The following is a 55,452-nucleotide window of genomic DNA, read 5'->3' as shown; positions in this document are numbered from 1 at the left end:
GGTGATCACGCCCAGCTCGGGGAATCGGTCACGCAGGGCACGGGTGGTGCGCTGGGCGATGCCTTCGGGATTCCAGGCTTCAGCGGCATCGAGGGATTTGAGTTCAGGTGGCGTGACCGGGAACAGCGCCAGCGCCGGAATTCCCAGTTCGACCCATTTGGCGGCTTCTTCAAGCAGCAGGTCGATGGTCAGGCGCTCGACACCCGGCATCGAGGCCACGGCTTCGCGGCGGTTTTCACCGTCGAGCACGAACACCGGCAGGATCAGGTCATCGACCGTCAACACATTCTCACGCACCAGCCGCCGGGAAAAATCATCACGGCGATTACGACGCAGGCGGGTGGCAGGGAACAGACGGTTGGCTGGGGTAAAGCTCACGGCAGACTCCTGAGCCCGTGCTAACGGGCGAGCGTGACAGTTATAGATGGCCATTATGACCAACGTATGACAGTTATGTGCACCCCTGCGACAGGTAGTCGCTTTCCATTGTCCGTGTAGGAAATGTTCACGTCGAGACACATTTCGACACTTTCCTGAATGTGTCCGAAGGGTTAGGCTGCGCGTTCATTTCGCCAGCACCCAGACAATGCTCCAACAATTTCTGCATGACTTCGGCTACTTTGCCCTGTTTCTCGGGACGTTTTTCGAAGGCGAAACCATCCTGGTGCTCGCGGGCTTCCTCGCGTTCCGTGAATACATGGACATCAAACTGGTGGTGGTCGTGGCGTTCTTCGGCAGCTATGCCGGCGATCAGCTGTGGTACTTCCTGGGCCGCAAGCACGGGCGCAAGTTGCTGGCGCGCAAACCGCGCTGGCAGATGATGGGCGACCGCGCGCTGGAACACATCCGCAAGCACCCGGACATCTGGGTCCTGAGCTTTCGCTTCGTGTACGGCCTGCGCACGGTGATGCCGGTGGCGATCGGCCTGTCGGGCTATCCGCCGGGACGTTATCTGCTGCTCAACGGTATCGGCGCTGCGATCTGGGCCACCGCCCTGGCCGCTGCCGCCTACCACTTCGGCGCCGTGCTCGAAGGCATGCTCGGCAGCATCAAGAAGTATGAGTTGTGGGTACTGGGCGCGCTGCTGGTGCTTGGCCTGGGCCTGTGGCTGCGCCGCCGGTTCAAGAATGCCCGGCTGGCGAAAAAGGTCTACGAAGAAGAACAGGCCGAGCAATTGGCCAAGGCCGAACGGCACAAAGCCGAAATGGCCAAGACCGCTGACCCTAAGACGCCAGCCGAGTAAGTCGCTGGCGGCAGCAATACAGCCCGATACCGCTGAGCAGGCTGTAACTGAGCAGGCCGACCCACATTCCCGGGCTGGCCGGCCAGAGTCCGACCAGCGGCGCCAGCCACACCAGCGGCAGATTCGAGGCCAGCCGCAGCACTTCCAGCCTCCCCGCCCACGGGCGATTCTCAAGGGCCACGCCCAACACGAACAAACCGAAGGCCACCGCGCCCCAGCCGAGCAGCAATGCTCCGGTGGGCAGGCTGTGTTCCAGATTCATCAGATAACTGCCCAGCGCGACATAGACGCCGAACTGCAACCCCACGTACCACTGCTGACGGCTGTCCAGCGGCACTTCGAATTTGCGGAACTGACTCAGGTCCGGCTTGCTCATCGGGTACTTCGCCGCGACGTCCGCCGGACGCCAGCCGGTGCGCATGAACCAGATCCGGATCTTGTCCCAGGTGCGCTCGGCCCGGCGCGCGTCATCCCATAGCTGCACGTAGAACTGCAGGTTGGCCCATAACGGATTCCAGCTCGCCAGCGGCGTGGTCACGCCGAAAATCACCGGTTCGTTGTCATCCTCTTCCTGAAACGAGCCGAACAGACGGTCCCAAATAATGAACACCCCGCCGTAGTTGCGATCCATGTAGAGAGCGTTCTGTGCATGGTGGGCCCGATGATTGGATGGCGTGACGAAGCACCACTCGAACCAGCCGAGCTTGGGAATGTGCCGGGTGTGGACCCAGAACTGATACAGCAGATTCAGCGCCGCAACGCTGACAAACACCAGCAACGGCACCCCGAGCACGGCCATCGGCAGGTAGAAGATCCAGCCCAGCAGAAACCCGGTGCTGGTCTGGCGCAAGGCTGTGGAAAGGTTGTAGTCCTCGCTTTGGTGATGCACCGAATGTGCGGCCCAGAGGATGTTGCGTTCATGGCCCATGCGATGCAGCCAGTAATAGCAGAAGTCATAGAAGACAAAGGCAAACACCCAGACCCAGACGCTGTCCGCAGGCAACCTGACCAGCGCCAGATGCTCCAGGGCAAACGCATAGGTCACCAGGCCCACGCCCTTGGTCAACAGGCCGGTGGTGGTCGACAACACCCCGGTGCTGATGCTGCTCACCGCATCGGCCAGGCGATAGTTGCTCACCCCGCGCCAACGGTCGGCGATGAGCTCCACCGCAATCAACACGAAGAAAAACGGTACCGCATACAGGATGAAGTTCATGACGCGCCCTGGTCGGAATCTGTAGCACAGATCCTAGGTGTAGCCGCGGCTTGATCCTATGGCAACGAACGACAAATTAGAGGACATTTAGCGCCATGAATCTGGAGAGAAACCCATGAGCAAAAAAGTTGCAGTGATCCTGTCCGGTTGCGGCGTGTACGACGGCGCCGAGATCTACGAAAGCGTCATTACCCTGTTACGCCTTGACCAGCGCGGCGCACAGGTGCAGTGCTTCGCCCCGAACATCGCGCAATTGCATGTGATCAACCACCTGACCGGTGAAGAAATGCCCGAATCGCGCAACGTGCTGGTGGAATCGGCACGCATCGCCCGGGGTAACGTCAAGGATCTGCGTGAGGCCGATGTCGAGGACTTCGATGCGCTGATCGTGCCAGGCGGTTTCGGTGCGGCGAAGAATCTGTCGAACTTCGCCATCGAAGGCGCCGGCTGCACCGTACAGCCGCAAGTGCTGGCGCTGGCCGAAGCCTTTGCCGAAGCGGGCAAGCCTGTTGGCCTGATCTGCATCTCGCCGGCACTGGCCGCGAAGATCTACGGCCCGGGCGTGACCTGCACCATCGGCAACGATGCCGACACGGCCGCCGCCATGAACAAGATGGGCGCCACCCATGAAGACTGCGCGGTGACCGATATCGTCGAAGACAAGGCGCGCAGACTGGTGACCACCCCGGCGTACATGCTGGCGCAGTCGATCAGCGAGGCGGCTTCGGGGATCAACAAGCTGGTGGATCGGGTGCTTGAGCTGACCCACGAAAACGACGCCTGACCGGCGATAGCGATCGTTCCCAGGCTCCGCGTGGGAATGCAGCCTTGGACGCTCCGCGTCTGCCTTGCATCGGTGGTGAGGCTGGGACGCGGAGCGTCCCGAGAGGCATTCCCAGGCAGAGCTTGGGAACGATCAATCAACTCAGGATTGGCGCGCCAGCCGTGTCAGGATCCGGTCCAGCGCATTGGCGAACGCCTGCTTCTCGCGGTCACCGAACGGTGCCGGGCCGCCAGTGACCTGGCCCTGTTCACGCAGGTCGGTGAACAGGTTGCGTGTCGCCAGCCGCTCACCCATGTTTTGCGCGTCGAACTCCTTGCCTCGCGGGTCCAGCGCCGCCACGCCCTTCTTCACCAGCCGGTCGGCCAGCGGGATGTCACTGCAGATCACCAGTTCACCCGGCACCGCGTGTTCCACCAGATAATCATCCGCCGCATCCGGGCCGCTCGGCACCACGATCAGCTTGACGATCGCCAGCGCCGGTTTGCTCTGCGGCTGCCCCGCCACCAGCACCACTTCGAAGCGACGCTTGAGGGCGAACTTGACCACCAGCTCCTTGGCCATCTTCGGGCAGGCGTCGGCATCGATCCATACGCGCATCATCTCAAGCCGCCATGCGGCGCTTTTCAGCCACCCAACTGCGACCGTACAGCACGATAATCGCCGCAATCGCCACGGCCTGCGCCGTCAGCGAATAGGCATCGGCATGAATGCCCAGCCAGTCGAAATCGAAGAACGCCACCGGCCGGGTGCCGAAGATCCCGGCTTCCTGCAACGCCTTCACGCCGTGGCCGGCGAATACCACCGACAACGCACAGAGCAGCGCCGCGTTGATGCTGAAGAACAGCCCCAGCGGCAGTTTCGCCGAGCCGCGCAGAATCACCCACGCCAGACCGAACAGCAGCACCAGCGCCGTCGCGCCGCCGGCGAGTACCGCGTTATGCCCGGCAGGGCCGGCCTGCAGCCAAAGGGTTTCGTAGAACAGGATCACTTCGAACAGTTCGCGGTACACCGAGAAGAACGCCAGGATCGCGAAACCGAAACGCCCGCCTCCGCCAACCAGGCTCTGCTTGATGTAATCCTGCCAGGCCGCCGCGTGCCGACGGTCGTGCATCCACACCCCGAGCCACAACACCATGACGCTGGCGAACAGCGCCGTGGCGCCTTCGAGCAGTTCACGCTGGGAGCCGCTGACATCGATCACATACGCCGCCAGTGCCCAGGTGCCGAGGCCGGCGAGCAGCGCCAGCCCCCAGCCGACGTTGACGCTGCGCACCGCCGATTGCTGGCCGGTGTTGCGCAGGAACGCGAGGATCGCCGCCAGCACCAGTATCGCTTCCAGACCTTCGCGCAGCAGAATCAGCAGTCCGGAGATGTAGCTCAGCGACCAGCTCAGACCATCGCTTCCCAACAGGCCGGCGGATTCCTTGAGTTTGGCCTTGGCCGCGTCCAGACGCTGCTCGGCCTGTTCCACCGGCAAGCCGTCCTGCAGCGATTGCCGATAGGCCATCAGGGATTTTTCGGTGTCCTTGCGCACGTTGGCGTCGACGTTGTCCAGCGAGCTTTCGACCAGTTCGAAGCCTTCCAGATACGCCGCCACCGACAGGTCATAGGCCTGATCGTGCTCACCGGCGCGGTACGCCGCCAGGCTCTTGTCCAGCGTCGCGGCGGTGTAGTCGAGCAACTGCGCCGGGCCGCGCTTGACCTGCGGCGGCTGCGCCCGTTGTACACGGAAGATCGCGGCGGCTTCAGCGCCTTCGGCAGCCTGCACTTCGGCCGGGGTCTGGCGGGCCAGGTCGGCGATATTGTAGGTCTTGTCGGATTTGGCCGTGGCCGGATCGGCGCTGAACTGTGCGATGTAGGTCGCCAGGTCCCAACGCTGACGGTCATCCAGTTGATCGGCGAACGCCGGCATGTCAGTGCCTTCGACGCCCTGGCCGAGGGTGCTGTAGATCGCGTACAGGCTCAGGTGATCCATCCGCGCAGCGTCGCGCAGATTGGCCGGCGCCGGCGTCATGCCGAGACCCGCCGGGCCGTCGCCGGCACCGGTGTCGCCGTGACACACCGAGCAGTTTTGCGCGTAGAGCGGCGCACCACGGGTCGGATCAGGGGTGATGATCGGGGCCTGGCTGACTTCATAAGCCACCGCCAGTTTCGCCCCCAGTTGCCGGGCCTGACGGGCGACGTCCGCGCCGTCCTGTTTCGCCGAGATCGCGGCGTGCAAGGCGGTGACGCCCTGTTCGAGAGCCGCTTTCTCAGGCTTGGCAGGCAGGCCGGCGATCAGCCCTTGCAGCACCTGGGTGAACTCCAGCTGCTCGCGGTATTCGCCGTCGTCGATGACCTTGCCTGCCTGTACCGTCGGCGGGTAATCGGCGCTGATGTAATCGAGCAGGTGCAGCGCTTGCGGCGCGCCTTCCACGGTGTCGGCCAGCAGATTGAAGCTGCTCAGGGCGCACAACGGGAACACCAGCCAGGCCAGAAATCGGGACGCGGCAGTCATGAATGAGTCTCAAGTGGAAATGCGAAGTTACATATTGTTCACGTCGAGCGCGTTTCCCTCAAGCTTTCTTGGCGGCCCGACGGCTTTTAGCGCAAGGGTGCACTCGCCTTGCGGTAGTGTTCGGCCATGAATTCGACGAACACCTGCACCTTCAGCGCCACATGCCGGGCGTGAGGATAGAGCGCGTAGTAATGCCGCTGACCGAGGCTGTAGTTGGGCAGGATCTGCACCAGCCGGCCACGCAACAGATCGTCCTGCACCGTGGCCCGGGTGAACGCGGCAATCCCCACACCGGCCAGCGCCGCCGCATGCAGCGAGCTGATCGAGTCCGCCTTGAACCGCCCCTGAGCCCGCACCGCTGTCGTCAGCCCGCGCGCATCGGTCAGCGACCAGTCGCCACCGCCGGCGAACGCGAGCAATTGATGTTCGGCCAGCTCACTGACCTGGCGCACCAGACCGTGTCGCGCGACGTAGGTCGGCGAGGCCACCAGCACCAGCTCGGATACCGTCAGCAGACGCGCCACCAAGGATGAATCCGCCAGCGGCCCGCAGATGCGCAGCGCGACATCGAAGCCTTCGGCGATCAGGTCGACAAAACGGTCATCGCAGGACAGATCGACCTCAACCTCCGGATATCGCTGCTGAAACGCCGGCAACCAGCACGCCAGCTCCAGCGTGCCGATCACCACCGGCGCGCTGATGCGCAAAAGCCCACTGGGTGTCTCACGGGCCTGCCCGACCGCCAGTGCGGCCTGATCGAGGCGATCGAGAATGTCCACGCACGCGGCGTAATACTGCTGCCCGGCCGTGGTCAGGCTGAAGCGCCGGGTGTTGCGGTTGATCAGGCGCGTGCCGAGCTCCGCCTCCAGTTGCTGGAGCTGGCGGGAGATCGTCGAATGCGTGGTGTCGAGCCGCTCGGCGGCGGCAGTGAAGCCGCGACACTCGACGATGCAACGGAACGCGCGCATGGCCAACAGCTGATTCATCGAAGCCCTCAGTCGAGTGGCAGGCGAACGATCTGCTGCGTGGTCATGACGTCACCGAAGGTGTCTTCGATTTCGGCCAGCGCCGCGCGGTGCAGGCTGTCCTTGTCGACGGTGTCGCCGTTGACGCGGGTGATCGCCCGGGTCGCCGAAGCATCGGATGCTACCACGACCTGATAGCCCAACGGCGCAGCGTCCCGGGCACCGCCGGCAACGCAGGCGTGGGTCATCAGCCCGGCGAAAATCACGGTCTTGATGCCGGCCTGCTTGAGCTGCCGATCGAGGTCGGTGCTGGCGAACACGCTGACCGTTGTCTTTTGCAGCACGTGATCCTGCGCCCTCGGCTGCATCAGCGGATGAAACTTCACGGTCTCGCCGCCCTGTGCGAACACTGGCGAACCGGCGGGCGCGACGTGCTGGACCTGGAACACTGGAATCTTCGCCTGATCGGCAAAGCGGATCAGCTCACGGGCCTTGTTCATGGCTGCGATGCCGTCGGGAATCGGCAGACGCCCGCTGAAGTACTCGTTCTGGAAATCGATCACCACCAGCGCGGTGGTCTTCGGGTCGAGGCGTTCGATCGGCGCCGCGCCGGATATTGCACGAAGGGTTGGATGAGCATCCGGTGCAGTACTGGCCATCGCACTGCTGACCGCAGCGAGACCAAGACTGGCGAACAGGATTCTGAAAACTGAGCTGCAGCGATACGTTTGCGAGAGAGTCATGACGCGGTTCCTGTAGAGAGGCGTATAAGTCGGGCCAAGTCTAGAAATCCGCAAACGGCCTGACCACGGCAGTATTGGCACATGATCTGTGCAACTTTTGCACAGACCATGTCAAAAAATCTGCCCGGCAATTAGCCATCATCTCCCACTATAATGCGCCACTTCAGCCGCCCTTCTGTTCAAGGAAGAACCCCTCGCCATGCGCCATTGCCTGCTGTTTTCCCTGTTGTTCAGCATCGTCTTGCAGTTGAGCGGTTGCGGGGCCTACCGCAATTACGACCTGGAACTGCAACAGACCACCGATCAGTTGAAAGCGGGCGACACCAACGGTGCGCTGGCCCTGATCGAGGCGCATAACCCGGATGAAGAAAAAGACCTGCTGTATTACTTCGAGAAAGGCGCGGTACTCAGCGCTGCCGGGGAGTTGCCGCAAAGTCAGGTCGCCTGGCGCAGCGCCGAACAGATGGTGATCCAGCGTCAGGACACCATAGAAACCGCCGGCGACAAGTTGCTGTCCGCCCTGGGCAATCAATGGGGCAGCATCATCAACGACAAGATTCGTCGCTACGATGGTTACGACTATGAAAAGGTCATGCTGACCACGCAAATGGCCCTGAATCAGTTGGCCGTGAATGACTTCGACGGTGCCCGTGCGGACATCAAGAAAACCCACGAACGCGAAACAATGATCGCCCGGCAACGGGAGCTGGAATACGAGCGCATTGAAAACGCCGCCAAGGCCCAAGGCGCGCGTGTGCATTACAAGGATCTGCAAGGTTACCCGGTGGTCATGCTGGACTCGCCGGCGGTCATCGCTCTGAAGAACGGCTATCAAAGTGCGTTCAGCCACTATCTGGCCGGCTTCACTTATGAAGCCCTGGGTGAAAAGGATCTGGCCGCACCCGGTTACCGTCAGGCCATAGAACTGCGTCCTGACATGCCGTTCTTCCAACAGGCATTGCATGACCTCGACAGCCCCGGGCTCAAGGCGGGCGAAAGCGATGTGCTGATCATCGTGCAAAGCGGGCTGGCGCCGGCTCGCAGTTCGGTGCGAGTGCCGTATCCGGTGAAGCTTGAGGACGGTCAGGTGATCGTGGCCAATGTGTCGTTTCCGGTGATGGTGCCCGACACGTCCACCCCACACTTCGATCAGATCAGCCTCGACGGTCGTCCAAAGAAGCTGATCACGGTCAACAACATTACCGACATGTCCTTGCGCACTCTGCGTGACGACATGCCCGGGATCATCCAGCGCACCACGTATCGCGCGTTCCTGGCGGCAGACGTCCAGGGCACCGACAATCGGCGCAACCCGGCCAAGGCGTCCTATGTGACCCATTACGATGGATTCGAGCACGCAGACACCCGCACCTGGCGCACCCTGCCCAACCTCACCCAGGTACTGCGCCTACGGCTGAAGAAAGGCGAGCACATGATCAATCTGCCTACCGCACCCGGTGTCGCACCGCTTAAAATCCGCATCGATCAGGATCGTCAGATCATCGGCCTGCGCGCCCTGGGCGACAGAATCTATGCCAACGGCAGCGCTTTCCAGGCCTCCACATCGCCGGAAAGCCGCGTGGTATCCGGCCTGAAATAAGTAATGGCACCTTACCAACCGGTGCAATTAAAAAGCTATTACATAGCCAGCACCGCCCGCTTATAATGCCGCGCCCGCGCTATCGCGTTGCGGCATTAAAGCTCCTCTTGTTATGAGGAATTGGCAGGAGGCCAGCGCCACTGTCGATCGGTCCCAGCAGCCCGACCCGCACCCGAGGCTGTCGCTACTCATGGAAGAAGTACCCCATGGCATTCCGCGCTCCCACTCTGATCGCGCTCAGCGCTGTCACCCTGCTGTCCGGCTGTTCGGCGTTTCGCAACTACGATTCCGAACTGGCCCAGACCAACCAGCAACTGGCCACCGGCAACGTCGATGCCGCCCTGACCCTGCTGGAAAAGAACAACACCGGCCCGGACAAGGACCTGCTCTATTACTTCGAGAAGGGTGAGCTGCTGCGCGCCAAGGGCGATCTGTCCGGCAGCCAGAATGCCTGGACCAGCGCCGACCAGGTGGTGGGCAAGTGGGAAGATTCGGTCAAGCTCGACACCGACAAGTACCTGGCCCAGTTCGGCAGCTTCCTGGTCAACGACAAGGTGCGCCGCTACGAAGGCTACGACTACGAAAAAGTCATGCTGACCACGCAGATGGCCCTGAACCTGCTGGCGGTCAACGATTTCGACGGCGCCCGTACCGCGATCAAGAAGACGCACGAACGTGAAGCGGTGATCGCCGACCTGCGCGACAAGGAATACCTCAAGAGCGAAGAGGAAGCCGAGAAAGAAGGCATCAAGACCGAATACAAGGACTTGCAGGGCTACCCGGTCGCCAGCCTCGACGCGCCGGAAGTGGTCGGCCTGAAAAACAGCTACCAGAGTGCGTTCAGCCATTACCTGGCCGGTTTCGTTTATGAAGCCCTGGGCGAGAAAGACCTCGCTGCGCCGGGCTATCGCAAGGCTGCCGAACTGCGCCCGAACACGCCGCTGCTGGAGCAGGCGCTGGTCAACCTCGACAAGCCGGTCAAGAGCGACGACAGCGACATCCTGATCGTGGTGCAAAGCGGTCTGGCGCCGGCCCGCGATTCGATCCGCGTGCCGCTGCCGCTGCCAATCTCCAACAACGTAGTGATCACTCCGCTGTCGTTCCCGATCATCAAACCTGACACCTCCACCGCGCCATTCGCGCAGATCGGTGTCGATGGCCAACAGGTCGACCTGACCGCGCTGAACAGCACCACCGCCATGTCCCGCCGCGCCCTGCGCGATGACATGCCGGGGATCATCCTGCGCACCACCGTGCGCGCAATCACCAAAGGTGTGGCCCAGAAGAAGATCAACGAAACCAACCCGCTGGCCGGTCTGGCGGTCGGTATTTCTTCAGCTGTGCTCGAAGGTGCCGATACCCGTACGTGGCGCACCCTGCCGGACACCACTCAAGTGGTACGTCTGCGCTTGAAGAAAGGTGAGCACCAAGTCACTCTGCCGAGCGCCGTCGGTGGCTCTCAGGTCAAGGTGACCGTCGATCAGCGTTATCAGGTGATCACCCTGCGCGCCGTCGGCAATCAGGTGTTCGCCGCAGGCCTCGCCGCCCACGTGACCCCGAGCGCTGGCGCCACCGCCGTGGCCAGCCTCAAACAACCTTAAGAACGGAGTCTTTGCATGCGCTTCAAACTCATCGCCGTCGCCGCCCTCGCCCTGCTGGCGAGCGGTTGCGCCACCCCGCCACCACCGGAGCCGGGCAGTGCCGCGAGCAAGGTCGTGGCCATGGGCCCGCAGAAACACATCGTGGTCGGCGCGATGCGCGTGGCCCGCGAAAACGGCTTCATGACCGTCAACGTGCAGTTGAGCAACACCCTCAACAGCAACAAGACGTTCTACTACCGCTTCGCCTGGCTCGGGCCGGAAGGTTTCCCGATCGCCGAAGAAGAAGTCTGGAAGAGCCAGATGATGTACGGCGCCCAGACCAGCTTCATCCAGGGCATCGCCCCGACGCCGAAAGCCGTGGATTTCCGTCTGGAACTCAAGACGCCTTAAGCCCGACACCCTATTCCCGATTCAGAGAGCATTCCCATGTTTGCACGCTTTTCCTTCATCGCCGTCCTCGCCCTGCTGGCCTCCGGTTGCGCCAACACTTCGCCGACCCTGGGCAGCAAGAACATCAGCTACGGCGACACCAAGGCCGTTGAAACCGTGACCAACGAGTTCGGTTCGACCGACCTGCAGATGATCGCCGAGTCGATGACCCGTTCCCTGGCCCAGTCCGGCATTCTGCAGGGTCGCCCTGTGGTCCAGGTCTACGACGTGAAGAACAAGACCAGCGAATACATCGACACCCGCGAAATCACGACCAGCATCAAGACCCAGCTGATGAAGTCCGGTACCGCCCGTTTCGCCAGCGACAACACCGCGATGCAGAGCCAGGTCGACCAGCTCAAACTGCAAAACCAGAGCGGCCTGTACAAGAAGAGCACCGTGGCCAAGACTGGCAACATGATCGCTGCCAAATACCGTCTTGAAGGTTCGATCAGCTCGATCGTCAAGCGCAGCAGCGACTACAAGGACGTCTTCTACAAATTCAGCCTGCAACTGATCGACGTTGAAAGCGGTCTGGCCGAGTGGATGGACGAGAAAGAGATCCGCAAAACCACGGAGCGTTAATCGATGCGCACATGGATTGGCATGATGGCCCTGGCTTGCGCGTTCAGCGTGCAAGCGGCCCCGAAAGTCGCGGTCACGGATCTGGCGTACCAGGAACGTGTGGAGCAATACATCCACATCGTTTCGTCGAAGAACAACTACCGCGAGGGCTACTACAGCTCCAGCGGTTCTTCGAGCTACGACGAATTCGAAGCCAACACCAGCTACATCGAACAGACCGAACTGCGTAAGTTTACCGGCGACATCAAGGGTGAAATCCTGCGTACCGGCATGTTCCAGCTGGTGCAGGGCACGCCGTACACAGCGTCGTCCAAGGGTGACATCTACGATGTGATCAAGCGGATCAAGGCCGGCAACTTCAAGGGTGCCGACTACGTGCTGTTCGGCACCGTGTCGGACATCGACTTCACTCAGGACATGAACGAGCTGGCGCACACCGACAGCTATTCGGCCGTGCTGGGCCTGACGCTGGTGGCCGACTTCAGCCTGATCAATACCAAGACCTACGAAATCACCTCGGCCTTCACGGCGATGGGTGAAGCGCAGGACACCAAACTGGTGAACCACCGCGACATCAAGATCTCACTCAACCGCCCGCGGGTGGTGCGTGAAGTCTCGAAGGCACTGGGCGAAGACGTGGCCGGACAACTGAGCATGCAGCTCGGTGGTGGCGGTTACGAGCAGCCGCGCGAACCACAGCAGCGCAACAATCTGCCGCGTGATACGGCGCCAGTGATTCTTCACTGACCGATGATCGTTCCCACGTCGAGGCGTCGAACCGTCCGCGTGGGAATGCAGCCCGGGACGCTCTGCGTTCCAGACACAAAAAAAGGCGACCTGAGAAGGTCGCCTTTTTTGTGCCTGTACGCTTTACACGGCGGCTTTGCGCAACGTCGCCATGAACGCCGCGGCGCCAATGAACAGTCCGGCAAACGTGCGGTTCATACGTCGCTGCTGTGTCGGTGTGCGCAACAGGCGCAGCACCTTCGACGCCAGACCGGTGTAGCCGGCCATGACGATCAGGTCGACCGCGATCATGGTCACGCCGATCACCACGTACTGGATCAGCAGCGGCGCATGCGGATTGATGAATTGCGGCAGCACCGCGAGCATGAACACCAGCGCCTTGGGGTTGCTGATGTTCACCAGAAAGCCACGGAACACCAGAGCCAGCGGTTTGCCGATCGGGCGTACCGCTGCGTCATCGCTCATGTCCATAGGTAATGCGCGCCACTGCTTGATCGCGAGATAAACCAGGTAGGCGACACCGAACCATTTGATCGCATGGAACGCGGTGGCGGAAGCCGTAAGGATCGCGCCGACACCGGCGCCGACGATGGCAATCTGCACAGCCAGGCCGATCTGCAGGCCCAGGGCATTCCAGTAGCCGCGCCAGAAACCGTATTGCAGGCCGCTGGACATCGACGCAATGGCGCCGGCACCCGGAGAAAGACTGATCACCCAGCAAGCGGCAAAAAACGCCAGCCATGTTTGAAGCTCCATCGCACACCTCGACTTCGGACTCGTGACAATCCTCAAAGCTAATGCGGATTTGGCTGGATGACTACCGATTTTTTGCAGGATGTTGCGGCCGCCGACCAACGTGGCCGGCGTCCGATCACTTTTCGAAACCGCTGGAAGGGAAGATATCCGTGCCGCGCCAGCGGCGCACCGAGCGCTGGAAGAACAGGCTGTTGGGCACTTGCACCATGGCGCTGCCGGTGCCGAGTTCTTCAGCCTCGATCAACGTGGTGTAGAGCAGATTGATCGCCACCACCCGGCCTTTGACGCCGGGCTTGTCGGTGGTGTCGACCAGTTCGACCACGTCGCCGAGACGGAACGGGCCGACGGTGAAGATCAGAATCGCGCAGAGCAGGTTCGACAGCACGCTCCACATGGCGAAGAACGCCACCGCCGCCACCGCGACGAAGCCCGACAACGCAGTCCACAGCACTGTGGCCGAGACCCCGAGGCGTTCCAGCACGAAGATCAGCGCACTGCCCATGATCAGCCAGCGCAGACCGCCGCGCAGCGGCATCAGCAGCTGCGGCGGAAACGGATACTTCTCGCCCAGGCGGGTCAGGAATCGGGCGACGACGCGCTGGGCGAAGTAGCCGGCCAGCAGGATCAGCAGAATCTGCACGCCGAGCCAGATCGGCTCGACCCACATCGCCGGCAATGGAAGTTTGAAGGCGTCCATCAGGACAACGCCTCCAGCTCCGCCTGCATGCTTTCCAGCGTTTCCAGGGCTTCCATCCACGCTTCTTCAAGTTCGCCTTCGCGGACTTTCAGCTTGGCCTGTTCGGCCAGCAGGTCTCGCAATTCGTTCTTGCGCGCCGGCTCATAGAGGTCGCTGTCGCCAAGGCTGGCATCGACCTTGGCCAGTTTCTCGTGCAGCTTGCCGAGCTCGGCTTCGAGCTTGTCGGCTTCGCGCTTGTGCGGCGCCAGTTGCTGACGCAACGCAGCGGCAGCCTGACGCTGGGCCTTCTTGTCGGTCTTGTCCGGGTTGACCGGTGTGTTGCTGACCGGGGCATTGCGCTGACGGTATTCCACCAGCCAGCGGGCGTAGTCCTCGAGGTCGCCGTCGAACTCTTCGACCTTGCCGTCCGCGACCAGGAAGAAGTTGTCGGTGGTGCTCTTGAGCAGGTGCCGATCGTGGGAAACCACCAGCACCGCGCCGCTGAATTCCTGCAACGCCATGGTCAGCGCCAGGCGCATTTCCAGGTCGAGGTGGTTGGTCGGTTCGTCGAGCAGCAGCAGGTTCGGCCGTTCCCAGGCGATCAACGCCAGGGCCAGACGGGCCTTTTCGCCACCGGAGAAATTCAGCACCGGCTCATCGATGCGCGCGCCACGGAAGTCGAAACCACCAAGGAAATCGCGCAGGGTCTGCTCGCGCTCGGTCGGCGCCAGACGCTGCAAGTGCAGCAACGGACTGGCCTTGGCGTCCAGCGAATCAAGCTGATGCTGGGCGAAGTAACCGACCACGGTGTTCTCACCGCGAGTCAGGCGCCCGGCCAGCGGTTCGAGCTCACCGGCGAGGTTTTTGATCAGGGTCGATTTACCCGCGCCGTTGGGGCCGAGCAAGCCAATCCGCGCGCCGGGGGTCAGTTGCAGCTTGACCTTCTCCAGCACGGTTTTCTCGCCATAACCCAGACGCGCATCGGACAGGTCGATCAGCGGGCTGGAGATCTTGGTCGACTCGCGGAACACGAAGTCGAACGGCGAATCGACGTGGGCCGCCGACAGTTCTTCCATGCGCTCGAGGGCCTTGATCCGGCTCTGGGCCTGACGAGCCTTGGTGGCCTGGGCCTTGAAGCGGGCGATGTAGCTTTCCATGTGCGCACGCTGCGCCTGCTGCTTCTCGTAGGCCTGTTGCTGCTGGGCCAGACGCTCGGCACGGGCGCGTTCGAACGCGGTATAGCCGCCACGGTAGAGCGTCAGCTTGCGCTGATCGACGTGGGCCACGTGATCGACCACCTCATCGAGGAAGTCCCGGTCGTGAGAAATCAGCAGCAAGGTGCCGGGGTAACTTTTCAGCCACTCTTCGAGCCAGATGATGGCGTCGAGATCCAGGTGGTTGGTCGGTTCGTCGAGCAGCAACAGGTCTGATGGGCACATCAAAGCCTGCGCAAGGTTCAGACGCATCCGCCAGCCACCGGAGAAATCTCCTACCTGACGATCCATCTGCTCGTTGGTGAAACCGAGGCCGGCCAGCAATTTGCGCGCACGGGCGTCAGCAGTGTAACCATCGGCGCTGTCGAGTTCGGCGTGCAGGCGGGCCAGCGCGGTGCCGTCGTGGGCCTCTTCGGCTGCCGCGAGCTCACGCTGCACTTCGCGCAGGCGCATATCGCCGTCGAGCACATAGTCGACCGCCAGGCGTTCGAGCGTGTCGACCTCTTGGCGCATGTGGGCGATACGCCAGTCGGCCGGCAACAGGCAGTCGCCCGAGTCCGGGTGCAACTCACCGCGGAGCAAGGCGAACAGGCTGGATTTGCCGGCGCCGTTGGCACCGATGAGGCCGGCTTTGTGGCCGGCGTGCAGGGTCAGCTCGGCGTCTTCTAGCAGACGTTGCGGACCACGCTGTAAAGTCAGGTTCTGAAGTCGGATCATAATGGCGGCGGAGTCTACCAGCTTCCCCCGCAACTGGCGCGAGTAGCACGATGTCCTCTGACCTGTGGAGCTTTGCCCTTGCCGTCTACGCCCGTCCCGGCGTGGAGGATGCCTGCCTGCGCCTGCAATCGGCGGGGGCCAACGTGTGCCTGATGCTGTGCGGTTTATGGCTGGAACAACGCGATGCGACCTGTGACGAGGCGCGTGCCCGGCAGTTGCTGCAACTGACAGAGCCCTGGGACCGGGAAGTGGTCCAGCCGTTACGCGCATTGCGCATGCAGTGGAAAACCCTGGCCGACACCGATCCGGTGCTCAAGGGCATGCGCGAGCAGATCAAGGGATTGGAGCTGGAGGCGGAGCGTGCGCTGCTGTCACGACTGGAAGGCGCCGCGCAAGGCTGGAAGCGTAATTCGAAGGAATCGAGTGACTGGCTGGAAGTGCTGGCCGGCCCTGCGGCCAACCTGAACCGCGACGCGCTGCAAGTGCTGCGCGTCGCCGCGACCGGCGCTTAGGAAGCGCTGGACGGGTTGCTGGCGACGCTCGATACCGGCGCCGGGGATGGCGTGGTTGTGGTGGTCGAGGTAGTGGCGGCGGATGCCGGTGCTGCGGTCGGAGCCGGAGTTGCCGGCGCTGCAGGTTTGGCAGCAGGCGCAGTGGCAGGTTTTGCTGCAGCTGGTTTTGCTGCTGGCTTGGCGGCAGCCGGCTTGGCAGCGGCAGGTTTTTTCACTGCTGGTTTTGCAGCAGGTTTCGCTGCTGGCTTGGCGGCCGGTTTGGCAGCGGCCGCTGGCTTGGCGGCGGTCGTTGCAGGCTTCGCTGCAGCAGCCGGTTTGGCCGCTGGTTTTGCAGCGGGTTTTGCCGCAGGCTTGGCCGCTGGTTTAGCCGCCGCTTTGGCTGCAGGTTTGGCAGCAACCGGCTTGGCAGCGGTTTTCGCCGCAGGCTTGGCAGCAGCAGTTTTAGCGGCTGGTTTAGCGGCGGCTTTAACGGCTGGTTTTGCTGCCGGCTTGGCGGCTGCTTTGGTGGCTGGCTTGGCAGCTGGTTTTGCAGCGGCAGTTCTTGCCGGAGCCGCTTTCGCAGCAGCGGTTTTCGCCGCAGGCTTGGCAGCTGGTTTTGCAGCAGCCGGCTTGGCGGCAGCTGGTTTGGCCGCTGTGGTTTTAGCCGCAGGTTTGGCAGCGCTGGCGGCTGCGGGTTTCTTCGCGGCTGGTTTTGCAGCGACTTTCACTGGCGCCTTGGCAGGCGATTTGGCCGGTGCTTTTGCAGCAGGTTTGGCGGCCGCTTTTTTCGCAGGTGCCGCTGCAGGTTTAGCCGAACGCAGGGACAGCGCCTTGCCGACAGCCTCTTGAACACGACCGACACCCTGGGCCAGTTTCAGGCTTTCCTGGGCATCGCGTTTGAGTTGCAGAATGTAGCTGCGGGTATCGGACTGACGATCCTTCAGCGCATCGAGCAGGTCTTCGAGTTCCTTCACGGCAGCCTTGGCCTTGGTCTGCGCCTTGGCTTTACCGGCTGCTGCTGCGTCCTGCAATTTGGTGCGGGATTTGTGCAGTTTTTCTTGCGCCTTGCCGCGTTGCTTTTCCAGTTTGGCGAGCAGTTTTTCAGCATCAGCCAAGGCTTGGGAGCAAGCGTTTTCCAGATGCTCGAGCAGGCTGCCCGAGAGTTGTTGGAGTAAATGCAACGGAGTGTTTACAGGCTTCTTGGTGGCCGACATGGTTTACCTCCTGGCTGACGTGAGTGCGGCTCATACTAGACCTCTGCTGCTACCGCCGCTAGGGCATGTTGACAGTATCGAAAGCACTCGGTTGCAGGCTTGCGAAAAACTTCTGCGCATTGGCAAAAGCAGTTCACCGTTGCAGACGTTCGCGCTGGCATAATCCACCGCAATTCAGGACGGAGAGTGCCCATGTCGCGCTACCTTTTTTTATCCCTCTGCATGATTTTTTCCGTGGCTCAGGCCGACGAAAAAACCACCGCGAATGACGCTCACGATCTGGCTTACAGCCTTGGTGCCAGCCTCGGCGAACGGCTGCGTCAGGAAGTGCCGCAGCTCCAGATTCAGGCGTTGATCGAAGGCCTGCAACAGGCCTATCAAGGCAAGCCGCTGGCATTGAGCGAAGCACGCATCGAGCAGATCCTCGCCGATCACGAATCGCAGACAGCCGAGCAGGCGGCGATGCCTTCGACTGAAGCGGCGATGGAAAGCGAGCGACGTTTTCTCACCGCCGAAAAAGCCAAACCGGGTGTGAAGGAGTTGGCCGACGGCATCCTGCTGACCGAGCTGGCGCCGGGGAATGGCACGAAGGCCGGTCCGGATGGAAAAGTGCAGGTGCTGTACATCGGTCGATTGCCCGACGGCACCGTGTTCGATCAGAACAGCCAGCCGCAGTGGTTCAATCTCGACAGCGTGATCGCCGGCTGGCGCACCGCGTTGCAGAACATGCCGGTCGGTGCGAAGTGGCGACTGGTGATTCCATCGGATCAGGCTTATGGCGCCGACGGTGCCGGCGACTTGATCGCGCCGTTCACACCGCTGGTGTTCGAAGTGGAATTGCGCGGCGCGACCAGTTGATCGCCCAATAAAAAACGGTGCGCTGTGGGCGCACCGTTTCTGTGTCTTGCGAAGTCCGATTCAGGCCTGAACCGAATCCTCTTCCTTGTGTGCGGTATGCAGCACTTCGATCAGGCAGTCTTCCAGTTCGAAGCGCTCGTGGAGCAGGCCGCCCAGTTCCTTGAATTTCTCCGCAACGCATTTGCCTTCATCGCAAAGGTCGTTGAACGCGAGCAGTTTTTCGGTGATGACATCGATCCGCGGATAGATCGTCTCGGCCAGTTCCAGGCCGCGCTTGTCGTTGAAGGCCTTGGCCTCGCCCGTCAGCTGTTCGTAGATCTCGAAGTGGCCGGCCGAGACGTAATCGACCAGCACGCCGCAGAATTCCTGCAAGGGCTTTCGATCCTCGGACAGTGCCTGAGGTTTGGCGCCCAGCTTGTCATAGGCAGCGATCAATTCCTCACGCTCCTGCAGCCAGCGGTCGATCAGCAGATGAACTCCACCCCAACGTTCCTGAGCATTCTGACAACTTTCGAGCATGGCGATCTCTCTTCCCTTGTGGGTCATGCTGCTCTACACCCGCGCCCCTTCTTGTGAATATTGCTTTGAGAGGCGGCCAGGCAGAGCGTCATCGAGCAACACAATTCCAATGACACGTGCGGGCCAGATTATGCCCGCACGCCTATGGCTTCAAGGTACGCAGGAGAGAAAGTTCATACAAGTGTTTAATCCCTGACCAGCACCGGGTGCGACGGTTGGCCGCTGAGCGGTTGCTGCAACGCCATCCAGACCTGCCGCAGCAACTGGTAAACGGCCAGGATCGACATCCCCACAAAAAACAGCAGGCTCCACTCCGGAATGCTCAGATCGAACAGCGTCCAGGACAATTCCGCGCAATCGGCCGTATCGTTGAACATCCGCATCAGCGCGCATAACCACGGCAGGCTGCTGAACATTTCTTCCGGACCCGGCGCGCAATGCGCCAACCTTTGCAGGGAATCACCTTGCAGCAGCACTTGCCGCCACGCCGCTGTCGTCCCGCCAAGACTGGTGAGCAACGCCATCATCCAGTAAAGCGACAGACCGACACGTTGCGGCCCATGGATCGCAGCCACACCACAACAAAGGGTGAGGACGCTCATGAACAGACGCTGGACCAGACACAGACTGCAAGGCACCAGACCGACCGCATATTCAAGGTAATAGGAAGCTCCCAGGGCCAGAATCCCCGCAGTAAAAGCCATAAAGAACAGGGAGCGTGAGCAGGCCAACGACATGGCTTATCCGTAACAATAAAGACAGGCAGTTACGGTAGAGGAAAGGGCCTCGGGCTTTCAAGGCAGGTCACTGGCGACACTTCAGCAGAAGTGTAGGGAAATCCCGACAGGCACCGAAGGATTCGGTGTAGCCCTCTGTAGGACGTTGCTCTGGAGGAGATTTAACGGTAACTATTCCGTCATCGGAAAGAAAAGGAGGAGCACGCTCCTCCTTTCTGATCACGTCCGAACGGCTACGGGCAATGGCGAAGCCAAAAGTCGTTCATCCAGCATACCGAGTCCTTCCTGGAACAGCAGGTTGCTGCGCTCGGTGTCACCCAGCCGGGCCAGCAGGCGCGCCAATTCGGCACACGCTTCCGGATTGCGCTGTACTCGCAGGCTGCTTTCCAGATAGTCCCGTGCCTTGCCCCACAGGCTGGCTTGCAGGCACAGGCGCCCCAGCGTCAGCAGCAGGCTGGCATCACCCGGATGATCCTTGAGCCAGCCTTCGGCCGTCTGCAACTGACGCGCCGGATCGCTGCCGCGCACCAGACCGTAAAGTCGCGCCAGATGGCTGTCGTACTTGCGCTTGAGCGCCGTGCGCAGCACTTCTTCCGCTTCGACCTGAGCACCCAACTGACGCAATTGCTCGGCATAGGCCAACACCAGCGCCGGCTCCTGGCGCTGGGCAGAAGTCAGTTGCTGCCAGGCGCGGTTGAGCGACTGCAAACCGACGGCTCCATCCTCTTCACGCTGGGCCGCCAGGGAAAGGTTTTCCCCCCAAGCACGACGCTCGAGCTCGGACAGTTCGGCCGGTGGCAGGACTTTGTCTTTGCGCAGCTCCGGCAACAGCCGGATCACCGACGACCAGTCACCGCGCTGCTGATGCAGACGCTGCAATTGACGCAAGGTCTGGACATTGTGCGGATGGCGCTCGTGCATCGCCTGCAAGGTGACCAGCGCCCCATCGGTATCACCACGATCGGTCTGCAACTGCGCATGGCTGAGGGCGATCGCCAACTCGGCCTGCGGCTGACGCTCGAGTGCACGCTCAAGCAGGCGATCGCTTTCCTCGTAGTTGCCCTGTTCGTTGGCGGCGCGGGCGGCGCCCAGGTAATACAGCAACGGTTGACGCTCGGCTTCGGCGGCCCGGTAAAGGTGACGTTGGGCACTGGCCCAGCGACCTTCGGCCAGATCGAGCTGACCGTGCTCGATCGCCACTTGCACGCGACGGCTGCGGTTGCGACGCGACCAGGGATTGACCACGCCGCCCGAGGTCAGCACCAGTTCGACCAGCGCCTTGATACCCCAGACCAGCAGCCACAGCACCGCCACCACCGCCAGGGTCGCCCACAGGCTCGATTCATAACGAAAGCTTTTGTAGGCGACCAGCACGTATCCGGAATGCTCGGCAATCGCCAGGCCCAGCGCCGCCGTTGCCGCGATCACCAGAAACACGATCACATACAGGCGCTTCATGGTGTCGCCTCCTGCGCGGTGCTGGCGGCCGGCTTGGCGAAGGGTTTCACCGAGTCTTCGGCGTTGACGTTACGGCGCTCCAGATACGCCTGAACCGCACTCAAGGTTCCAGCGAGATCCGGCGTGTTGACGGTAACCGGTTGCTTGCTCAATTCCGCGACCTGCTCGAGCATGATCTTGCTCTGCGGGTTGTCCGGATTGAAGTTGCCCGTGAGGACGTCACGCGCTTCTGCAAGGGCCTGGGTGTACACCGGCGCCTGACCGTTGAGCGCGGCCCATTGCGCCTGTTCGAGCGAAAGGCTCAGGGCCAGACGCACCTGGCTCAGACTCTGGCCAGCAAGCAGCGGCCGAACATTTTTGTCAGCGTTGAAATCGATGCGGATGTAGCGCGAGATCTGATCCCACCACTGCGCCCAGCGACTGGCGCCGTCGCCATCGGAGGTCAGGCCCAGCAGCGAATCGCCGCGATCCTTGTATTCCGGCGCCAGCTCGGTGAGGCCGACGACCTGATCACGCAAGGCGCCCAGGCGCAGGAACAGCCCGGTGCGATCCGGTTGCTCGGTGCTGCGCAGCGCCACCAGGGTTTTCGCCACTTGCTCACGAGCGGCGAACGAGCCGGGATCATTCTGCTCGCGCAGGATTTCATCGGCACCCTGCACCAGCGCCTGGGCGCTGCTGATGTCCTGGAGGGCGGAAAGACGCAGGCTGGCCAGACGCAGCAAGTGCTCGGCCTCGGCCAGACGCCAGTCCTTGCGGCTGGCGCCAAGGACGGTTTCCAGACGTTGATTGAGGCGCTGCTGATCGCCCTGAAGTTGCGACACCAGACGCTGGCGATCGGCAAGTTCATCAGCGCCGGGCAATTGCGCGAGGCGCTCGGTCAGTCGTTGCTCATTGAGCTTCAGGGTCTGGGCCTGATCGTTCAACGCCTGGACCTGGCTCAACTGATTCTGAGTGCTGGTCTGCAGGTGTCGCACCTGCCAGACACCCCAGCCACCCACCGCAACACCGGCGGCGCCGAGCAGCAGCGCGAGAATGGCCAATCCGTTGCCTCGGCGCGGTTCCGCGGCCGGTGGCGGTGCATCAACCGGTGCATCGATCACAGGTTGAACGTCATCTTTAGGCAAGGCTGTTTCGCTCACGTATCCATCCTTTGCATTAGAGAACGGGCACGGGATGCTCCCGTAACGCCGTCAGCAAGGCCGCGGCACTCGCGCCGCGACAATCCACAACTGTTCGGGCCCCGGCGGCACTGGCCTGCTCGGCAACCCTTGGGCTTGGAACAAACAACGGCAACTGCGCAAGTACAGGCCAGCTGTCGCCAGCCAGTTGGCGCAGGTGCTCGAAACCCTGTCCACTGCTGACCACCAGCCCGTTCAGGCGTTCCGCTGCAATCCTGCGGGGCAGCTCCTGCGGCGGATAGTCCGGCAGGTCGCGACGGTACAACTCCAAGTATTCGACACTAGCACCAAGCGCGCGCAGGCGCTCGGCCAGCAGCTCGCGTCCGCCCTCCCCGCGCAGGATCAACACCTGCGAGCCGGGCTCTGCCACCGCCGCCAGCAGACGCGGCAATTGCAGCAAGGCTTCGCTGTCGTCACCCGCGTCGGGGAAGCTCACATCCAGTCCTTGATCCCGAAGGATAGCGGCGGTCGCCGCGCCCACGCTGAACCACGGCATCGTCAGAGTCGCCAGACCCAGAGCGTCGAGCAGATCCACCGCGATCCGCGCCGCCGGTTTGCTGACCACGATCACCGCGCTGTAACGCGGCAGTTGCGTGATCGTGCGGCGCATTGTGTCAGAGACCGGCAGTGGCGCGATTTCCAAAAGCGGCAGACAGCTGCTGAAAATCCCTTGTTCGGCCAGCACGGTGGCGAGCGCCGAACAGTCCTCCGCCGGGCGCGTCAGCAGCAGGCGCCAAGCGGTCACTCGTGACCTGCCTCGCCGTAGACTGCCTTGAGAATATCGTCGGCGCCCTGGCTGAGCAGGTCTTCAGCCACCTGCACACCCAGCGTCTCGGCTGCGGCACGCGGTGCACGAGCCTGTGCGCTGAGCAGCTTGCCGCCGCTCGGCTCGCCCACCAGGCCGCGAAGCCACAACTGATCGCCTTCGAGCACGGCGTAGCAGGCGATCGGCACCTGGCAGCCGCCATTCAGATGTTTGTTGAGGGCACGCTCGGCGGTGACACGGTCGGCGGTGTCGGCGTGATGCAGGGGCGCGAGCAAGGCATGAATCTCAGCGTCGGCGCTGCGGCATTCGATACCGACGGCGCCCTGGCCACCGGCCGGCAGGCTATCGTCGACGCTGATGGCCAAGGTGATGCGCTCTTCGAAACCGAGGCGGATCAGACCGGCTGCCGCGAGGATGATCGCGTCGTACTCGCCGGCGTCGAGCTTGGCCAGACGGGTGTTGACGTTACCGCGCAGGAAACGGATCTCGAGATCCGGACGGCGCGTCAGCAACTGTGCCTGGCGACGCAGGCTGGAGGTGCCGACGATGCTGCCGGCTGGCAACGCATCGAGGCTGGAATACGTATTGGAGACAAACGCGTCACGCGGATCTTCGCGCTCGCAGATGCAGAACAGACCGAGGCCTTCGGGGAAATCCATCGGCACGTCTTTCATCGAATGCACGGCGATGTCGGCTTCGTTTTCCAGCAGCGCGGTTTCCAGTTCCTTGACGAACAGGCCCTTGCCGCCGATTTTCGACAGGGGCGAATCAAGCAGCTTGTCGCCGCGACTGACCATGGGCACCAGCGTCACCAGCAGGCCCGGGTGGGCTGCTTCCAGACGGGCTTTGACGTATTCGGCCTGCCAGAGGGCCAGAGCACTTTTGCGGGTGGCGATGCGGATTTCGCGAGAGGACATGGATCAATCCGTACTGAATAGATACCGCGGATAATAACAGCTCAGCCAAATCCACTTTGACCTGAATCAGAAACGGCGTGGCCTCCCTGGCCTGCGATGCCTGGTGAATGAAACGAAGAACCGCCCGGAGCCTGCGGACTAAAGCCCCTGCATCATTTTGCGCACGCCCGCCACATGCCGGCGGCTGACGATCAGCGCATCTCCGTTGAGGCCCTTGAGGAACAACTGGAAGTGGCCCAGCGGTGTGCGCTGCAATCGCTCGATGCGGTCGCGGGCGACCAGCGCGTTGCGGTGGATCCGCACGAAGCGCTCGCCGAATTCGTCTTCCAGCGCCTTGAGCGGTTCATCCAGAAGGACTTCGCCACCTTCGTGGCGCAAGGTCACGTATTTGTGGTCGGCAATGAAGTACACCACCTGATCCAGCGGGATCAATTCGATGCCTTTGCGGGTCCGGGCGCTGATGTGGCTGCGCGGGCCGTTACCGCTTTCGGCGGCAGGACGGGTCAGGGCCGAGAGTTGGGCCCGGTTGGGACGTTCAGCCCGTTTCAGGGCGTCATGCAGATGTTCGGTTCGCACGGGTTTCACCACATAGCCCACGGCGCTGGCCTGCAGGGCTTCCACGGCAAATTCATCGGGACCTGCGCAAAACACCACGGCTGGCGGGGTTTCGCGTTCGCACAGACGGGCAGCCACCTGCAGGCCATCGAGGCCCGGCATGCGGATATCGAGCAGTACGATATCCGGCTTGTGGCTGTCGATCAGCGCCAACGCCTCTTCGCCATTGGTGGCGCTGGGCTCCAGGACTGTGTAGCCCTCGAGCTCGCTCACCATTCGGCTGAGTCGCTCGCGGGCCAGTGGTTCGTCATCAACGATCAGGACATTCATATTGCGCTGGATTCCTGCGTGAGTCTCGCACAAGGATAGCGTAGACAAGTGGAGTGACGTCCGTCACCGCGATCCACGCTAAGACTAGCGCGAGCGCCAAAAAGTGCCGTACGTCGGCCGGCAATATTTGCCGACACCTGCAACGTACCGCCTGACGCCCGTCGCCGACTGCGTTTTACGCAGGGTATGCCAATGGCCAATACACCCACCCCTCTCTCTTCTTATAGTCGGTGGCCGGACCTTTGCGCGATCCGCCGCCACGTCGACCCCTATGTCCTACTGTAGACGCTCGTCGGGCCGATATTGCTCAATCGAAAAATATCCTTGCGCAAATCCCCCGGCGACACCGGCGACTATGGATCAGGTCATGAGAAAAAAACGTATCGACCAGTGTCAGCGACAGGATTGGCAACCCTGTTATTATCCGCGCCAGCGTTTCACGCCTTCTTTCTTCAAGCCGATACGAGCGAATTCATGAGCACTGACAAGACCAATCAGTCCTGGGGCGGCCGCTTCAGTGAACCCGTCGACGCCTTCGTCGCCCGCTTCACCGCCTCCGTCACTTTCGACCAGCGCCTGTATCGCCACGACATCATGGGCTCGATCGCCCACGCCACCATGCTGGCCAAGGTCGGCGTGCTGACGGATGCCGAGCGCGACAGCATCATCGATGGCCTGAAGACCATCCAGGGCGAAATCGAGGGCGGCCAGTTCGACTGGCGCGTCGACCTCGAAGACGTGCACATGAACATCGAAGCACGCCTGACCGACCGCATCGGCGTCACCGGCAAGAAGCTGCACACCGGCCGCAGCCGCAACGACCAGGTCGCCACCGACATCCGCCTGTGGCTGCGTGACGAGATCGACCTGATCCTGAGCGAAATCACCCGCCTGCAAAAAGGCCTGCTGGAGCAGGCCGAGCGTGAAGCCGCCAGCATCATGCCGGGCTTCACCCACCTGCAGACCGCTCAGCCGGTGACCTTCGGGCACCACATGCTGGCCTGGTTCGAAATGCTCAGCCGCGACTACGAGCGTCTGGTCGACTGCCGCAAGCGCACCAACCGCATGCCGCTGGGCAGCGCCGCGCTGGCCGGCACCACTTACCCGATCGACCGCGAATACACCGCGCAACTGCTGGGCTTCGACGCCGTCGGCGGCAACTCGTTGGACAACGTGTCCGACCGCGACTTCGCCATCGAATTCTGCTCGGCCGCCAGCATCGCGATGATGCACCTGTCGCGCTTTTCCGAAGAGCTGGTGCTGTGGACCAGCGCGCAGTTCCAGTTCATCGATCTGCCGGACCGTTTCTGCACCGGCAGCTCGATCATGCCGCAAAAGAAAAACCCCGACGTGCCAGAGCTGGTACGCGGCAAGACCGGCCGAGTGTTCGGTGCGCTGATGGGCCTGCTGACCCTGATGAAAGGCCAGCCGCTGGCCTACAACAAGGACAACCAGGAAGACAAGGAACCGCTGTTCGACGCCGCCGACACCCTGCGCGACTCGTTGCGCGCCTTTGCCGACATGATCCCGGCGATCAAGCCTAAGCACGCGATCATGCGTGAAGCGGCGCTGCGCGGCTTCTCCACTGCCACTGACCTGGCCGACTACCTGGTACGCCGTGGCCTGCCGTTCCGTGATTGCCACGAGATCGTCGGTCATGCCGTGAAGTACGGCGTCGACACCGGCAAGGATCTGGCGGAAATGAGCCTGGAAGAACTGCGCCAGTTCAGCGACCAGATCGAGCAGGACGTGTTTGCCGTGCTGACCCTGGAAGGCTCGGTGAATGCCCGTGACCACATCGGCGGCACTGCGCCGGCGCAGGTCAAGGCTGCCGTGGTTCGTGGTCAGGCGTTGATCGCCAGCCGCTAAAAGCCAAAAACATCGCTGGCAAGCCAGCTCCCACAGGTTCAGTGTCGAACATGCAATTGTGTTTCAACCGAAAACCCTGTGGGAGCGGGCTTGCCCGCGATGACTGATTTCAAAACGCTACAAAATGCTACTTTTTGGCTGCGATCATCGCCAAAAACGCCGGCATCGCCGCATCCTTGTCCGCTGCAATCTTCTGCACATGCGCATTCTGCTCAAGCCGCTCCAGCAGCGCCTTGGCCTTCGGCATCTCCGCCAGCAAATCCAGACCGAACAGCTTGTGCCCCACGGCAGCCGCCAGCGGCACGCTGTAGAGGAAATACAAATCCGCAATGCTCAAGCTGTCGCCCGCTACATACGGGGCGAACTTGCCGTGGCGCCCCAGCGCTGCAAAGCCCAGCAGCAATTCAGCCTTGGTTTTCTCCTTGATCGCCTCCGGCAGCGCCGTACCGAAAAACGCTTCGCCGTAACAGGCTCGTGCCGGCAGCTCGATATACAGCTCGATTTCCTTGGCCACTGCCAGCACCTGAGCACGGGCAAACGGCTCGGTCGGCAACAGCGGGACCCCCTTTTGACTGCTTTCGAGGTATTCGAGCATCACCATCGTTTCGTTGATGTAACCACCTTCGGCCCCCAGCACCGGCACCTTGCCACGCGGGCTGATGGCCAGAGACTCAGGCGTAGGCGTCGGGTAGAACGTGACCTCTTCGAACGGCAGGCCTTTTTCCAGCAGCGCCAGTTTGACCATGTTGTAGTAGTTGCTGACGGAGAATCCATAGAGCTTGAACATCACATAGCCTCCAGGCCGTGCGGGGTGGGCAGTGCCTGTTTATAGATCGCACCAGGGATTCGCGCCAGCAGCATCACGCTGCTGAATGCGGGTAAACTGGCGCCTTTCCTTGAGGAGCCTGCCATGAGCGAGCCGACTGACATCGACAATGATGAAGAAGAGTTCACCGAATCGACGCTGATCGAAGCGATCGAGAACCAGATCGAAAGCGACAACCCGCCAGCGGCCAAGGCAACCTTCAACAAGCTGACGCTGGTCGGTTACGAGCGTGATGACATCCTGAATCTGATGGCCCACGTGCTGGCCTGTGAAATCGACGCGATGCTCGACGAAGACCGCGCGTTCGATACCGAGTGGTACGAAACCGCGCTGCGCGCACTGCCGGAACTGCCACCGGAAAAGCAGTAAACGGCCCCACCCTGTGGGAGCAGGCCTGCTCCCACACAATTTGTCACCCATCTGCCCGGCCTTCTGCTGCCCCCTGACTACACTGGAATCCACCCCGGGATAAAAACCCTGACACGCGCACTGGACAGGCCGCGCCGGCAGGTTCACCTTAGGGGCGCTGTCGTCCAATTCCTAGAAAGTCTGGAGTCCTTATGTCGCTTACCCCTGAGTTGGTTGCCGAACTGGAAGTCCTCGCACTCTTCAACCTGGACAGTTCCCAGGAAGGTCTGAAAATTCATCAGACCGCTGCCCCGAAGCACATTGCCGCCGCACAACGCCTGTTCGAAAAAGAACTGACAGACCAGCCTGATGGCGGTTACCTGACCAGCCTCGGTCGCGATGCCGCACAGAACGTGCAAACCGTACTGACGATTCTCAAAGAGCAGCAAACCGCCTGATCCTCCCGACTTTGCCCACGGAAACCCCTGCCACGGGATTTCCGCGGGCCAGCCATGAACGTCGCCCATCGCCGCGCGATAGAAATCTGACGTCAAAAAACAAATTCAGCTTAAAACTCCTGCCGCTCAGGCGCTAAACTCCCGGACACCCGAGACCCTTTGCCTCCGAGCCCTGCGCGCCGGTTTGAGCCGACATGACCCGCACCCATGAAATCCGCCCCGACCTGGACGAAGGCATCGACCGCAAGGTACTCAGCCAGCTACGTGCACGTTTTCTCAAACTCAATGAAGGCCGCCTGAACCGGGCGCTGGAAGGTCTGTCGACGCGCCAGCAAAGCGTGCTCACGCTGCTGCCACTGTTTTTCCACGTCAATCATCCGCTGCTGCCCGGCTATGTCTCGGGCAGTACGCCGGCCGGGCTGTCGAATTACGAACCCGACGCCGATGTGCTGGCCGAAGCTCAGCGCCTGACGCGCTCGTTCTCCTATAAGCCGCGTCACGGCAGCAACCCGCCACGGCCGATTCATGGGCTGTTCCTGATGGGCAGCCTCGGCACGCTGGCCCAGGCCGACCAGAGCGACATGGATGTGTGGGTCTGCCACGCCCCCGACCTGAGCGACAGCGAACTGGCCGAGCTGCGCAAGAAATGCCAGCTGCTCGAAACCTGGGCGGCCAGCCAGGGGGCCGAAGCGCACTTCTTCCTGATCGACCCGGTGCGCTTCGTCAAAGGCGAGCGCGACACCCAGCTCAGCTCCGAAGATTGCGGCACCACCCAGCATTACCTGCTGCTGGACGAGTTCTACCGCACCGCGATCTGGCTCGCCGGGCGCACGCCGATCTGGTGGCTGGTGCCGGTCTACGAAGAACGTGCCTACGACGCGTACACCCACACGCTGATTTCCAAACGTTTCATCCGCAATGATGAAACCCTCGACCTGGGGCCGATGGCGCACATTCCGCCGGGCGAGTTCGTCGGCGCCGGGCTGTGGCAACTGTTCAAGGGCATTGAGTCACCTTACAAATCGGTGCTCAAGCTGCTGCTGACCGAGGTTTACGCCAGCGAACATCCGCAGGTGCAATGTCTGAGCCTGCGCTTCAAGCAGGCGGTGTTCGCCAACCGGCTGGATCTCGACGAGCTGGACCCGTACATGGTGGTCTACCGGCGGATCGAGGAATACCTCACTGCGCGCAACGAGCCGGAGCGCCTGGAGTTGGTACGCCGCGCGCTGTACCTCAAGGTCAACCGCAAGCTCACCGGCAACACCCGCACCCAGAGCTGGCAGCGTTCACTGCTGGAAAGACTGGCCAGCGAATGGCACTGGGATCAGCGGCAACTGGCGCTGCTCGACAGCCGCAGCCAGTGGAAAGTCCGCCAGGTCAGCGCCGAGCGCCGGGCGCTGGTCAACGAACTGAATTACAGCTACCGCTTCCTGACCCAGTTCGCCCGCACCGAACAGACTGTCAGCCTGATCAACAAGCGCGACCTCAACGTTCTAGGCCGGCGCCTGTATGCAGCATTCGAACGCAAGGCCGACAAGGTCGAGTTCATCAATCCCGGCATCGCCCCGGACCTGGCCGAAGACACCCTGACCCTGGTGCAATCACCGAACAAAAAGGAACCGGGACAAACCCAGTGGGGCCTGTACAACGGCAGCCTGACGGCGCTGGAGTGGGAACACTTCGCGCCGATCAAGCGCAGCCGCGAGTTGCTGGAGCTGCTGACCTGGTGCCACCGCAACGGCGTGATCGACAGCAGCACCCGACTGGCCCTGCACCCCGGCACCAGCGATTTGAGCGAGTTCGAGCTGTTCAACCTGCTCGGCAGCCTGCAACAAAGCATCCCCCTGCCCTTGTCGACCGTCGCCGAAGAACCGCTGCTGCGCGCCGCCGTGCCGAGCGAAGTGCTGATGCTGGTGAATGTCGGGGTCGATCCGCTCAAGCATCACCGCGACCTGAACATCCTGATGACCACCGAGCGTACCGATTCGCTGAGCTACGCCGGTGTGCGCGAGAACCTGGTGTTGACCCTGGATCAGGTCACGCTCAACAGCTGGAACGAAGTGCTGGTCAACCGCTTCGATGGCCCGCATGCCCTGATGGACTGCCTGCGCGATTACCTCAACAACCTGCCGCGCGGGCCGCAACAACCCTCGCTGCGAGTGCGCTGCTTCTGTCACAACCGCGCGCAGTTCATCGCCCGCCGGGTGGAAGAAATCGTCGACACCGCGCAGACCCTGTTGCTCAGTGATCTGAATCACCGCTATCTGATCCAGGTGCAGCAGCACTATCACGTGCTGGAGCTGGTGCCGGGCCAGGTCAGCCATGTCGCCCTCGCCACCCTGCCGGCGCTGCTCGATTACCTGGGCGAGGAACAGCCGCGCTACAGCCCGCTGCACCTGGACCCGATGGCGCTGGAAGACCACGACCTGGCGTTGATCCTGCCGATGGGCCAGCCCGAATGCATTCAGGTGTTCTACCGGATCACCGAGCGAACCGCCGAGCTGTACGTACTCGACGAGTTCAATGCGCTGTGGCAACAGCACTTGCCCTATCACGACGAGCAAAGCCTGTTGGTGCCGTTGCAGCGGTTCCTGCAATCGATCCAGTTCCGCCGCGAAGCGCTGCTGCCGATGGATGCGGGCCATGCCGCCAGCCTTGAAATCTTGTATTACCAGTTATTGCCATCGGGGCCGGGACGCGCGCGACGGGTCGAAATGCGCCCGGCGCCGCAGACGCCGGTCAACAAACCGTTCTACGACGTGCAGGCGATCGTCGGCAAAGCCGCGCCCGGCGAGGTGCAGGTCACGCTCTATTGCAATCAACGGGAATTCAGCGAGCTGGAACATGGCGACCAGCTGTTCAGCGTGGTCGCCCGGGAGATCGTCGGGCAGCGCCGGGAAAGCGAGCGCTACCGCTGCTACATCACCGACCTGGACCTGTCGGGTGTGATCGGTGACGGGCAGAGTTCGAGCAATCTGTATCTGCGTTACAAGGCCGACCTGGAACGCTCTCTGAACGAGGCGCTCGAGCAGGTCTGAGGCGGGTTACTCCGGGAAATCACCGCCGTTGGCCGGCTGCGATTCGACTTCGAGCAAAGTCAGTTTCAGGATCTTGCCACCCGGAGCCGGCCAGTCGATGTGCTGACCAACCTTCAAGCCCAGCAGCGCACTGCCGACCGGGGCCAGGATCGAGACTTTGCCTTCGTCGGCGTTGGCGTGCTTCGGGTAGACCAGGGTCAGGTGGTAGTCCTTGCCACTGCTCTCTTCGCGGCAGTGCACACGGGAATTCATCGTCACGACATCGGCAGGCACTTCATCGTGACCGACCAGGGTATCGGCGCGGTCCAGTTCGGTTTGCAGCGCGATCACGCCCGGCAGCGTGTCATCCAGGCTGTCGATCAGGCGCTCCAGACGTTGCACGTCCAGACGGGTAAGGGTGATGGAAGGTGCGGTCATGATCCGGGCAGACTCCTTTCTTCTGCACACAAAAAAAGCAAAACCCCGCCAAAAAAGACGGGGTTTTCACCAGGCCTCGATGGGTTGAGGCGTTTCCGGACACTATCACAGCTCAAAAAATATACAAGCTACGCTCCGGCGAGCTGCCGGCGCTGAGCCGCCTGCGCGCAAATCACCCGGCGGCGCTCGTCATCGGCCGAACGCCACTCGCGGATGTCTTCGACATGGCGCATGCAGCCGAGGCAGACCTTCTGTTCATCCAGCCGGCACACGCCGGTGCACGGAGAAGGGACGGCCGGGCTGACGTTGCTGTAGAGCGGCTTCGGCGGACGGACGGGCGCAGTATCAGTCACGAAATCACAGGCCTTCGAAATCGAATTCGGTGCCGGCCTGCTGCTTGACGATGCGCTCGAGCATTTCGCCCAGCTGTTCTTCGCTCTTGTCGCACATCCAGCGTTCGCTTTCTTCGTCGTAGTCGAAGTGGAAACCGCCGGACACCGCGGCCAGCCACAGCTGACGCAACGGTTCCTGACGACTGAAGATCAGCTGGGTGCCGTTCTCGAACTTGACGGTCAGCACACCGGCCGAGTTCTCCATGTCGATGTCCAGGTCGCTGTCGTCGAAGATGTCTTCCAGTTTTTCCTGGGTTTCATCGACCAGATCGTGGAAACGGGCTTCGGACAAACTCATTGCGGCAACCTCAAAAAATGTCTGATCAGGCTCAAGCGCCGCAAGATACGGACGCTGCCAGCCGATTGCAAAGGATAACGACCAAGCGCCCTGCCCGGCGACGAAATATCCACCCGCCACGCGGGAAAAGTTTCCGCGCCGCAGCCCGAGCCCCGCCGGACGGGAGTTCCGTCGCATAGGCAAGCTGCCGGGTGGCCGGTATACTCCGGCGCAATTAATGCATTTTCAAGGATTTCGCCATGAAGCGCCTGATCTCTTCCCTTGCTGCGCTCGTCGCGGTTGCCTGTCTCGTTTCGGCCTGCGGTCAGAAAGGCCCGCTGTACCTGCCCGATGAAGATCAGGACCCGGCCGAGCAAGCCCAGTCTTCGCAAAAGCAGCCTGTCTCCAAGGCACACAAGCACGACGTTTACTAAGGGATCGCCATGGACGCTTTTAACTACCGTGGCGGGGAACTGTTCGCGGAAGGTGTGGCGCTGTCCGCCATCGCCGATCGCTTCGGCACACCGACCTACGTCTACTCCCGCGCGCACATCGAGGCCCAGTACCTGGCCTACGCCGACGCGCTGGCCGGCATGCCGCACCTGGTGTGCTTCGCGGTCAAGGCCAATTCCAACCTCGGCGTCCTGAATGTCCTGGCCCGTATCGGTGCCGGTTTCGACATCGTTTCCCGTGGCGAGCTGGAGCGTGTTCTGGCCGCCGGCGGCAGCCCGGACAAGATCGTGTTCTCCGGCGTCGGCAAGACCCGTGACGACATGCGCCGTGCGCTGGAAGTCGGTGTGCATTGCTTCAACGTCGAATCCACCGACGAGCTGGAGCGCCTGCAAGTGGTCGCCGCCGAACTGGGCGTTCGCGCGCCGATCTCGCTTCGCGTGAACCCCGACGTCGATGCCGGCACCCACCCGTACATTTCCACCGGTCTCAAAGAAAACAAGTTCGGCATCGCCATCGCCGACGCCGAAGACGTGTACGTGCGTGCCGCGCACCTGCCGAACCTGGAAGTGGTCGGCGTCGACTGCCACATCGGTTCGCAACTGACCACCCTGCCTCCGTTCCTCGATGCCCTCGATCGCCTGCTGGATCTGGTCGATCGCCTCGGTGATTGCGGCATCCACCTGCGCCACATCGATCTCGGTGGCGGCCTGGGTGTGCGCTATCGCGATGAAGAGCCGCCGCTGGCCGCCGATTACATCAAGGCTGTACGCGAGCGTCTGGTCGGTCGTGATCTGGCGCTGGTGTTCGAACCGGGCCGCTTCATCGTCGCCAACGCCGGCGTGCTGCTGACTCAGGTCGAGTACCTCAAGCACACCGAGCACAAAGACTTCGCCATCGTCGACGCGGCCATGAACGACCTGATCCGCCCGGCGCTGTACCAGGCCTGGATGGACGTGACCCCGGTCAAGCCACGCGATACTGCTGCGCGTACCTACGACATCGTCGGCCCGATCTGCGAAACCGGCGACTTCCTCGCCAAGGAACGCGAACTGGCGCTGGAAGAAGGCGATCTGCTGGCCGTGCATTCGGCCGGTGCCTACGGTTTCGTGATGAGCTCCAACTACAACACTCGCGGCCGTGCCGCTGAAGTGCTGGTGGATGGTGATCAGGCATTTGAAGTGCGTCGCCGCGAAACCGTGGCCGAGCTGTTTGCCGGCGAAAGCCTGCTGCCGGAGTAACCCCATGCTGCTGCGTTTTACCAAGATGCACGGCCTGGGCAACGACTTCATGGTTCTCGACCTGGTCAGCCAGCACGCGCATATTCAGCCCAAGCACGCAAAAATGTGGGGCGACCGGCACACCGGCATCGGTTTCGACCAATTGCTGATCGTCGAAGCGCCGAGCAATCCGGATGTGGATTTCCGTTACCGGATCTTCAACTCCGACGGTTCCGAAGTGGAGCAGTGCGGCAACGGTGCGCGCTGCTTCGCCCGCTTCGTGCTCGACAAGCGCCTGACCGCCAAACGTCAGATCCGCGTCGAGACCAAGGGCGGCATCATCGAACTGGACGTGCGTAATGACGGCCAGATCGGCGTGAACATGGGCGCCCCGCGCCTGGTGCCGGCGGACATTCCGTTCCAGGCGCCGGAACAGGCCCTGAGTTATCAGGTCGATGTCGACGGTACGCCGGTGGATCTGGCGGCGGTGTCCATGGGCAACCCCCATGCGGTGCTGCGGGTCAGCGATATCAACACTGCACCGGTGCATGAACTGGGGCCGAAAATCGAACACCATCCGCGCTTTCCGGCGCGGGTCAACGTCGGTTTTCTCCAGGTCATCGACCGCCATCGCGCGCAACTGCGCGTCTGGGAACGCGGCGCCGGGGAAACCCAGGCCTGCGGCACCGGTGCCTGCGCTGCTGCTGTAGCTGCGATCAGTCAGGGGTGGATGGATTCGCCACTGCTGATCGACCTGCCGGGCGGGCGTCTGTCCATTGAGTGGGCAGGCCCCGGCCAACCGGTGTTGATGACCGGCCCGGCAGTGCGCGTATACGAAGGACAAGTGCGTCTTTGAGTGAGCAGAAGCCATGACCGATAAGCCTCAGGTACCCGCCCGACAGTCCGGTGAATCAGCGTCCGAGAGCCTGGAGGCGGCAGCGGTTGCCGCGTACCTGGAGGCTCATCCGGACTTCTTCGTCGAGCATGAAGAACTGCTGCCGTCCCTGCGCATCCCCCATCAGCGCGGCGATACCGTCTCGCTGGTCGAGCGTCAGATGGCCATCCTGCGCGACCGCAACATCGAGATGCGTCACCGTCTCTCCCACTTGATGGACGTCGCCCGGGACAACGATCGCCTGTTCGACAAGACCCGTCGCCTGATCCTTGCGCTGATGGACGCCGCCACTCTGGAAGATGTGGTGATCAGCGTCGAAGACAGCCTGCGTCAGGATTTTCAGGTGCCCTTCGTCAGCCTGATCCTGCTGGGCGACAACCCGGCCCCGGTCGGCCGCTGGGTGACCCACGCCGACGCGCAAACCGCCATCGGCGGATTGCTCACCGAAGGCAAGAGCGTCAGCGGCAGCCTGCGTGAGCATGAGCTGGACTTCCTGTTCGGCGAAGAACAGCGCAAGCAGATCGGCTCCACCGCCGTGGTCGCCGTCAGCCATCAAGGCATCCACGGAATCCTGGCCATCGCCAGCCGTGATCCGCAGCACTACAAGAGCTCGGTCGGCACGCTGTTCCTCAGCTACATCGCCGAAGTCATGGGTCGCGTGCTGCCACGGGTCAACAGCTCCCTGCGCTCGGTACGCTGAGCATGGAACGACAACTGGACGCTTACTGCGAACACCTGCGCAGTGAGCGGCAGGTGTCGCCGCACACGCTGTCGGCCTACCGACGCGACCTCGACAAAGTCCTCGGCTGGTGCAACAAACAGAACATCGATAGCTGGCAGGCGCTGGACATCCAGCGCCTGCGCAGCCTGATCGCCCGCCTGCATGCCCAGGGCCAGTCCTCACGCAGTCTGGCGCGCCTGCTCTCAGCGGTGCGCGGGCTCTATCACTATCTGAATCGTGAAGGTCTCTGCGATCACGATCCGGCCACCGGCCTGGCACCGCCCAAAGGCGAACGCCGGCTGCCGAAAACCCTCGACACCGATCGCGCCCTGCAACTGCTTGAAGGTGCCGTGGAGGACGATTTCCTCGCGCGGCGCGATCAGGCGATTCTGGAGTTGTTCTATTCCTCCGGACTGCGTCTGTCGGAGCTGACCGGGCTCAATCTCGATCAGCTCGATCTGGCCGACGGCATGGTTCAGGTGCTCGGCAAGGGCAGCAAGACGCGTCTGTTGCCCGTCGGCAAAAAGGCCCGGGAAGCACTGGAGCAATGGCTGCCGCTGCGGGCGCTGACCAATCCGGCGGACGACGCGGTATTCGTCAGCCAGCAAGGCCGACGCCTTGGCCCGCGCGCGATTCAGGTTCGGGTCAAACTCGCCGGCGAGCGCGAACTGGGGCAGAACCTGCACCCGCACATGCTGCGGCACTCCTTCGCCAGCCATTTGCTCGAGTCCTCTCAGGACCTGCGAGCGGTGCAGGAACTGCTCGGCCACTCGGACATCAAGACCACCCAGATCTATACCCACCTGGACTTCCAGCACCTGGCGGCGGTCTACGACAGCGCCCATCCACGGGCCAAACGCATGAAAGGCGACGATTCATGAGCATCCAGTTGATCACCTTCGACCTCGACGACACCTTGTGGGACACCGCCCCGGTGATCGTCAGCGCCGAAGCGGTTTTGCGCGAATGGCTGAGCGAACATGCGCCGAATCTGGGCGCGGTGCCGGTCGAGCATCTGTGGTCGATCCGCGAGCGGGTGCTGGCCAACGAACCGGGCCTGAAGCACCGCATCAGCGCGTTGCGCCGGCGCGTGCTGTTCGATGCGCTGGAAGAAGCCGGGTACGCCCACGGCGAAGCGTCGGATCTGGCGGACAAGAGTTTTGAAGTGTTTCTGCATGCGCGGCATCAGATCGAGGTGTTCCCGGAGGTCGAGCCGATCCTGGAAACCCTCGCCAAGCATTACGCCCTCGGGGTGGTCACCAACGGCAACGCCGATGTCCGTCGTCTCGGGCTGGCGGATTACTTCAAGTTTGCGTTGTGTGCCGAAGACATCGGCATAGCCAAGCCGGATGCTCGACTGTTCCATGAAGCGTTGCAGCGCGGCGGCGTGAGCGCCGAAGCCGCTGTGCATATCGGCGATCACCCGGGGGATGACATCGCCGGGGCGCAGCAGGCCGGTCTGCGAGCGATCTGGTTCAACCCGGCCGGCAAGGACTGGGAAGCGGAGCGCCTGCCGGATGCCGAGATTCGCAGCCTGAACGATCTGCCTGCCGTACTCGCTCGCTGGAACAGCCGCGGCTAGATTTCTTTCGCCCATGAAAAAGCCCGCAGCGACGGCGGGCTTTTTCAGCAAGCAAGCGACACGCCTCAGATAGGGCGGCTGCCGTACTTGTTGTCCGGCTTCTTGGGCGGATCGGCGACCACGTTGGCCTCCACTTCCTGCACCTTGCCGCCGCGCGCAAGGAACTCTTCCATGGCCTTGGCCAGGGCATCGCGCTCCTTGTTCTTGGCTTCGATGCTCGGCAACTCGTCGACCGACACCGCAGCCTTGGCCTTGCCTTTGGCAGCCGGGGCCGGCGTATCGTCACCGCCATCGTCTTCAGCAACGTCTTCCGCTGCTGCTTCCAGACCGTCTTCGGCCTCGTCTTCGTCGCCTACTTCGAGGTCGTCGTTTTCCAGATCATCGTCGCTCATGTTCTACCTCATGACTTGCGAAAAGCAGATTAGTTATAGACCAGCTTTGGCGACTGTCGAAAGTCGCCGGAAAAAAATCGGTAACCATTGGTGACCAACGGTTTATGCCCCTTCACCGTGCAAGGTGGCGAGGACTTTACGGGCACCGCCATGATCACGGTGCTCGCCCAGGTAAACGCCTTGCCAGGTGCCCAGTGCCAGTCGGCCCGCCGTTACCGGCAAACTGATCTGGCAGCCCAGCACGCTGGCCTTGAAGTGCGCCGGGAGGTCGTCCAGGCCTTCGTCGTTATGCTCATAGCCGTCTGCTCCTTGTGGGATCAGACGATTGAAAAATCGTTCGAAGTCGCGACGTACCGCCGGATCGGCGTTCTCGTTGATGGTCAACGACGCCGAGGTATGCTGCAGCCACAAATGCAACAGACCGACCCGGCATGCCTTGAGTTCAGGCAGGCCGGCGAGCAACTCGTCCGTCACCAGATGAAAGCCCCGGGGCCGTGCCCGCAGGGTTATCAGAGTCTGTTGCCACATACAGTTCTCCGCACGTTCGGGGCGCATTCTAGCGCGCTCTGGAAAAAAACAAAGGCCCTAATATTCCTTCAATGATGTAAGCCTTTGGCCGCAGAAAAACACTCGTCGTAAACACGACCAAAGCAGTACGAAAAATCCTTTCAGCTGTATCAGGGAAGACAAATTCCAGACAAAAAAATGCCCGGCGAGCCGGGCAATTTTTTTGCGGCGCGTGCTTACAGGTTGTAGCCGCGCTCGTTGTGTTGTGCCAGATCCAGGCCGACCGATTCTTCTTCCTCGGTCACGCGCAGACCCATCACGGCATCCAGTACCTTGAGGATGATGAAGGTGACGATCGCGGTGTAGATCACGGTGAAGCCGACGCCTTTGCACTGAATCCAGACTTGTGCGGCGATGTCGGTGACGGTGCCGAAGCCACCCAGCGACGGTGCAGCAAACACACCGGTCAGGATCGCGCCGAGGATACCGCCGATACCGTGCACGCCGAAGGCGTCCAGGGAGTCGTCATAACCGAGTTTGCGTTTCAGGGTGGTAGCGCAGAAGAAGCACACCACGCCTGCCGCCAGACCGATCACCAGTGCGCCCATCGGGCCCACGGTGCCAGCCGCCGGAGTGATCGCGACCAGACCTGCGACGACGCCGGATGCGATACCCAGTGCGCTTGGTTTGCCGTGAGTGATCCACTCGGCGAACATCCAGCCCAGTGCCGCAGCGGCGGTCGCGATCTGGGTCACCAGCATCGCCATGCCGGCGGTGCCGTTGGCGGCAGCAGCGGAACCGGCGTTGAAGCCGAACCAGCCAACCCACAGCATCGCTGCGCCCATCAGGGTGTAACCCAGATTGTGTGGCGCCATCGGGGTGGTCGGGAAGCCTTTGCGTTTACCCAGTACCAGGCAGGCAATCAGACCGGCCACACCGGCGTTGATGTGCACCACGGTGCCGCCGGCGAAGTCGAGTACGCCCCAGTCCCACATCAGGCCGCCGTTGCCGGACCAGACCATGTGCGCGATCGGTGCGTAGACCAGGGTGAACCAGATGCCCATGAAGATCAGCATCGCGGAGAATTTCATCCGCTCGGCGAACGCACCGACGATCAGCGCCGGGGTGATGATTGCGAAGGTCATCTGGAAGGTGATGAAGACCGCCTCGGGGAACAGCGCCGCCGGGCCGGTCAGGCTCGCTGGGGTGACGCCGGCCAGGAACGCCTTGCCGAAACCGCCCACGAACGAGTTGAAGTTGACGACGCCCTGCTCCATGCCGGTGGTGTCGAACGCGATGCTGTAGCCGTAAATGACCCACAGGACGCTGATCAGACCGGTAATGGCGAAGCACTGCATCATCACGGAAAGAATGTTTTTCGACCGAACCATGCCGCCGTAGAACAGCGCGAGGCCGGGAATGGTCATGAACAGCACGAGGGCTGTGGAGGTGAGCATCCAGGCGGTGTCGCCGGAGTTCAGGACTGGAGCTGCCACTTCGTCTGCCGCCATGGCCAGGCCGGGCATTACGATAGACAACAGGGCTCCTAGCCCTGCGAATTTACGCAGAGTCATATTGTTTTCTCCTGGGGCGTTGGGTTTGTGGCGGCGTTTAGATCGCGTCGGTATCGGTTTCGCCGGTACGGATGCGGATCGCCTGTTCCAGATTGACCACGAAGATCTTGCCGTCACCGATCTTGCCGGTGTTGGCAGCCTTGGTTATCGCCTCGATAACCCGATCCAGATCCTTGTCGTCGATGGCAACGTCGATTTTCACCTTGGGCAGAAAATCGACCACATACTCCGCGCCGCGATACAGCTCGGTGTGACCCTTCTGCCGACCGAAGCCTTTGACTTCAGTAACGGTAATGCCCTGCACGCCGATTTCGGACAGCGACTCGCGCACGTCGTCCAACTTGAACGGCTTGATGATGGCAGTGACTAGCTTCATGAAACTCTCTCCCGAATTGGTGGACTTGCCCCAGGAAAACAAACCCGACTCAAGTCTAAGCGCAGTGCCTGGCTTTGTAACGCTTCGTTGTCGACGCCAGCTAACCGCTCCAGACGAAACTCCCCGCTCCGTCTGCCGCACTGCATTCGTCACAGCGACTGCATCAGTGCATGGGTCGAAGGTGACTAAGCAGAAAGCTTGCCATCTCGCCAAAAACCACTGATTTCAATCCCTTGGCCGCTGCGGCAGATGCCATCACCCAAATGGCACTCGGGATACGCACAACAACGGTGCGCGGCCGTGCATCCAGTTGCGCGAAAAGCGTGCATCCGTGCCTGCGCCAATGACTATAGACACTGCGTGATACACTGCCGGCCATTGTTTCCAGGACATATCCCATGCTCGCGCCCAAAGACTTCCTCGACGCCCTGAGCGGCACCGCCTCCCGCCTGTTCAGCGGCGACACGCCCTTGCCGAAAGCCGAAATAGAAAGCCAGTTCAAGATGCTGCTGCAAAGCGCCTTCAGCAAACTGGACCTGGTGAGCCGCGAAGAGTTTGACAGTCAGATGGTAGTGCTGGCGCGCACTCGCGCCCGGCTCGAGAGCCTTGAGGCGAAGGTGGCGGAGCTGGAAGCGAAGCTGACGCCGCCGGCTGAGTGAGTCCTCATCCTAGTCTGCCACTGGCTGGCGGAATTTCGTTGATGCTTGCGCCAGCGATCAAACATGCATAACCTCGGGATACGCGAGTGTGTCCACTAAGGATGCGCAGGCCTTGGCCTCACCGAAGCCTGCAACTGAAAACCGTCTCCTCAAGGCGGTTTTTTTTTCGCCTCGAGATAGCTGCAACAATCGGTTTTCTGAGGAGTAGTCACAGCAACTGTTCAGCTCCCCGCCGTACGACCTTGAATTCAGATCAAGCGCAATGCGCCAGCCACTCCACTTGATCACGGACGGAAGCTCCTCTCTAAACTCCCGCTTTTCGCAAATCGTAAGTCGACTGAAGATTCATCCAGAACTCAGTCGTGGTGTTGAGGTGAATGGCCAGCCTGATTGCCAGATCGGCGCAGATCCTGAGCTGGCATTTCACAAGCTTCTCGATCTCGGTTTCAGGCCAGTTTGTGGGCATGGCCAAGTCCATGACCGTCATGCCCAACGGCTCCATGAATTCCTTATTCAGAACCTCACCCGGATGAATCGGGCGCATACCATTGCGGTCCATTTTTCGCCTCCAGAGGCTGCATTGAGCGGCCAAACTGGAGCATCCGACTTTGCGATACAAGACCGTCGGGTCGCTTTCGCTGGCGTCCTACAACTATTAGGGCATGCCCCTACAAAAATCAGCGTCTGCGCCTATTTATGTTGTCCTTACGCCTGTCATTACATTAGCGACACCCATCAGGAATGAGGTCTCTGTGAAGGATAAAAAGAGAAAGACAAAGCTACTTCAGGTTGTTGAACTACACCTCGAAGCACTCCGACTGGCTGGAAATATGTCAGCCAATCAACGGAGGTTTATTGAAGTCGCCGTTACGTGCGGACCTGAGCTTGAGCCAAGTGGTCCGTTAGCAGGCAGAAGATGAATGCATAGGCCCGCAAAACCGCTTTCTGATACGTCTTGTAAACCTCTACTCAAACGCTAGAACCCCGCTCAACTACCCTTCAAAAACCCGCAGGAAGCGGCCCCTGTCTTTTCAAGGAACGACCATGTCACTCGCCATCGTCCACAGCCGCGCCCAGATTGGCGTGGATGCTCCCGCCGTCACCGTCGAAGTCCACCTGGCCAACGGCCTGCCCTCGCTGACCATGGTCGGCCTGCCCGAAGCCGCGGTGAAAGAGAGCAAGGACCGGGTGCGCAGTGCGATCATCAATTCGGGGCTGCAGTTTCCGGCGCGGCGGATCACGCTGAATCTGGCGCCGGCTGATTTGCCCAAGGATGGCGGGCGGTTCGATCTGGCGATTGCGCTGGGGATTCTGTCGGCGAGTGTGCAGGTGCCGACGTTGACGCTGGATGACGTGGAGTGCCTTGGCGAACTGGCGTTGTCCGGTGCCGTGCGGGCGGTGCGCGGGGTGTTGCCGGCGGCACTGGCAGCGCGCAAGGCCGGGCGGACGCTGGTGGTGCCACGGGCGAATGCCGAGGAGGCTTGTCTGGCATCTGGGCTGAGGGTGATCGCGGTGGATCATCTGCTGGAGGCCGTGGCGCATTTCAACGGGCATACGCCGGTCGAGCCTTATGTCTCGGATGGGCTGATCCATGCCGCGAAACCCTATCCCGACCTGAATGAAGTACAGGGCCAACTGGCCGCCAAACGGGCGCTGCTGATTGCCGCCGCCGGTGCCCACAACCTGCTGTTCAGCGGGCCACCGGGGACGGGCAAGACGTTGCTGGCAAGTCGATTACCCGGTTTGCTGCCACCGCTGGCCGAGAGCGAAGCGCTGGAGGTGGCGGCGATTCAATCCGTCGCCAGCGGCGCACCGTTGACCCACTGGCCGCAGCGCCCGTTTCGCCAGCCGCATCACTCGGCCTCCGGGCCGGCACTGGTCGGTGGCAGCTCAAAACCGCAACCCGGCGAAATCACGCTCGCCCATCACGGCGTACTGTTTCTCGATGAACTGCCCGAGTTTGATCGCAAGGTGCTGGAGGTTCTGCGCGAACCGCTGGAATCCGGCTGCATCGTCATCGCACGGGCCAAGGAAAGGGTGCGGTTTCCCGCGAGATTCCAGCTGGTGGCGGCGATGAATCCCTGTCCCTGTGGATATCTTGGCGAACCGAGCGGCAAGTGTTCGTGCACGCCGGACATGGTGCAGCGCTATCGCAACAAACTGTCGGGGCCGTTGCTGGACCGGATCGATTTGCACCTGACGGTGGCGCGGGAGGCGACAGCGTTGAACCCTGCGGTGAAACCGGGAGAGGACAGCGCCAGCGCGGCCACATTGGTCGCAGAGGCCCGCGATCGTCAGCAAAAACGCCAGGGCTGTGCCAATGCATTTCTCGATTTGCCGGGGCTGAAGAAGCACTGCAAGTTATCCACAGCCGATGAAACCTGGCTGGAGACGGCGTGCGAAAGACTGACCTTGTCGCTGCGCTCGGCGCATCGGCTGCTCAAGGTCGCGCGGACGCTGGCGGATCTGGAGAAGTGCGCGGATATCAGTCGCGAACATCTGGCCGAAGCGTTGCAGTATCGGCCGGCGACTCAGTAAGTGTCGAGGTCGTGGCGGGCCCAAACGCAAGCAGGCTCGCTCTCACAGGTCCAACAAAAAACCTGTGGGAGCGAGCCTGCTCGCGATAGCTATTTCAGAGACGCCTCACCGGAAGCGGTCGACTTCCTGGCGCAGGTCGGCTGCGAGGCCTTCCAGTTCCTTGGCGGTGATTGCCAGGTTCGATACCACTTCGCGCTGCTCGCTGTTGGCCATCGCGATGCTCTGCAAGTTGCTGCTGAGCAAAGTCGCGGTGCTGCTCTGCTCCTGAGTCGCGGTGGTGATCGCGGCAAACTGCTCACCCGCCGAGCGGCTTTGCTCGTCAATGCGCGCCAGCGCCGACGCCACATTGGCATTGCGCGACAGGCCTTCCTGCATCAGCAGGTTGCCCTGCTCCATGTTGCTGATGGCGTTGCCGGTTTCCTGCTGAATGCTGTGAATCATGCTGGAAATTTCATCCGTCGCCTGACGGGTACGCGAGGCGAGGCTGCGCACTTCGTCGGCCACCACGGCAAACCCGCGACCTTGTTCACCGGCACGGGCCGCTTCGATGGCAGCGTTGAGTGCCAGCAGGTTGGTCTGTTCGGCAATCGAGGTGATCACGCTGACGATGCCGCCGATTTCCTGGGAGCGCTGACCGAGCGTGTTGATCACGGTCGCGGTGGTGTTCAGTGCGCCGGCAATCTGCTCCAGCGAGGAAGACGCTTCTTCCATCGACGTGCGACCGATCTGGGTCTGCTGGGCGTTTTCCTGGGCCAGACGCTGGGTGTTGCCCATGTTGTCGGCAATGTTCAGCGACGTGGCGGAGAACTCTTCAACGGCGCCGGCCATGCTGGTGATTTCGCCAGACTGTTGCTCCATGCCTTCATAGGCGCCGCCAGACAGACCGGACAGCGCTTGAGCCCGACGGTTGACCTCTTCCGAGGCGCGGCGGATGTGCTCGACCATGGTCGACAGGGCCTGGCTCATCTGGTTGAACGCGCGGGCCAACTGGCCAATCTCGTCGTTGCTCGACACACTCAGGCGCACGCTCAGATCGCCGGCGCCCAGGGCTTCAGCCTGGCGGACCAGATCGCCCAGCGGTGCCAGTTTGCTGCGCAGCAACCAGACCACGGAGCCGACCGCCAGCAGCATCGCCAGCAGACTGCCGATGGCCAGCTGAGTGCCGACGCTCCAGGTCACCGCGCGGATCTCGGCTTTCGGCATGCTCGCCACCACCGACCACGGGCCACCCTCGAACGGCACGGCGATGCTGTAGAAGTCTTCGGACTTGTCGCTCCAGAACTGTCCTTTACCCGGCGTTTTCGCCAGACCGTTGATTACAGGAACCGCTTGATCCAGCGCCTGCACACCGGCCGGCGCCACCAGCCACTGGTTCTTCTCGTCCAGCAGCGCCAGCGAGCCGGTCTGGCCGATACGGAAGCGCTTGAGATTGGCGAACTGGGCGTTCTGCGCGTCGGTGTAATCGAAGCCGACGAACAACACCGCGATTACCTTGCCGCTACTGTCACGCACCGGGGTGTACTGAGTCATGTAGGAGCGATCGAACAGCAAGGCGCGACCGACGTAACCCTGCCCCGCCATCAATTTCGCATAGGCCGGGTGAGCGTGGTCGAGCACGGTGCCGATGGCGCGGGTGCCGTCTTGTTTGCTCAGAGAGGTGCTGACGCGAATGAAGTCTTCGCCGCTGCGCACGAACAGCGTGGCAACGCCCGCCGTCATCTGCTTGAACTCGTCGACTTCCTTGAAGTTGTTGTTCAACACCTCGCTGCCCAAGTGCAGGCCCGGGGTCTGGGTGCCCGCAACATTGACCGGCTCGCTCGGGTGAATGCTCAGGCCCGCGATGAAGCGCTTCTCGAACAACCCGCTCAGGCGCTGGGTGCTTTCGCGCAGCGTGCCGTGAAAAGTGCTCAGCTGGTCGGCGAGCAGGCGTGCCTCGCTGGCCAGGTGTTCTTCACGGGTGGCGAGATTGGCGGTGTCCAGCGAACGCAGGGCGAACACCGTACTGCCGCTGATGACTATCGCCAGTATCACGGCGAGCGCGAGGCCCAGCTGCGAGGCGATCCGAGCGCGAGGTTGAGACATGGACAGCTCCTGGCCGAACTTCCGATCCTCCTTGATCGCAGCTCGGGTAATTTTCTAATGGGGGTAAATCGTGGCCACCGGCACGACGGTTCCACATGCACGTATTCGGCGGTAAAACCGAATACTTGAGCGAACAGCAGGGTTATGGCGAAAGGCCGGCATTGTGCAGGCTCGAACGTTTCAGCTCAAGCGCGTGACCGCCGGCAGCGCCATGGCGCGGACTTCGCCTTGCAGGAAGTCGCTCAGACGGCGCAAACGTTCACCTCCCGGACGAGTCTTTGGCCACACCAGGTAATAATTCAGGCCGCTGGCGACCGCCGTCGGCCACGGCAGACTCAAGCGTCCTTGCGCGACATCCTCGGCCACCATCAGCAGATCGCCCATGGAAACCCCATAGCCCCGAGCCGCCGCAATCATCCCGAGTTCCAGAGTATCGAACACCTGTCCGCCCTTGAGCGACACCTGATCCGACAGCCCCATGTGCTCCAGCCAACTGCGCCAGTCGCGGCGGTCCGGCGTCGGGTGCAGCAATTCGGCGCTGGCCAGCCGCGCCACGTCCCACGGCTGATCGTTGAGCAGATTCGGCGCGCCGACCGGAATCAGCTCCTCCGGAAACAGCAGGCTGGCTTCCCAGTCCGGCGGGAAATGCCCGTCACTCAACAACACCGCGCAATCGAAGGGCTCGTTATTGAAGTCCACCGAATCCACGTCCATCCACGCGCTGGTCAGTTGCACCTCGTTACCTGGCTGCAGATGACGAAAGCGACTGAGCCGCGCCAGCAACCAGCGCATGGTCAGGGTCGACGGGGCTTTCATGCGCAGGATGTCATCTTCGGCGCGCAAGGTATTGCAGGCACGTTCCAGCGCGGCAAAGCCATCACGGATGCCCGGCAGCAGCAGGCGTGCCGATTCGGTCAGTTGCAGGTTGCGCCCGCTGCGGTGGAACAAGCGGCAGGCGAAGTGCTCTTCGAGCGTACGGATGTGCCGGCTCACCGCACTCTGAGTGATCGACAACTCCTCTGCGGCCCGGGTGAACGAACTATGGCGTGCCGCCGCTTCGAATGCGCGCAGGGCATACAAGGGTGGAAGACGACGGGACATGTACAACGCTCCAATGGCGGGATTGCGCCAACTTAGCAGAATCGCGACAGGATGAGTTTTAATCATGTCACCCATCCTTTTTATCCCTTTGTGCAACCCGCGCCAAACCCTGAGAATCGACGGTCTCTTGCTCCCTCGTTTATTAAGGATGTGAAAACATGCAGCGTCCTGTGCGTACCGAACTCTGGGCCATCCTGCGGCTGGCGGGGCCGTTGATCGCCTCGCAGTTGGCGCACATGCTGATGGTGCTGACCGACACCCTGATGATGGCGCGCCTCAGTCCCGAAGCGCTGGCCGGCGGTGGCCTGGGCGCGGCCACTTATTCATTCGTGTCTATTTTCTGCATCGGCGTGATCGCGGCGGTCGGCACCCTGGTGGCGATTCGTCAGGGCGCCGGCGACATCATCGGCGCCGCCCGCCTGACTCAGGCCGGGCTGTGGCTGGCGTGGCTGATGGCGCTCGGTGCCGGGTTGCTGTTGTGGAATCTGAAACCGGTGCTGTTGCTGTTCGGCCAGACCGAGACCAACGTCAACGCCGCCGGGCAGTTCCTGATCGCCCTGCCATTCGCCCTGCCCGGCTACCTGAGCTTCATGGCCCTGCGCGGTTTCACCAGCGCCATCGGCCGGGCGACACCGGTGATGGTCATCAGCCTCGCCGGCACGGTGGCCAACTTCCTGCTCAACTACGCGCTGATCACCGGCATGTTCGGCCTGCCGAAACTCGGGCTGACCGGTATCGGCCTGGTCACGGCGATTGTCGCCAACTGCATGGCACTCGCACTGGCCTGGCACATTCGCCGGCATCCGGCCTACGACGCTTACCCGCTGCGTGAAGGCCTGTCGCGGCCGAACCGGCAGTACCTCAAAGAGCTCTGGCGCCTGGGTCTGCCGATCGGCGGGACCTACGCGGTGGAAGTCGGGCTGTTCGCCTTCGCGGCGCTGTGCATGGGCACCATGGGCAGCACGCAACTGGCGGCGCACCAGATCGCTCTGCAAATCGTCTCGGTGGCGTTCATGGTTCCGGCGGGGATGTCGTATGCGATCACCATGCGCGTCGGCCAGCATTACGGCGCCGGGCAATTGAGCGATGCGCGGATGTCCGGGCGGGTCGGCATCGTCTTCGGAGCAGTGGTAATGCTGGGGTTTGCGATGGTGTTCTGGCTGCTGCCGAATCAGTTGGTCGGCTTGTTCCTCGACCATAACGATCCGGCGTTTGCCGAGGTGATTCGTCTGGCGGTGAGCCTGCTCGCCGTGGCAGCGTGGTTCGAGCTGTTCGACGGCACGCAGACGATTGCCATGGGCTGCATCCGCGGGCTCAAGGATGCCAAGACCACATTTCTGGTCGGGCTCGGTTGCTACTGGCTGATCGGTGCGCCGGCGGCGTGGCTGATGGCGTTCCATCTGCACTGGGGGCCGACCGGCGTCTGGTGGGGTCTGGCGCTTGGGCTGGCCTGTGCGGCGGTGAGCCTGACGCTGGCATTCGAATGGAAGATGAAGCGAATGATTCGGCTTGAGCCGCAACCTCAAGGCTTCAAGATCGCTCAGCCGGAATGAGTTTCCCTGTGGAAGCAAGCTCGCTCCCACAGGGACTTGAGGCTAAACCACAATGCCCAGCGGCGGCTGACTGGCATCAGCCACCAGGTAATCAACCAGTTCCGTCAACGGCAACGGCTTGCTGATCAGGTAACCCTGCACCTGATCGCAACCGAACCCGCGCAACAGATCCAGTTGCTCGCGGGTTTCCACCCCTTCGGCAACCACTTCCAGGTGCAGGTTGTGCGCAAGGTTGATCATCGCGTGCACCAGTTTGCGGTTCTCTTCGCGCTGCTCCATGCCACCGACGAAACTCTTGTCGATCTTCAGCAAGGTGATCGGCAGGCTGTTGAGATGCACGAACGACGAGAACCCGGTGCCGAAATCATCCAGCGAGAAACGCACGCCGAGGCGACCGAGCGCGTCCATGGTCTGCTTGACCAGATCGCTGCGGCGCATCACGGCGGTTTCGGTGAGTTCGAATTCCAGCCACTGCGCTTCGACTCCGCGCTCGGCGATCAGACGGCTGAGCGTCGGCAGCAACTGGCTGTCCTGAAACTGGCGGAACGACAGGTTGATCGCCATATGCAGCGCCGGCAATCCGCGTTCGCGCAACGCCTGCATATCGCGCAGGGCCCGGGAAATCACCCAGTAACCCAGCGGCACGATCAGACCGCTCTGCTCCGCCAGCGGCACGAATTCGCTCGGTGGTAGCAGGCCGCGTTCGCTGTGGCGCCAGCGCACCAGCGCTTCGAGGCCGACGATCTGGCCGTCCTGCAGGTTCAGGCGCGGCTGGTAATGCAGCTCCAGCTCGTCGCGACGCAAGGCCCGGCGCAGCTCGCTTTCGAGGTCGGCCATGCTTCGCGCGTTGCGGTTGATTCGTTCGTTGAAGATATGAAAGGTGCAGCCTTGGGTGCTCTTGGCCTGCTGCATGGCGATGTGCGCGTGCCACATCAACGGATCGGCGCCGCCCTGGGCCCGCGCATGGGCGATGCCGAGGCTGGAGCCGATCAGCAGGCTTTCGCCATCGACCCAGTAAGGTTCAGCCAGCGCTTCGGTGATGCGCTCGGCCATCCATTCCGCCCGTTGCGGGGCGCGGCGGGTGTCGATCAGCAGGGCGAATTCGTCACTGCCCAGGCGCGCCAGTTGATCGCCGACTTCCAGCTGACTTTTCAGCCGCGCCACCACTTGCAGGATCAGGCGATCACCGGCCTGATGGCCGAGGGCGTCGTTGGCATGGCGGAAGTTGTCGAGATCGAGGTGCCCGAGGGCCAGACCGCGACCGTCGTTTTCCGCCAGACGGGCCGTGAGCAGGGTCTGGAAGCCTTGGCGGTTGGCGATGCCGGTCAGCGGATCCTGCTCGGCCAGGCGTTGCAGGGTGTTTTCCAGCACGCCGCGTTCGCGCACATGCCGCAGGCAACGCCGTAGCATGCCGGCATCGAGGGCATCGAATACCAGCCAGTCGCTGACGCCGTCGGGCGCGGTCGCCGGCTCGTGTTCCAGAAGCAATACCGTCGGCAGGCTGCAACGGCCGGGCGCCGGCTGCAACGCGGGAACGGTCAACAACACCGCGTGGCGGTTGTCTTCGAACAGACTGCTGACCGACTCCCAGCTCGGCGCGCTGATCAGCACCGCCGCACTTCCCAACGGAGCCAGACACTCGCGCAATAACGCTGTCCACGCTGGCTCTTCGGCCAGTAGCAGCAAACGCAAGGGTTCGACAGGCGTAGTCAAGCTGACTCCCTAGACTCTGCAATGATGTGGGCGGCGGGCATTATGCCGTTGCGGCTACCAATGACCAAACGACAACGGTTATCAAAACGTTATTTTGTGTCACGAATGAGAACATTAGCCGCAAAATCACCGCGCATCCTGCGTGAAAGTAACAAAACCGGCAAATTTGAATCGCGTGCTGCGTCACAAGTCGGAGAGAGCAGCACAAATCGCTGAGCCTGTTAAAATGCCGGCCCATTTCGTCAACGACTCCCGAATTTTCGTATGTCCCGACTCAATCCCCGGCAGCAAGAAGCCGTGAACTACGTCGGCGGCCCTCTATTGGTGCTCGCCGGTGCTGGCTCCGGCAAGACCAGTGTGATCACGCGCAAGATCGCGCACCTGATCCAGAACTGCGGCATCCGTGCCCAGTACATCGTCGCCATGACCTTCACCAACAAGGCCGCGCGTGAGATGAAGGAACGGGTCGGCACCCTGCTGCGTGCAGGCGAAGGTCGCGGCCTGACGGTCTGCACCTTCCACAACCTGGGCCTGAACATCATCCGCAAGGAACATGAACGGCTGGGCTACAAACCCGGTTTCTCGATCTTCGACGAAACCGACGTCAAGTCGCTGATGACCGACATCATGCAGAAGGAATATGCAGGCGACGACGGCGTCGACGAGATCAAGAACATGATCGGCGCCTGGAAAAACGACCTGATCCTGCCGGCCCAGGCCCTGGAAAACGCCCGTAACCCCAAGGAACAGACCGCCGCCATCGTCTACACCCACTATCAGCGCACGCTCAAGGCGTTCAACGCGGTGGACTTCGACGACCTGATCCTGCTGCCGGTTAAACTCTTCGAAGAGCACGCCGACATCCTCGAAAAGTGGCAGAACAAGGTGCGTTACCTGCTGGTCGACGAATACCAGGACACCAACGCCAGCCAGTACCTGCTGGTGAAAATGCTCATTGGCAAGCGCAACCAGTTCACCGTGGTGGGCGACGACGACCAGTCCATCTACGCCTGGCGCGGCGCGCGGCCGGAAAACCTGATGCTGCTCAAGGACGACTACCCGTCCCTGAAAGTGGTGATGCTGGAGCAGAACTACCGCTCCACCAGCCGCATCCTGCGCTGCGCCAACGTGCTGATCTCGAACAACCCGCACGAATTCGAGAAGCAGCTGTGGAGTGAAATGGGCCACGGCGACGAGATCCGCGTGATCCGCTGCCGCAACGAGGACGCCGAAGCCGAGCGCGTGGCCATGGAAATCCTCAGCCTGCACTTGCGCACCGACCGCCCGTACAGCGATTTCGCGATCCTCTATCGCGGCAACTACCAGGCCAAGCTGATCGAGCTGAAACTGCAGCACCATCAGGTGCCGTACCGTTTGAGCGGCGGCAACAGCTTCTTCGGGCGTCAGGAAGTGAAAGACCTGATGGCCTACTTCCGCCTGATCGTGAACCCGGACGACGACAACGCCTTCCTGCGGGTGATCAACGTGCCGCGCCGTGAAATCGGCTCGACGACCCTGGAAAAACTCGGCAACTACGCCACCGAACGCAAGATCTCGATGTACGCCGCCACCGACGAACTCGGCCTGGGCGAGCATCTGGACAGCCGCTTCACCGATCGCCTGTCGCGCTTCAAGCGCTTCATGGACAAGGTACGCGAGCAATGCGCCGGCGAAGACCCGATCTCCGCCCTGCGCAGCATGGTCATGGACATCGACTACGAGAACTGGCTGCGCACCAACAGTTCCAGCGACAAGGCTGCGGACTACCGGATGAGCAACGTCTGGTTCCTGATCGAAGCCTTGAAGAACACCCTGGAAAAAGACGAAGACGGCGAAATGACCGTCGAGGACGCCATCGGCAAACTGGTCCTGCGTGACATGCTGGAACGTCAGCAGGAAGAGGAAGACGGCGCCGAAGGCGTGCAGATGATGACCCTGCATGCGTCCAAGGGCCTGGAATTCCCTTACGTGTTCATCATGGGCATGGAAGAGGAAATCCTCCCGCACCGTTCCAGCATCGAAGCCGACACCATCGAAGAAGAACGCCGCCTGGCCTACGTGGGCATCACCCGCGCGCGCCAGACCCTCGCGTTTACTTTCGCCGCCAAGCGCAAACAGTACGGCGAGATCATCGACTGCGCGCCAAGCCGCTTCCTCGATGAGCTGCCGCCGGACGACCTGGCCTGGGAAGGCAACGACGACACACCGACCGAAGTCAAAGCCGTGCGGGGCAACAGCGCATTGGCTGATATACGCGCGATGTTAAAGCGCTAGAATTGACCACTTTTTACTAGACCTTCGACGCACAAAGCGTCAAATGAGGACAGCTTCATGGAAGCATTGCACCAGAAAATCCGCGAACAAGGCATTGTGCTTTCCGACCAGGTCCTGAAGGTCGACGCCTTCCTGAACCACCAGATCGACCCGGCCCTGATGAAGCTGATCGGCGACGAATTCGCCACGCTGTTCAAGGATTCGGGCATCACCAAGATCGTCACCATCGAAGCCTCGGGCATCGCTCCGGCGATCATGACCGGTCTGAACCTCGGCGTGCCGGTGATCTTCGCCCGCAAGCAACAGTCCCTGACCCTGACTGAAAACCTGCTGTCGGCGACCGTTTACTCGTTCACCAAGAAGACCGAAAGCACCGTGGCCATCTCCCCGCGTCACCTGACCAGCAGCGACCGCGTGCTGATCATCGACGACTTCCTGGCCAACGGTAAGGCGTCCCAGGCGCTGATTTCGATCATCAAGCAGGCCGGCGCCACCGTCGCGGGTCTGGGCATCGTGATCGAGAAGTCGTTCCAGGGCGGCCGTGCGGAACTGGATTCGCAGGGTTACCGCGTCGAGTCGCTGGCTCGCGTGAAGTCGCTGAAGGATGGCGTGGTGACTTTCATCGAGTAATCGCTGATAGGCGCAAACACACTGCAATACCTGTGGGAGCTGGCTTGCCAGCGATGGGGCCATATCCTTCAACATCCTAGTTGAGTGATAAACCGCCATCGCGGGCAAGCCCGCTCCCACAGGTTTTTTGTTGTTTGTTATTGCGCGGTGGCCTTCAGGCCCGTTAGCAACAACCGCTGAAACAGGTCTTCCTTCAGACCTTCCGGATCAGTGAGCTGCATGCGCGCCAAATGCTCCGGATACAGCGAAGCCTCAGGCGCATCCAGCGCCGCCTTGCCCAGCTCCAGAATCTCGGTCAGCTTGAATTTGCTCTTGAGCCAGTTCAGCGCCCGCAACAGATCCTTCTCGACCTCAGTGAAGTCGCAGCCCAGCGGATACTCCGGAAACAGGTTCGGATGCCGCGCGGCAATCGCCTGCAAGCGTTGCGGGGTGTTGTCGGCAAAGCGAGGATCAAGGCGGAAATCCTTCGGCAGCTTGCCGACCTTCTGCGCCTGCTCGATCAGCCCCTGCTGGAAGCGCGAATCGCTGATGTTCAACAGCGCCTCTATCACCACCGCATCCGACTTGCCGCGCAGATCGGCGATGCCGTACTCGGTGACCACGATATCGCGCAGGTGCCGTGGAATCGTGCAATGGCCGTATTCCCAGACAATGTTCGAGCTGACATCGCCGCCGGATTCGCGCCAGCTGCGCAGCAGCAGAATCGAGCGCGCATCGTGCAACGCATGGCCCTGAGCGACGAAGTTGTACTGCCCGCCGACGCCGCTGAGCACTCGCCCGTCTTCCAGCTGATCCGCTACCCCGGCACCCAGCAGGGTCATGGTGAATACGGTGTTGATGAACCGCGCATCCAGACGCTGCAGACGTTTGAGTTCTTCCTGACCGTACAGCTCGTTGATGTAGCTGATGCGGGTCATGTTGAATTCAAGGCGTTTGCTCAGCGGCAACTCACGCAAGCGTTCATAGAAACTGCGCGGCCCGAGGAAGAAACCGCCGTGGATCGACAGGCCGTCGGTTTGCGCCGCTTCGTCGAGGGTCCCGGCGTTGGCTTGCTCCTGAGTCTGTACATCCGGGTAGACCTTGCGCCGGATGATCCCGGCTTCGGCCAGCACCAGCAGGCCGTTGACGAACATTTCGCTGCAACCGTACAGGCCTTTGGCGAAGGGTTCGATGCCGCCCTCGCGCTCGATCAATTGCGCCCACTGGCTGAGGTTCACATCGGCCAGCAAGTCCTGGTATCCGGCGTTGTCGGCCTGACGCGCCAGCAACGCAGCGGTCAACGCATCGCCCATAGAGCCGATGCCGATCTGCAAAGTACCGCCATCGCGCACCAAGGTACTGGCGTGCAAACCGATAAAGTGATCCTGAAATCCCACGGGCATGTTCGGCGTGGAAAACAGCGTGCTGCTGTCTTTCTCGTCGATCAGCAGGTCGAAGGTATCGATGTCGACTTCGGCGTCACCCGGCATGTACGGCAACTCGGTGTGCACCTGGCCGACCAGCAGGATCGTTTCCCCCGCTGCCCGGCGTTTGGCGATCATCGGGAACAGGTCGAGGGTGATGTCCGAGTTGCAGCTCAGGCTCAGGCGATCCGGGTGTTCGCTGCTACTGGCGAGCAACTGCGCCACCAGGTTCAGGCCGGCGGCGTTGATATCACGGGCGGCGTGGCTGTAATTGCTGCTGACATAATCCTGCTGGGCCGGCGCGCTGTTGAGCAGACTGCCGGGCTGCATGAAGAATTGCTCGATGCGGATGTTGGACGGCAGGCTGTCGCGGTGCAGGTCGGCGAGGAATTCCAGTTCCGGGTAATCGCCGAACACCCGCTCGACGAAGGGTTCGATGAAGCGCTTCTGCAAACCATCGCCCAAGGCCGGACGGCCGAGGCACAAGGCGGTGTAGATCGTCAGCTGACGTTCGGGCAATCCGGCAACCCGCCGGTACAGCGCGTTGACGAAGGGATTGGGTTTGCCCAGCCCCAGCGGCAGGCCCATGTGGATGTGCGCCGGCAACCGCGCCAGCACGTCGTCCACTGCCTGTTCGATCGAACACAGCTGCACCATCTGAAGCCTCCTGCCCGTTCCGTGAATAGAGGTACGACCGAGATTGCCGGTTGTTTGCTGCAAAGAACAGCCTCAGGCGTGAATCGCGGGCACAAAAAAACCGTCCGGAGACGGTTTTTTTCGTCAGAAGCGCGGCTTATTTCAGGCCGGACATCTTCTGGATGGCGCCCTTCAGCTCTTCATCGGAGCAGTCGGCGCAGGTGCCTTTCGGCGGCATGGCATTGATGCCCGTGATGGCCTTGGCCAGGATGCCGTCGAGGCCGCCCTGGTGATCGGCGCGCTCTTTCCAGGCTGCCGCATCACCGATTTTCGGTGCGCCCAGCAGGCCGGAGCCGTGGCAAGCGTTGCAATGTTTGGCAATCACTTCGTCCGGCGTCTTGGCGCCGCCACCGCCGCCTGCCGAAGCAGCGACTTCCATCCCCTTGCACTCTTGCCCTTGAACACACACCTGGCCGACCGGCTCAAGGCGTTTGGCAATATCGTCATTCGTCGCAGCTTGAGCGCTGACAGCCCAGAGGGCCAGTACGGTTGCTGGTGCAGCCAGCATTTTCATAATTAGGTTCACGCGTTCACCCTCAATGGTGGCTATTCACGCCTGCGGCCACGGTTCGCAGGCGGGCGCAAGTATAGCGGTTAGCCCGCTTCACTGAAACAACCCCAAAGTCGAAGGGGTTATATCGCGCTGTGGAAAAACGTTTCGGGTG

55 protein-coding genes (1 of these 55 cut by a window edge) are annotated in these 55,452 nt (G+C 61.8%); 24 read left to right on the top strand and 31 right to left on the bottom strand.

The annotated features are described in order from the left end of the window. Positions 1–378 carry the 5' end (the start) of a porphobilinogen synthase gene (gene hemB, locus C1X29_RS09955; protein ID WP_102717335.1) on the bottom strand. The gene continues 636 nt to the left of window position 1, outside the view, so 378 of the gene's 1,014 nt are visible here — the first part of the coding sequence; its start codon is at positions 376–378; its stop codon lies off the left edge, out of view. 208 nt (positions 379–586) lie between these two features. Between hemB and C1X29_RS09950 the strand changes: the two genes are divergently transcribed. Continuing rightward, on the top strand, positions 587–1,243 hold the full coding sequence (locus C1X29_RS09950) for a DedA family protein (protein WP_085746760.1): 657 nt from the start codon (positions 587–589) through the stop codon (positions 1,241–1,243). Here the strand turns inward: C1X29_RS09950 and C1X29_RS09945 are convergent. Beyond that, positions 1,224–2,459: a sterol desaturase family protein gene (locus C1X29_RS09945; RefSeq protein ID WP_102717334.1), complete on the bottom strand. Its 1,236-nt coding sequence runs from the start codon at positions 2,457–2,459 to the stop codon at positions 1,224–1,226. The genes C1X29_RS09950 and C1X29_RS09945 overlap by 20 nt on opposite strands. A 115-nt stretch (positions 2,460–2,574) precedes the next feature. Here C1X29_RS09945 and elbB point away from each other — a divergent pair, with 115 nt between their 5' ends. Next, positions 2,575–3,243: an isoprenoid biosynthesis glyoxalase ElbB gene (gene elbB, locus C1X29_RS09940; RefSeq protein ID WP_102717333.1), complete on the top strand. Its 669-nt coding sequence runs from the start codon at positions 2,575–2,577 to the stop codon at positions 3,241–3,243. A gap of 141 nt (positions 3,244–3,384) precedes the next feature. On the opposite strand, the gene C1X29_RS09935 is transcribed toward elbB, so the two are convergent. From C1X29_RS09935 to C1X29_RS09920, 4 genes are all read right to left on the bottom strand, one after another. Then, on the bottom strand, positions 3,385–3,840 hold the full coding sequence (locus C1X29_RS09935; protein WP_102717355.1) for a YaiI/YqxD family protein: 456 nt from the start codon (positions 3,838–3,840) through the stop codon (positions 3,385–3,387). A gap of 4 nt (positions 3,841–3,844) precedes the next feature. Then, positions 3,845–5,740 carry an FTR1 family protein gene (locus tag C1X29_RS09930; protein ID WP_102717332.1) on the bottom strand — a complete coding sequence of 632 codons (1,896 nt, stop codon included), beginning with the start codon at positions 5,738–5,740 and terminating at the stop codon, positions 3,845–3,847. A gap of 86 nt (positions 5,741–5,826) precedes the next feature. Continuing rightward, positions 5,827–6,726: a LysR family transcriptional regulator gene (locus C1X29_RS09925; protein WP_102717331.1), complete on the bottom strand. Its 900-nt coding sequence runs from the start codon at positions 6,724–6,726 to the stop codon at positions 5,827–5,829. A gap of 8 nt (positions 6,727–6,734) precedes the next feature. Further along, positions 6,735–7,448, bottom strand: a complete 714-nt coding sequence (locus C1X29_RS09920; protein WP_236188245.1) for a cysteine hydrolase family protein — start codon at positions 7,446–7,448, stop codon at positions 6,735–6,737. A 199-nt stretch (positions 7,449–7,647) separates the two neighbouring features. Between C1X29_RS09920 and C1X29_RS09915 the strand changes: the two genes are divergently transcribed. The 5 genes from C1X29_RS09915 (at position 7,648) to C1X29_RS09895 (ending at position 12,410) form a co-directional block, all read left to right on the top strand. Beyond that, positions 7,648–9,048, top strand: a complete 1,401-nt coding sequence (locus C1X29_RS09915; protein WP_102717330.1) for a COG3014 family protein — start codon at positions 7,648–7,650, stop codon at positions 9,046–9,048. Between the two features lie 206 nt (positions 9,049–9,254). Continuing rightward, complete coding sequence (locus tag C1X29_RS09910; protein ID WP_007951845.1) at positions 9,255–10,649, top strand: COG3014 family protein; 1,395 nt, start codon at positions 9,255–9,257, stop codon at positions 10,647–10,649. A 15-nt stretch (positions 10,650–10,664) separates the two neighbouring features. Then, the gene (locus tag C1X29_RS09905) at positions 10,665–11,039 is read left to right on the top strand and encodes a YcfL family protein (RefSeq protein WP_011336502.1); all 375 of its coding nucleotides are present in this window, start codon (positions 10,665–10,667) and stop codon (positions 11,037–11,039) included. Between the two features lie 36 nt (positions 11,040–11,075). Then, positions 11,076–11,663 (top strand): penicillin-binding protein activator LpoB, encoded by a 588-nt coding sequence (gene lpoB / locus C1X29_RS09900; RefSeq protein WP_007951848.1) that lies wholly within the window; start codon positions 11,076–11,078, stop codon positions 11,661–11,663. Between the two features lie 3 nt (positions 11,664–11,666). After that, positions 11,667–12,410 carry a penicillin-binding protein activator LpoB gene (locus tag C1X29_RS09895; protein WP_102685846.1) on the top strand — a complete coding sequence of 248 codons (744 nt, stop codon included), beginning with the start codon at positions 11,667–11,669 and terminating at the stop codon, positions 12,408–12,410. Positions 12,411–12,533: 123 nt separating this feature from the next. Here the strand turns inward: C1X29_RS09895 and C1X29_RS09890 are convergent, their stop codons facing one another. From C1X29_RS09890 to C1X29_RS09880, 3 genes are all read right to left on the bottom strand, one after another. Further along, a complete protein-coding gene (locus C1X29_RS09890; protein ID WP_102685847.1) occupies positions 12,534–13,166 on the bottom strand; it encodes a LysE family transporter in 633 nt (210 codons plus the stop codon). Positions 13,167–13,281: 115 nt separating this feature from the next. Then, positions 13,282–13,863 (bottom strand): mechanosensitive ion channel family protein, encoded by a 582-nt coding sequence (locus tag C1X29_RS09885; RefSeq protein WP_007951853.1) that lies wholly within the window; start codon positions 13,861–13,863, stop codon positions 13,282–13,284. Continuing rightward, entirely contained in the window at positions 13,863–15,773 is a 1,911-nt protein-coding gene (locus C1X29_RS09880) for an ATP-binding cassette domain-containing protein (RefSeq protein WP_102717329.1), read from the bottom strand. The genes C1X29_RS09885 and C1X29_RS09880 overlap by 1 nt, the downstream gene beginning before the upstream one ends. A 50-nt stretch (positions 15,774–15,823) precedes the next feature. On the opposite strand from C1X29_RS09880, the gene C1X29_RS09875 reads away from it, so the two are divergent. Further along, a complete protein-coding gene (locus C1X29_RS09875) occupies positions 15,824–16,285 on the top strand; it encodes a TIGR02444 family protein (protein WP_102717328.1) in 462 nt (153 codons plus the stop codon). Here C1X29_RS09875 and C1X29_RS09870 read toward each other — a convergent pair. Continuing rightward, entirely contained in the window at positions 16,282–17,478 is a 1,197-nt protein-coding gene (locus C1X29_RS09870) for an AlgP family protein (protein WP_102717327.1), read from the bottom strand. The genes C1X29_RS09875 and C1X29_RS09870 overlap by 4 nt on opposite strands. Before the next feature lie 192 nt (positions 17,479–17,670). Here C1X29_RS09870 and C1X29_RS09865 point away from each other — a divergent pair, with 192 nt between their 5' ends. Continuing rightward, on the top strand, positions 17,671–18,336 hold the full coding sequence (locus C1X29_RS09865) for an FKBP-type peptidyl-prolyl cis-trans isomerase (RefSeq protein ID WP_085746772.1): 666 nt from the start codon (positions 17,671–17,673) through the stop codon (positions 18,334–18,336). A gap of 60 nt (positions 18,337–18,396) precedes the next feature. On the opposite strand, the gene C1X29_RS09860 is transcribed toward C1X29_RS09865, so the two are convergent. The 7 genes from C1X29_RS09860 to C1X29_RS09830 form a co-directional block, all read right to left on the bottom strand. Further along, positions 18,397–18,855: an Rsd/AlgQ family anti-sigma factor gene (locus C1X29_RS09860; protein ID WP_007951863.1), complete on the bottom strand. Its 459-nt coding sequence runs from the start codon at positions 18,853–18,855 to the stop codon at positions 18,397–18,399. Between the two features lie 185 nt (positions 18,856–19,040). Then, positions 19,041–19,592 carry a disulfide bond formation protein B gene (locus C1X29_RS09855; protein ID WP_085746773.1) on the bottom strand — a complete coding sequence of 184 codons (552 nt, stop codon included), beginning with the start codon at positions 19,590–19,592 and terminating at the stop codon, positions 19,041–19,043. A gap of 219 nt (positions 19,593–19,811) precedes the next feature. Then, entirely contained in the window at positions 19,812–21,050 is a 1,239-nt protein-coding gene (locus tag C1X29_RS09850) for a heme biosynthesis protein HemY (protein WP_102717326.1), read from the bottom strand. Further along, a complete protein-coding gene (locus tag C1X29_RS09845) occupies positions 21,047–22,189 on the bottom strand; it encodes a uroporphyrinogen-III C-methyltransferase (protein ID WP_102717325.1) in 1,143 nt (380 codons plus the stop codon). Before C1X29_RS09845 ends, C1X29_RS09850 begins: the two co-directional genes overlap by 4 nt. A 16-nt stretch (positions 22,190–22,205) precedes the next feature. After that, the gene (locus tag C1X29_RS09840) at positions 22,206–22,973 is read right to left on the bottom strand and encodes a uroporphyrinogen-III synthase (RefSeq protein WP_102717324.1); all 768 of its coding nucleotides are present in this window, start codon (positions 22,971–22,973) and stop codon (positions 22,206–22,208) included. After that, positions 22,970–23,911: a hydroxymethylbilane synthase gene (gene hemC, locus C1X29_RS09835; RefSeq protein WP_102717323.1), complete on the bottom strand. Its 942-nt coding sequence runs from the start codon at positions 23,909–23,911 to the stop codon at positions 22,970–22,972. Before hemC ends, C1X29_RS09840 begins: the two co-directional genes overlap by 4 nt. Positions 23,912–24,049: 138 nt before the next feature. Next, complete coding sequence (locus C1X29_RS09830) at positions 24,050–24,796, bottom strand: LytTR family DNA-binding domain-containing protein (protein WP_007951875.1); 747 nt, start codon at positions 24,794–24,796, stop codon at positions 24,050–24,052. Between the two features lie 474 nt (positions 24,797–25,270). On the opposite strand from C1X29_RS09830, the gene argH reads away from it, so the two are divergent. After that, positions 25,271–26,665: an argininosuccinate lyase gene (argH, locus tag C1X29_RS09820; RefSeq protein ID WP_102717322.1), complete on the top strand. Its 1,395-nt coding sequence runs from the start codon at positions 25,271–25,273 to the stop codon at positions 26,663–26,665. Between the two features lie 127 nt (positions 26,666–26,792). On the opposite strand, the gene C1X29_RS09815 is transcribed toward argH, so the two are convergent. Then, positions 26,793–27,452, bottom strand: a complete 660-nt coding sequence (locus tag C1X29_RS09815; protein ID WP_102717321.1) for a glutathione S-transferase — start codon at positions 27,450–27,452, stop codon at positions 26,793–26,795. Positions 27,453–27,575: 123 nt separating this feature from the next. On the opposite strand from C1X29_RS09815, the gene C1X29_RS09810 reads away from it, so the two are divergent. From C1X29_RS09810 to C1X29_RS09800, 3 genes are all read left to right on the top strand, one after another. Next, positions 27,576–27,860, top strand: coding sequence for a hypothetical protein (locus tag C1X29_RS09810; protein ID WP_007951881.1), 285 nt, complete (start codon positions 27,576–27,578; stop codon positions 27,858–27,860). A gap of 191 nt (positions 27,861–28,051) precedes the next feature. Further along, complete coding sequence (locus C1X29_RS09805; RefSeq protein WP_007951883.1) at positions 28,052–28,297, top strand: TIGR02647 family protein; 246 nt, start codon at positions 28,052–28,054, stop codon at positions 28,295–28,297. A 194-nt stretch (positions 28,298–28,491) separates the two neighbouring features. Continuing rightward, positions 28,492–31,335, top strand: a complete 2,844-nt coding sequence (locus tag C1X29_RS09800; RefSeq protein ID WP_102717320.1) for a class I adenylate cyclase — start codon at positions 28,492–28,494, stop codon at positions 31,333–31,335. A gap of 6 nt (positions 31,336–31,341) precedes the next feature. On the opposite strand, the gene rnk is transcribed toward C1X29_RS09800, so the two are convergent. The 3 genes from rnk to cyaY form a co-directional block, all read right to left on the bottom strand. Next, positions 31,342–31,752 carry a nucleoside diphosphate kinase regulator gene (gene rnk / locus C1X29_RS09795; RefSeq protein WP_102685857.1) on the bottom strand — a complete coding sequence of 137 codons (411 nt, stop codon included), beginning with the start codon at positions 31,750–31,752 and terminating at the stop codon, positions 31,342–31,344. Between the two features lie 128 nt (positions 31,753–31,880). After that, positions 31,881–32,105 carry a DUF1289 domain-containing protein gene (locus tag C1X29_RS09790; protein WP_045121669.1) on the bottom strand — a complete coding sequence of 75 codons (225 nt, stop codon included), beginning with the start codon at positions 32,103–32,105 and terminating at the stop codon, positions 31,881–31,883. A 4-nt stretch (positions 32,106–32,109) separates the two neighbouring features. Continuing rightward, the gene (cyaY, locus tag C1X29_RS09785; RefSeq protein ID WP_007951887.1) at positions 32,110–32,442 is read right to left on the bottom strand and encodes an iron donor protein CyaY; all 333 of its coding nucleotides are present in this window, start codon (positions 32,440–32,442) and stop codon (positions 32,110–32,112) included. Positions 32,443–32,681: 239 nt separating this feature from the next. Here cyaY and C1X29_RS09780 point away from each other — a divergent pair, with 239 nt between their 5' ends. From C1X29_RS09780 to C1X29_RS09755, 6 genes are read left to right on the top strand one after another with little or no spacing between them, the layout of a single operon-like run. Further along, complete coding sequence (locus tag C1X29_RS09780; RefSeq protein WP_007951888.1) at positions 32,682–32,855, top strand: lipoprotein; 174 nt, start codon at positions 32,682–32,684, stop codon at positions 32,853–32,855. Positions 32,856–32,864: 9 nt separating this feature from the next. Then, complete coding sequence (gene lysA / locus C1X29_RS09775; protein WP_102685858.1) at positions 32,865–34,112, top strand: diaminopimelate decarboxylase; 1,248 nt, start codon at positions 32,865–32,867, stop codon at positions 34,110–34,112. A gap of 4 nt (positions 34,113–34,116) precedes the next feature. After that, positions 34,117–34,947 carry a diaminopimelate epimerase gene (dapF, locus tag C1X29_RS09770; protein WP_011336523.1) on the top strand — a complete coding sequence of 277 codons (831 nt, stop codon included), beginning with the start codon at positions 34,117–34,119 and terminating at the stop codon, positions 34,945–34,947. A gap of 13 nt (positions 34,948–34,960) precedes the next feature. Next, on the top strand, positions 34,961–35,686 hold the full coding sequence (locus C1X29_RS09765) for a DUF484 family protein (protein WP_007951894.1): 726 nt from the start codon (positions 34,961–34,963) through the stop codon (positions 35,684–35,686). Between the two features lie 2 nt (positions 35,687–35,688). Next, a complete protein-coding gene (gene xerC / locus C1X29_RS09760) occupies positions 35,689–36,588 on the top strand; it encodes a tyrosine recombinase XerC (RefSeq protein ID WP_085746782.1) in 900 nt (299 codons plus the stop codon). Beyond that, positions 36,585–37,289, top strand: coding sequence for an HAD family hydrolase (locus tag C1X29_RS09755; protein ID WP_102717319.1), 705 nt, complete (start codon positions 36,585–36,587; stop codon positions 37,287–37,289). Before xerC ends, C1X29_RS09755 begins: the two co-directional genes overlap by 4 nt. Positions 37,290–37,354: 65 nt before the next feature. Here C1X29_RS09755 and sutA read toward each other — a convergent pair whose 3' ends face one another. The 4 genes from sutA to glnK form a co-directional block, all read right to left on the bottom strand. Beyond that, positions 37,355–37,681 (bottom strand): transcriptional regulator SutA, encoded by a 327-nt coding sequence (gene sutA, locus C1X29_RS09750; RefSeq protein WP_007951900.1) that lies wholly within the window; start codon positions 37,679–37,681, stop codon positions 37,355–37,357. Between the two features lie 102 nt (positions 37,682–37,783). Further along, positions 37,784–38,209, bottom strand: coding sequence for a secondary thiamine-phosphate synthase enzyme YjbQ (locus tag C1X29_RS09745; protein WP_011336526.1), 426 nt, complete (start codon positions 38,207–38,209; stop codon positions 37,784–37,786). 215 nt (positions 38,210–38,424) lie between these two features. After that, positions 38,425–39,762 (bottom strand): ammonium transporter, encoded by a 1,338-nt coding sequence (locus C1X29_RS09740; RefSeq protein ID WP_007951904.1) that lies wholly within the window; start codon positions 39,760–39,762, stop codon positions 38,425–38,427. A gap of 37 nt (positions 39,763–39,799) precedes the next feature. Beyond that, complete coding sequence (glnK, locus tag C1X29_RS09735) at positions 39,800–40,138, bottom strand: P-II family nitrogen regulator (protein WP_002555808.1); 339 nt, start codon at positions 40,136–40,138, stop codon at positions 39,800–39,802. Positions 40,139–40,536: 398 nt separating this feature from the next. Between glnK and C1X29_RS09730 the strand changes: the two genes are divergently transcribed. Next, positions 40,537–40,797, top strand: coding sequence for an accessory factor UbiK family protein (locus C1X29_RS09730; protein WP_011336527.1), 261 nt, complete (start codon positions 40,537–40,539; stop codon positions 40,795–40,797). 304 nt (positions 40,798–41,101) lie between these two features. Here C1X29_RS09730 and C1X29_RS09725 read toward each other — a convergent pair whose 3' ends face one another. Beyond that, positions 41,102–41,356 (bottom strand): HigA family addiction module antitoxin, encoded by a 255-nt coding sequence (locus C1X29_RS09725; protein WP_102717318.1) that lies wholly within the window; start codon positions 41,354–41,356, stop codon positions 41,102–41,104. Between the two features lie 485 nt (positions 41,357–41,841). Here C1X29_RS09725 and C1X29_RS09720 point away from each other — a divergent pair, with 485 nt between their 5' ends. Next, a complete protein-coding gene (locus C1X29_RS09720; protein WP_085746788.1) occupies positions 41,842–43,335 on the top strand; it encodes a YifB family Mg chelatase-like AAA ATPase in 1,494 nt (497 codons plus the stop codon). Between the two features lie 105 nt (positions 43,336–43,440). Here C1X29_RS09720 and C1X29_RS09715 read toward each other — a convergent pair whose 3' ends face one another. Beyond that, positions 43,441–45,417, bottom strand: coding sequence for a methyl-accepting chemotaxis protein (locus C1X29_RS09715; protein ID WP_102717317.1), 1,977 nt, complete (start codon positions 45,415–45,417; stop codon positions 43,441–43,443). Between the two features lie 180 nt (positions 45,418–45,597). Then, entirely contained in the window at positions 45,598–46,518 is a 921-nt protein-coding gene (locus C1X29_RS09710) for a LysR substrate-binding domain-containing protein (RefSeq protein ID WP_085746790.1), read from the bottom strand. Between the two features lie 158 nt (positions 46,519–46,676). Here C1X29_RS09710 and C1X29_RS09705 point away from each other — a divergent pair, with 158 nt between their 5' ends. Further along, positions 46,677–48,071 carry a NorM family multidrug efflux MATE transporter gene (locus C1X29_RS09705; protein ID WP_102717316.1) on the top strand — a complete coding sequence of 465 codons (1,395 nt, stop codon included), beginning with the start codon at positions 46,677–46,679 and terminating at the stop codon, positions 48,069–48,071. A gap of 42 nt (positions 48,072–48,113) precedes the next feature. Here C1X29_RS09705 and C1X29_RS09700 read toward each other — a convergent pair whose 3' ends face one another. Then, the gene (locus C1X29_RS09700; RefSeq protein WP_085746792.1) at positions 48,114–49,784 is read right to left on the bottom strand and encodes a bifunctional diguanylate cyclase/phosphodiesterase; all 1,671 of its coding nucleotides are present in this window, start codon (positions 49,782–49,784) and stop codon (positions 48,114–48,116) included. A 264-nt stretch (positions 49,785–50,048) separates the two neighbouring features. Between C1X29_RS09700 and rep the strand changes: the two genes are divergently transcribed. Further along, positions 50,049–52,058 (top strand): DNA helicase Rep, encoded by a 2,010-nt coding sequence (rep, locus tag C1X29_RS09695; RefSeq protein ID WP_007954499.1) that lies wholly within the window; start codon positions 50,049–50,051, stop codon positions 52,056–52,058. Between the two features lie 57 nt (positions 52,059–52,115). After that, positions 52,116–52,688 carry a xanthine phosphoribosyltransferase gene (locus C1X29_RS09690; RefSeq protein ID WP_003229440.1) on the top strand — a complete coding sequence of 191 codons (573 nt, stop codon included), beginning with the start codon at positions 52,116–52,118 and terminating at the stop codon, positions 52,686–52,688. A 137-nt stretch (positions 52,689–52,825) separates the two neighbouring features. Here the strand turns inward: C1X29_RS09690 and C1X29_RS09685 are convergent, their stop codons facing one another. Together C1X29_RS09685 and C1X29_RS09680 are read right to left on the bottom strand one after the other, a co-directional pair. Then, entirely contained in the window at positions 52,826–54,748 is a 1,923-nt protein-coding gene (locus C1X29_RS09685) for an acetyl-CoA hydrolase/transferase C-terminal domain-containing protein (RefSeq protein WP_102717315.1), read from the bottom strand. A gap of 136 nt (positions 54,749–54,884) precedes the next feature. Further along, the gene (locus C1X29_RS09680) at positions 54,885–55,301 is read right to left on the bottom strand and encodes a cytochrome c5 family protein (protein WP_102685864.1); all 417 of its coding nucleotides are present in this window, start codon (positions 55,299–55,301) and stop codon (positions 54,885–54,887) included. Between the last annotated feature and the right edge of the window lie 151 nt (positions 55,302–55,452).

This window comes from Pseudomonas sp. GW456-12-10-14-LB2, from assembly GCF_002884345.1.
Classification (GTDB): domain Bacteria; phylum Pseudomonadota; class Gammaproteobacteria; order Pseudomonadales; family Pseudomonadaceae; genus Aquipseudomonas; species Aquipseudomonas paraglycinae.
This window is presented reverse-complemented; position numbering and strand designations above follow the sequence as displayed.

Coding starts and splice junctions, on each gene's coding strand:
- C1X29_RS09950 (WP_085746760.1), top strand. CDS start 587: ATGCTCCAACAATTTCTGCATGACTTCGGCTACTTTGCCCTGTTTCTC.
- C1X29_RS09945 (WP_102717334.1), bottom strand. CDS start 2,459: ATGAACTTCATCCTGTATGCGGTACCGTTTTTCTTCGTGTTGATTGCG.
- elbB (WP_102717333.1), top strand. CDS start 2,575: ATGAGCAAAAAAGTTGCAGTGATCCTGTCCGGTTGCGGCGTGTACGAC.
- C1X29_RS09935 (WP_102717355.1), bottom strand. CDS start 3,840: ATGCGCGTATGGATCGATGCCGACGCCTGCCCGAAGATGGCCAAGGAG.
- C1X29_RS09930 (WP_102717332.1), bottom strand. CDS start 5,740: ATGACTGCCGCGTCCCGATTTCTGGCCTGGCTGGTGTTCCCGTTGTGC.
- C1X29_RS09925 (WP_102717331.1), bottom strand. CDS start 6,726: ATGAATCAGCTGTTGGCCATGCGCGCGTTCCGTTGCATCGTCGAGTGT.
- C1X29_RS09920 (WP_236188245.1), bottom strand. CDS start 7,448: ATGACTCTCTCGCAAACGTATCGCTGCAGCTCAGTTTTCAGAATCCTG.
- C1X29_RS09915 (WP_102717330.1), top strand. CDS start 7,648: ATGCGCCATTGCCTGCTGTTTTCCCTGTTGTTCAGCATCGTCTTGCAG.
- C1X29_RS09910 (WP_007951845.1), top strand. CDS start 9,255: ATGGCATTCCGCGCTCCCACTCTGATCGCGCTCAGCGCTGTCACCCTG.
- C1X29_RS09905 (WP_011336502.1), top strand. CDS start 10,665: ATGCGCTTCAAACTCATCGCCGTCGCCGCCCTCGCCCTGCTGGCGAGC.
- lpoB (WP_007951848.1), top strand. CDS start 11,076: ATGTTTGCACGCTTTTCCTTCATCGCCGTCCTCGCCCTGCTGGCCTCC.
- C1X29_RS09895 (WP_102685846.1), top strand. CDS start 11,667: ATGCGCACATGGATTGGCATGATGGCCCTGGCTTGCGCGTTCAGCGTG.
- C1X29_RS09890 (WP_102685847.1), bottom strand. CDS start 13,166: ATGGAGCTTCAAACATGGCTGGCGTTTTTTGCCGCTTGCTGGGTGATC.
- C1X29_RS09885 (WP_007951853.1), bottom strand. CDS start 13,863: ATGGACGCCTTCAAACTTCCATTGCCGGCGATGTGGGTCGAGCCGATC.
- C1X29_RS09880 (WP_102717329.1), bottom strand. CDS start 15,773: ATGATCCGACTTCAGAACCTGACTTTACAGCGTGGTCCGCAACGTCTG.
- C1X29_RS09875 (WP_102717328.1), top strand. CDS start 15,824: ATGTCCTCTGACCTGTGGAGCTTTGCCCTTGCCGTCTACGCCCGTCCC.
- C1X29_RS09870 (WP_102717327.1), bottom strand. CDS start 17,478: ATGTCGGCCACCAAGAAGCCTGTAAACACTCCGTTGCATTTACTCCAA.
- C1X29_RS09865 (WP_085746772.1), top strand. CDS start 17,671: ATGTCGCGCTACCTTTTTTTATCCCTCTGCATGATTTTTTCCGTGGCT.
- C1X29_RS09860 (WP_007951863.1), bottom strand. CDS start 18,855: ATGCTCGAAAGTTGTCAGAATGCTCAGGAACGTTGGGGTGGAGTTCAT.
- C1X29_RS09855 (WP_085746773.1), bottom strand. CDS start 19,592: ATGTCGTTGGCCTGCTCACGCTCCCTGTTCTTTATGGCTTTTACTGCG.
- C1X29_RS09850 (WP_102717326.1), bottom strand. CDS start 21,050: ATGAAGCGCCTGTATGTGATCGTGTTTCTGGTGATCGCGGCAACGGCG.
- hemC (WP_102717323.1), bottom strand. CDS start 23,911: ATGTCCTCTCGCGAAATCCGCATCGCCACCCGCAAAAGTGCTCTGGCC.
- C1X29_RS09830 (WP_007951875.1), bottom strand. CDS start 24,796: ATGAATGTCCTGATCGTTGATGACGAACCACTGGCCCGCGAGCGACTC.
- argH (WP_102717322.1), top strand. CDS start 25,271: ATGAGCACTGACAAGACCAATCAGTCCTGGGGCGGCCGCTTCAGTGAA.
- C1X29_RS09815 (WP_102717321.1), bottom strand. CDS start 27,452: ATGTTCAAGCTCTATGGATTCTCCGTCAGCAACTACTACAACATGGTC.
- C1X29_RS09810 (WP_007951881.1), top strand. CDS start 27,576: ATGAGCGAGCCGACTGACATCGACAATGATGAAGAAGAGTTCACCGAA.
- C1X29_RS09805 (WP_007951883.1), top strand. CDS start 28,052: ATGTCGCTTACCCCTGAGTTGGTTGCCGAACTGGAAGTCCTCGCACTC.
- C1X29_RS09800 (WP_102717320.1), top strand. CDS start 28,492: ATGACCCGCACCCATGAAATCCGCCCCGACCTGGACGAAGGCATCGAC.
- rnk (WP_102685857.1), bottom strand. CDS start 31,752: ATGACCGCACCTTCCATCACCCTTACCCGTCTGGACGTGCAACGTCTG.
- cyaY (WP_007951887.1), bottom strand. CDS start 32,442: ATGAGTTTGTCCGAAGCCCGTTTCCACGATCTGGTCGATGAAACCCAG.
- C1X29_RS09780 (WP_007951888.1), top strand. CDS start 32,682: ATGAAGCGCCTGATCTCTTCCCTTGCTGCGCTCGTCGCGGTTGCCTGT.
- lysA (WP_102685858.1), top strand. CDS start 32,865: ATGGACGCTTTTAACTACCGTGGCGGGGAACTGTTCGCGGAAGGTGTG.
- dapF (WP_011336523.1), top strand. CDS start 34,117: ATGCTGCTGCGTTTTACCAAGATGCACGGCCTGGGCAACGACTTCATG.
- C1X29_RS09765 (WP_007951894.1), top strand. CDS start 34,961: ATGACCGATAAGCCTCAGGTACCCGCCCGACAGTCCGGTGAATCAGCG.
- xerC (WP_085746782.1), top strand. CDS start 35,689: ATGGAACGACAACTGGACGCTTACTGCGAACACCTGCGCAGTGAGCGG.
- C1X29_RS09755 (WP_102717319.1), top strand. CDS start 36,585: ATGAGCATCCAGTTGATCACCTTCGACCTCGACGACACCTTGTGGGAC.
- sutA (WP_007951900.1), bottom strand. CDS start 37,681: ATGAGCGACGATGATCTGGAAAACGACGACCTCGAAGTAGGCGACGAA.
- C1X29_RS09745 (WP_011336526.1), bottom strand. CDS start 38,209: ATGTGGCAACAGACTCTGATAACCCTGCGGGCACGGCCCCGGGGCTTT.
- C1X29_RS09740 (WP_007951904.1), bottom strand. CDS start 39,762: ATGACTCTGCGTAAATTCGCAGGGCTAGGAGCCCTGTTGTCTATCGTA.
- glnK (WP_002555808.1), bottom strand. CDS start 40,138: ATGAAGCTAGTCACTGCCATCATCAAGCCGTTCAAGTTGGACGACGTG.
- C1X29_RS09730 (WP_011336527.1), top strand. CDS start 40,537: ATGCTCGCGCCCAAAGACTTCCTCGACGCCCTGAGCGGCACCGCCTCC.
- C1X29_RS09725 (WP_102717318.1), bottom strand. CDS start 41,356: ATGGACCGCAATGGTATGCGCCCGATTCATCCGGGTGAGGTTCTGAAT.
- C1X29_RS09720 (WP_085746788.1), top strand. CDS start 41,842: ATGTCACTCGCCATCGTCCACAGCCGCGCCCAGATTGGCGTGGATGCT.
- C1X29_RS09715 (WP_102717317.1), bottom strand. CDS start 45,417: ATGTCTCAACCTCGCGCTCGGATCGCCTCGCAGCTGGGCCTCGCGCTC.
- C1X29_RS09710 (WP_085746790.1), bottom strand. CDS start 46,518: ATGTCCCGTCGTCTTCCACCCTTGTATGCCCTGCGCGCATTCGAAGCG.
- C1X29_RS09705 (WP_102717316.1), top strand. CDS start 46,677: ATGCAGCGTCCTGTGCGTACCGAACTCTGGGCCATCCTGCGGCTGGCG.
- rep (WP_007954499.1), top strand. CDS start 50,049: ATGTCCCGACTCAATCCCCGGCAGCAAGAAGCCGTGAACTACGTCGGC.
- C1X29_RS09690 (WP_003229440.1), top strand. CDS start 52,116: ATGGAAGCATTGCACCAGAAAATCCGCGAACAAGGCATTGTGCTTTCC.
- C1X29_RS09685 (WP_102717315.1), bottom strand. CDS start 54,748: ATGGTGCAGCTGTGTTCGATCGAACAGGCAGTGGACGACGTGCTGGCG.
- C1X29_RS09680 (WP_102685864.1), bottom strand. CDS start 55,301: ATGAAAATGCTGGCTGCACCAGCAACCGTACTGGCCCTCTGGGCTGTC.